General features: G+C 62.7%; 58 protein-coding genes (1 of these 58 running past the window's edge). 46 read left to right on the top strand and 12 right to left on the bottom strand.

The annotated features are described in order from the left end of the window. The 23 genes from recG to trmD form a co-directional block, all read left to right on the top strand. Positions 1 to 514, top strand: the 3' portion of a protein-coding gene (gene recG / locus R4P65_RS20270; RefSeq protein ID WP_317827921.1) for an ATP-dependent DNA helicase RecG. It extends 1748 nt beyond the left edge of the window; the window shows 514 of its 2262 coding nt (coding positions 1749-2262); its start codon lies off the left edge, out of view; it ends in the stop codon at positions 512 to 514. Positions 515 to 634: 120 nt separating this feature from the next. Next, positions 635 to 4039, top strand: coding sequence for a pyruvate carboxylase (locus R4P65_RS20265; protein WP_317827886.1), 3405 nt, complete (start codon positions 635 to 637; stop codon positions 4037 to 4039). After that, on the top strand, positions 4036 to 4602 hold the full coding sequence (rsmD, locus tag R4P65_RS20260; RefSeq protein WP_317827885.1) for a 16S rRNA (guanine(966)-N(2))-methyltransferase RsmD: 567 nt from the start codon (positions 4036 to 4038) through the stop codon (positions 4600 to 4602). The genes R4P65_RS20265 and rsmD overlap by 4 nt, the downstream gene beginning before the upstream one ends. Further along, entirely contained in the window at positions 4599 to 5093 is a 495-nt protein-coding gene (coaD, locus tag R4P65_RS20255; protein WP_230812875.1) for a pantetheine-phosphate adenylyltransferase, read from the top strand. The genes rsmD and coaD overlap by 4 nt, the downstream gene beginning before the upstream one ends. 131 nt (positions 5094 to 5224) lie before the next feature. Then, positions 5225 to 5986 (top strand): DivIVA domain-containing protein, encoded by a 762-nt coding sequence (locus tag R4P65_RS20250; protein ID WP_317827920.1) that lies wholly within the window; start codon positions 5225 to 5227, stop codon positions 5984 to 5986. Positions 5987 to 6175: 189 nt separating this feature from the next. Then, complete coding sequence (locus tag R4P65_RS20245; protein ID WP_007729319.1) at positions 6176 to 6736, top strand: YceD family protein; 561 nt, start codon at positions 6176 to 6178, stop codon at positions 6734 to 6736. A gap of 2 nt (positions 6737 to 6738) precedes the next feature. Continuing rightward, positions 6739 to 6921 (top strand): 50S ribosomal protein L32, encoded by a 183-nt coding sequence (rpmF, locus tag R4P65_RS20240; RefSeq protein ID WP_007729318.1) that lies wholly within the window; start codon positions 6739 to 6741, stop codon positions 6919 to 6921. Between the two features lie 19 nt (positions 6922 to 6940). Next, positions 6941 to 7714 (top strand): ribonuclease III, encoded by a 774-nt coding sequence (gene rnc / locus R4P65_RS20235; RefSeq protein ID WP_317827884.1) that lies wholly within the window; start codon positions 6941 to 6943, stop codon positions 7712 to 7714. Positions 7715 to 7722: 8 nt separating this feature from the next. Beyond that, complete coding sequence (mutM, locus tag R4P65_RS20230; RefSeq protein ID WP_230812885.1) at positions 7723 to 8592, top strand: bifunctional DNA-formamidopyrimidine glycosylase/DNA-(apurinic or apyrimidinic site) lyase; 870 nt, start codon at positions 7723 to 7725, stop codon at positions 8590 to 8592. Between the two features lie 42 nt (positions 8593 to 8634). Beyond that, on the top strand, positions 8635 to 9087 hold the full coding sequence (locus R4P65_RS20225) for an OsmC family protein (protein ID WP_230812887.1): 453 nt from the start codon (positions 8635 to 8637) through the stop codon (positions 9085 to 9087). Then, positions 9087 to 10010 carry an SMP-30/gluconolactonase/LRE family protein gene (locus R4P65_RS20220; protein ID WP_317827883.1) on the top strand — a complete coding sequence of 308 codons (924 nt, stop codon included), beginning with the start codon at positions 9087 to 9089 and terminating at the stop codon, positions 10008 to 10010. Before R4P65_RS20225 ends, R4P65_RS20220 begins: the two co-directional genes overlap by 1 nt. A gap of 5 nt (positions 10011 to 10015) precedes the next feature. Beyond that, positions 10016 to 10300, top strand: coding sequence for an acylphosphatase (locus R4P65_RS20215; RefSeq protein ID WP_317827882.1), 285 nt, complete (start codon positions 10016 to 10018; stop codon positions 10298 to 10300). A gap of 26 nt (positions 10301 to 10326) precedes the next feature. Beyond that, positions 10327 to 13914 carry a chromosome segregation protein SMC gene (gene smc, locus R4P65_RS20210; RefSeq protein ID WP_317827881.1) on the top strand — a complete coding sequence of 1196 codons (3588 nt, stop codon included), beginning with the start codon at positions 10327 to 10329 and terminating at the stop codon, positions 13912 to 13914. Between the two features lie 42 nt (positions 13915 to 13956). Further along, positions 13957 to 15414 carry a signal recognition particle-docking protein FtsY gene (gene ftsY, locus R4P65_RS20205; protein ID WP_317827880.1) on the top strand — a complete coding sequence of 486 codons (1458 nt, stop codon included), beginning with the start codon at positions 13957 to 13959 and terminating at the stop codon, positions 15412 to 15414. 247 nt (positions 15415 to 15661) lie between these two features. Then, positions 15662 to 16921 carry an ammonium transporter gene (locus tag R4P65_RS20200; RefSeq protein ID WP_230813223.1) on the top strand — a complete coding sequence of 420 codons (1260 nt, stop codon included), beginning with the start codon at positions 15662 to 15664 and terminating at the stop codon, positions 16919 to 16921. Positions 16922 to 16977: 56 nt separating this feature from the next. Then, positions 16978 to 17316 carry a P-II family nitrogen regulator gene (locus R4P65_RS20195; protein WP_003942772.1) on the top strand — a complete coding sequence of 113 codons (339 nt, stop codon included), beginning with the start codon at positions 16978 to 16980 and terminating at the stop codon, positions 17314 to 17316. Next, positions 17306 to 19813 (top strand): [protein-PII] uridylyltransferase, encoded by a 2508-nt coding sequence (locus R4P65_RS20190; protein WP_317827879.1) that lies wholly within the window; start codon positions 17306 to 17308, stop codon positions 19811 to 19813. Before R4P65_RS20195 ends, R4P65_RS20190 begins: the two co-directional genes overlap by 11 nt. A 115-nt stretch (positions 19814 to 19928) precedes the next feature. Continuing rightward, positions 19929 to 21506: a signal recognition particle protein gene (gene ffh / locus R4P65_RS20185; RefSeq protein WP_230812905.1), complete on the top strand. Its 1578-nt coding sequence runs from the start codon at positions 19929 to 19931 to the stop codon at positions 21504 to 21506. 3 nt (positions 21507 to 21509) lie between these two features. Continuing rightward, positions 21510 to 22592 carry an amidohydrolase family protein gene (locus R4P65_RS20180; RefSeq protein ID WP_317827878.1) on the top strand — a complete coding sequence of 361 codons (1083 nt, stop codon included), beginning with the start codon at positions 21510 to 21512 and terminating at the stop codon, positions 22590 to 22592. A 209-nt stretch (positions 22593 to 22801) separates the two neighbouring features. Continuing rightward, positions 22802 to 23272 carry a 30S ribosomal protein S16 gene (rpsP, locus tag R4P65_RS20175; RefSeq protein ID WP_003942818.1) on the top strand — a complete coding sequence of 157 codons (471 nt, stop codon included), beginning with the start codon at positions 22802 to 22804 and terminating at the stop codon, positions 23270 to 23272. Further along, on the top strand, positions 23269 to 23511 hold the full coding sequence (locus R4P65_RS20170) for an RNA-binding protein (RefSeq protein ID WP_003939023.1): 243 nt from the start codon (positions 23269 to 23271) through the stop codon (positions 23509 to 23511). Before rpsP ends, R4P65_RS20170 begins: the two co-directional genes overlap by 4 nt. 14 nt (positions 23512 to 23525) lie before the next feature. Further along, entirely contained in the window at positions 23526 to 24083 is a 558-nt protein-coding gene (gene rimM / locus R4P65_RS20165) for a ribosome maturation factor RimM (protein ID WP_230812907.1), read from the top strand. A 9-nt stretch (positions 24084 to 24092) separates the two neighbouring features. Then, positions 24093 to 24797: a tRNA (guanosine(37)-N1)-methyltransferase TrmD gene (gene trmD, locus R4P65_RS20160; RefSeq protein WP_317827877.1), complete on the top strand. Its 705-nt coding sequence runs from the start codon at positions 24093 to 24095 to the stop codon at positions 24795 to 24797. Here trmD and R4P65_RS20155 read toward each other — a convergent pair. Beyond that, complete coding sequence (locus tag R4P65_RS20155) at positions 24794 to 25369, bottom strand: dihydrofolate reductase family protein (RefSeq protein WP_317827876.1); 576 nt, start codon at positions 25367 to 25369, stop codon at positions 24794 to 24796. The two genes, trmD and R4P65_RS20155, sit on opposite strands and share 4 nt — an antisense overlap. Before the next feature lie 68 nt (positions 25370 to 25437). Between R4P65_RS20155 and R4P65_RS20150 the strand changes: the two genes are divergently transcribed. Then, positions 25438 to 26016 carry a TetR/AcrR family transcriptional regulator gene (locus R4P65_RS20150; protein WP_317827875.1) on the top strand — a complete coding sequence of 193 codons (579 nt, stop codon included), beginning with the start codon at positions 25438 to 25440 and terminating at the stop codon, positions 26014 to 26016. Between the two features lie 4 nt (positions 26017 to 26020). On the opposite strand, the gene R4P65_RS20145 is transcribed toward R4P65_RS20150, so the two are convergent. Both R4P65_RS20145 and R4P65_RS20140 read right to left on the bottom strand, forming a co-directional pair. Further along, complete coding sequence (locus tag R4P65_RS20145) at positions 26021 to 26467, bottom strand: GtrA family protein (protein WP_230812915.1); 447 nt, start codon at positions 26465 to 26467, stop codon at positions 26021 to 26023. Beyond that, a complete protein-coding gene (locus R4P65_RS20140) occupies positions 26464 to 28662 on the bottom strand; it encodes a hypothetical protein (RefSeq protein WP_317827874.1) in 2199 nt (732 codons plus the stop codon). Before R4P65_RS20140 ends, R4P65_RS20145 begins: the two co-directional genes overlap by 4 nt. Before the next feature lie 172 nt (positions 28663 to 28834). On the opposite strand from R4P65_RS20140, the gene R4P65_RS20135 reads away from it, so the two are divergent. Together R4P65_RS20135 and rffA are read left to right on the top strand one after the other, a co-directional pair. Next, positions 28835 to 29821 (top strand): glycosyltransferase, encoded by a 987-nt coding sequence (locus tag R4P65_RS20135; RefSeq protein ID WP_317827873.1) that lies wholly within the window; start codon positions 28835 to 28837, stop codon positions 29819 to 29821. Then, positions 29811 to 30953, top strand: coding sequence for a dTDP-4-amino-4,6-dideoxygalactose transaminase (gene rffA / locus R4P65_RS20130; protein ID WP_317827872.1), 1143 nt, complete (start codon positions 29811 to 29813; stop codon positions 30951 to 30953). The genes R4P65_RS20135 and rffA overlap by 11 nt, the downstream gene beginning before the upstream one ends. Before the next feature lie 26 nt (positions 30954 to 30979). Here the strand turns inward: rffA and R4P65_RS20125 are convergent, their stop codons facing one another. Then, positions 30980 to 31966, bottom strand: a complete 987-nt coding sequence (locus R4P65_RS20125; RefSeq protein WP_317827871.1) for a serine hydrolase — start codon at positions 31964 to 31966, stop codon at positions 30980 to 30982. Positions 31967 to 32041: 75 nt separating this feature from the next. On the opposite strand from R4P65_RS20125, the gene R4P65_RS20120 reads away from it, so the two are divergent. The 6 genes from R4P65_RS20120 (at position 32042) to R4P65_RS20095 (ending at position 37738) form a co-directional block, all read left to right on the top strand. Further along, positions 32042 to 34381 carry a Tex family protein gene (locus R4P65_RS20120; RefSeq protein ID WP_317827870.1) on the top strand — a complete coding sequence of 780 codons (2340 nt, stop codon included), beginning with the start codon at positions 32042 to 32044 and terminating at the stop codon, positions 34379 to 34381. 105 nt (positions 34382 to 34486) lie between these two features. Then, positions 34487 to 35374 carry a hypothetical protein gene (locus R4P65_RS20115; protein WP_317827869.1) on the top strand — a complete coding sequence of 296 codons (888 nt, stop codon included), beginning with the start codon at positions 34487 to 34489 and terminating at the stop codon, positions 35372 to 35374. 89 nt (positions 35375 to 35463) lie between these two features. Then, the gene (gene rplS / locus R4P65_RS20110) at positions 35464 to 35805 is read left to right on the top strand and encodes a 50S ribosomal protein L19 (RefSeq protein ID WP_003942791.1); all 342 of its coding nucleotides are present in this window, start codon (positions 35464 to 35466) and stop codon (positions 35803 to 35805) included. 55 nt (positions 35806 to 35860) lie between these two features. Beyond that, on the top strand, positions 35861 to 36664 hold the full coding sequence (gene lepB, locus R4P65_RS20105) for a signal peptidase I (protein WP_230812928.1): 804 nt from the start codon (positions 35861 to 35863) through the stop codon (positions 36662 to 36664). A gap of 50 nt (positions 36665 to 36714) precedes the next feature. Continuing rightward, positions 36715 to 37395 (top strand): ribonuclease HII, encoded by a 681-nt coding sequence (locus R4P65_RS20100; RefSeq protein WP_317827868.1) that lies wholly within the window; start codon positions 36715 to 36717, stop codon positions 37393 to 37395. A gap of 37 nt (positions 37396 to 37432) precedes the next feature. Then, positions 37433 to 37738 carry a DUF2469 domain-containing protein gene (locus tag R4P65_RS20095; protein ID WP_003942715.1) on the top strand — a complete coding sequence of 102 codons (306 nt, stop codon included), beginning with the start codon at positions 37433 to 37435 and terminating at the stop codon, positions 37736 to 37738. A gap of 82 nt (positions 37739 to 37820) precedes the next feature. On the opposite strand, the gene R4P65_RS20090 is transcribed toward R4P65_RS20095, so the two are convergent. The 4 genes from R4P65_RS20090 to R4P65_RS20075 form a co-directional block, all read right to left on the bottom strand. Continuing rightward, entirely contained in the window at positions 37821 to 38996 is a 1176-nt protein-coding gene (locus tag R4P65_RS20090) for an RtcB family protein (protein WP_317827867.1), read from the bottom strand. Positions 38997 to 39094: 98 nt separating this feature from the next. Beyond that, positions 39095 to 39313 carry a hypothetical protein gene (locus R4P65_RS20085; RefSeq protein WP_230812932.1) on the bottom strand — a complete coding sequence of 73 codons (219 nt, stop codon included), beginning with the start codon at positions 39311 to 39313 and terminating at the stop codon, positions 39095 to 39097. 82 nt (positions 39314 to 39395) lie between these two features. Next, on the bottom strand, positions 39396 to 39587 hold the full coding sequence (locus R4P65_RS20080) for a hypothetical protein (protein ID WP_317827866.1): 192 nt from the start codon (positions 39585 to 39587) through the stop codon (positions 39396 to 39398). Between the two features lie 186 nt (positions 39588 to 39773). Beyond that, positions 39774 to 40508 (bottom strand): hypothetical protein, encoded by a 735-nt coding sequence (locus R4P65_RS20075; RefSeq protein WP_317827865.1) that lies wholly within the window; start codon positions 40506 to 40508, stop codon positions 39774 to 39776. Positions 40509 to 40773: 265 nt separating this feature from the next. Here R4P65_RS20075 and R4P65_RS20070 point away from each other — a divergent pair, with 265 nt between their 5' ends. The 5 genes from R4P65_RS20070 to R4P65_RS20050 all read left to right on the top strand — a co-directional run bounded on the left by R4P65_RS20070 (position 40774) and on the right by R4P65_RS20050 (position 45586). Next, positions 40774 to 41130: a YraN family protein gene (locus R4P65_RS20070; protein WP_317827864.1), complete on the top strand. Its 357-nt coding sequence runs from the start codon at positions 40774 to 40776 to the stop codon at positions 41128 to 41130. Next, positions 41130 to 42638, top strand: coding sequence for a YifB family Mg chelatase-like AAA ATPase (locus tag R4P65_RS20065; protein ID WP_317827863.1), 1509 nt, complete (start codon positions 41130 to 41132; stop codon positions 42636 to 42638). The genes R4P65_RS20070 and R4P65_RS20065 overlap by 1 nt, the downstream gene beginning before the upstream one ends. Beyond that, on the top strand, positions 42635 to 43762 hold the full coding sequence (dprA, locus tag R4P65_RS20060) for a DNA-processing protein DprA (RefSeq protein ID WP_317827862.1): 1128 nt from the start codon (positions 42635 to 42637) through the stop codon (positions 43760 to 43762). The genes R4P65_RS20065 and dprA overlap by 4 nt, the downstream gene beginning before the upstream one ends. Before the next feature lie 400 nt (positions 43763 to 44162). Next, positions 44163 to 44522: an Lsr2 family protein gene (locus R4P65_RS20055; protein WP_317827861.1), complete on the top strand. Its 360-nt coding sequence runs from the start codon at positions 44163 to 44165 to the stop codon at positions 44520 to 44522. A gap of 293 nt (positions 44523 to 44815) precedes the next feature. Continuing rightward, positions 44816 to 45586 carry a siderophore-interacting protein gene (locus R4P65_RS20050; protein WP_317827860.1) on the top strand — a complete coding sequence of 257 codons (771 nt, stop codon included), beginning with the start codon at positions 44816 to 44818 and terminating at the stop codon, positions 45584 to 45586. On the opposite strand, the gene R4P65_RS20045 is transcribed toward R4P65_RS20050, so the two are convergent. After that, a complete protein-coding gene (locus tag R4P65_RS20045) occupies positions 45583 to 46755 on the bottom strand; it encodes a multidrug effflux MFS transporter (protein WP_317827919.1) in 1173 nt (390 codons plus the stop codon). The genes R4P65_RS20050 and R4P65_RS20045 overlap by 4 nt on opposite strands. A gap of 84 nt (positions 46756 to 46839) precedes the next feature. Here R4P65_RS20045 and R4P65_RS20040 point away from each other — a divergent pair, with 84 nt between their 5' ends. Beyond that, positions 46840 to 47766, top strand: a complete 927-nt coding sequence (locus R4P65_RS20040) for a tyrosine recombinase XerC (RefSeq protein ID WP_317827859.1) — start codon at positions 46840 to 46842, stop codon at positions 47764 to 47766. A gap of 123 nt (positions 47767 to 47889) precedes the next feature. Next, positions 47890 to 48999, top strand: coding sequence for a MinD/ParA family protein (locus R4P65_RS20035; RefSeq protein ID WP_317827858.1), 1110 nt, complete (start codon positions 47890 to 47892; stop codon positions 48997 to 48999). 18 nt (positions 49000 to 49017) lie between these two features. Here the strand turns inward: R4P65_RS20035 and R4P65_RS20030 are convergent, their stop codons facing one another. Next, on the bottom strand, positions 49018 to 49518 hold the full coding sequence (locus R4P65_RS20030) for a M23 family metallopeptidase (protein WP_317827857.1): 501 nt from the start codon (positions 49516 to 49518) through the stop codon (positions 49018 to 49020). A 307-nt stretch (positions 49519 to 49825) separates the two neighbouring features. On the opposite strand from R4P65_RS20030, the gene rpsB reads away from it, so the two are divergent. The 6 genes from rpsB (at position 49826) to R4P65_RS20000 (ending at position 54876) form a co-directional block, all read left to right on the top strand. After that, positions 49826 to 50707, top strand: coding sequence for a 30S ribosomal protein S2 (gene rpsB / locus R4P65_RS20025; RefSeq protein WP_113682954.1), 882 nt, complete (start codon positions 49826 to 49828; stop codon positions 50705 to 50707). Positions 50708 to 50841: 134 nt separating this feature from the next. After that, positions 50842 to 51669: a translation elongation factor Ts gene (gene tsf / locus R4P65_RS20020; protein ID WP_230812953.1), complete on the top strand. Its 828-nt coding sequence runs from the start codon at positions 50842 to 50844 to the stop codon at positions 51667 to 51669. Between the two features lie 198 nt (positions 51670 to 51867). Further along, positions 51868 to 52596 carry a UMP kinase gene (pyrH, locus tag R4P65_RS20015; RefSeq protein ID WP_019747988.1) on the top strand — a complete coding sequence of 243 codons (729 nt, stop codon included), beginning with the start codon at positions 51868 to 51870 and terminating at the stop codon, positions 52594 to 52596. Positions 52597 to 52638: 42 nt separating this feature from the next. After that, entirely contained in the window at positions 52639 to 53196 is a 558-nt protein-coding gene (frr, locus tag R4P65_RS20010) for a ribosome recycling factor (RefSeq protein WP_003942777.1), read from the top strand. 48 nt (positions 53197 to 53244) lie between these two features. Then, positions 53245 to 54141, top strand: a complete 897-nt coding sequence (locus tag R4P65_RS20005) for a phosphatidate cytidylyltransferase (protein WP_003942673.1) — start codon at positions 53245 to 53247, stop codon at positions 54139 to 54141. 6 nt (positions 54142 to 54147) lie between these two features. Further along, entirely contained in the window at positions 54148 to 54876 is a 729-nt protein-coding gene (locus R4P65_RS20000) for a class I SAM-dependent methyltransferase (protein ID WP_317827856.1), read from the top strand. Positions 54877 to 54955: 79 nt separating this feature from the next. Here R4P65_RS20000 and R4P65_RS19995 read toward each other — a convergent pair whose 3' ends face one another. After that, positions 54956 to 55798, bottom strand: a complete 843-nt coding sequence (locus R4P65_RS19995; protein ID WP_030244636.1) for an HpcH/HpaI aldolase/citrate lyase family protein — start codon at positions 55796 to 55798, stop codon at positions 54956 to 54958. Between the two features lie 95 nt (positions 55799 to 55893). Then, on the bottom strand, positions 55894 to 56304 hold the full coding sequence (locus tag R4P65_RS19990; protein ID WP_230812956.1) for a lipopolysaccharide assembly LapA domain-containing protein: 411 nt from the start codon (positions 56302 to 56304) through the stop codon (positions 55894 to 55896). 102 nt (positions 56305 to 56406) lie between these two features. On the opposite strand from R4P65_RS19990, the gene rlmN reads away from it, so the two are divergent. Beyond that, on the top strand, positions 56407 to 57516 hold the full coding sequence (rlmN, locus tag R4P65_RS19985; RefSeq protein ID WP_230812959.1) for a 23S rRNA (adenine(2503)-C(2))-methyltransferase RlmN: 1110 nt from the start codon (positions 56407 to 56409) through the stop codon (positions 57514 to 57516). Positions 57517 to 57671: the final 155 nt, after the last annotated feature.

Here is a 57671-nt window from a genome sequence, read left to right as displayed (position 1 = left end):
AAAAGACGTCGTGATGAGCGCGTTCAACGTCGGTGACATTGACGTCCTCGTCTGTACGACTGTCGTCGAAGTCGGTGTGGACGTCCCGAACGCGACGGTGATGGTGATCGTCGATGCCGAACGGTTCGGTGTCAGTCAACTCCATCAGCTGCGTGGTCGTGTCGGCCGAGGGAAGCACCAGGGACTCTGCATCCTCGTCACCGGAAGCAATCCCGGCGGGCCGGCATACGAGCGACTCTCCGCGGTGGCCGCGACCAACGACGGGTTCGAACTGGCTCAGCTCGACCTCGCGACCAGACGCGAAGGCGACATCCTCGGAGCGGCGCAGTCGGGCACGACCTCGAACCTGCGGCTGCTATCTCTCATGGCACACGGAGACATCCTCGAATCCGCCCGGGAGTTCGCCCAGGGAATCGTCGACGACGATCCATCGCTCGACGGTCATCCCGCCCTGGCTTCCATGGTGACCGCCGCGCTGGACTCCGACCGGATCGAGTACCTCGAGAAGTCGTGACGGGTATGACGACAAGCTGAAATCGAATAGCACGAGGACCGTCGGGTTGGTTTCTCGATTCAGTCCGAAATATGAGACTCCGCATGTAGACGCAAGATGAAATCGGGGTAGTTTTCTCGAATGTTCTCCAAAGTGCTCGTCGCGAACCGCGGCGAAATTGCGATCCGTGCCTTCCGTGCCGCCTACGAACTAGGTGCCGGAACCGTCGCGGTGTTCCCGTACGAGGATCGGAACTCGATCCACCGTCTCAAGGCAGACGAGAGCTATCAGATCGGGGAGAAGGGTCACCCCGTTCGCGCGTATCTCTCGGTCGAGGAAATCGTCGCCGCCGCCAAGAGCGCCGGAGCGGACGCCATCTACCCCGGTTACGGTTTCCTCTCCGAGAACCCGGATCTGTCGGCGGCGTGCGCCGAGGCAGGCATCAAGTTCGTGGGTCCCTCCGCGGAGATCCTCGAGTTGACCGGCAACAAAGCACGCGCCATCGCCGCGGCCAAGGCCGCCGGTCTCCCGGTGCTCGCGTCTTCGGAGCCGTCAGCGGACATCGACGAGCTGCTCGCAGCAGCCGAGGACATGACCTTCCCGATCTTCGTCAAGGCTGTCGCCGGCGGCGGCGGACGCGGAATGCGCCGCGTTGCGGAACGCTCACAGCTCAAGGAATCGATCGAAGCCGCAGCGCGCGAAGCGGAGTCGGCCTTCGGTGATTCGACGGTGTTCCTCGAGCAGGCCGTCATCGACCCCCGGCACATCGAAGTGCAGATCCTCGCCGACGAGCAGGGCAACGTCATCCACCTCTTCGAGCGTGACTGCTCGTTGCAGCGTCGCCACCAGAAGGTGATCGAGCTTGCTCCGGCCCCCAACCTCTCGGAAGAGTTGCGCGCCAAGATCTGTGCCGACGCCGTCGCTTTCGCGAAGGAGATCGGGTACACGTGCGCCGGCACTGTCGAGTTCCTCCTCGACAAGCGCGGCAACCACGTCTTCATCGAGATGAACCCGCGAATTCAGGTGGAGCACACCGTCACCGAAGAAGTGACGGACGTGGACTTGGTCCAGTCGCAGCTCAAGATCGCGTCCGGTTCGACGCTTGCAGATCTGGGTCTGTCACAGGACACGATCAAGCTGCGCGGCGCGGCGCTGCAGTGCCGCATCACGACCGAGGATCCGGCCAACGGATTCCGCCCGGACACGGGCCGGATCACCGCGTACCGCACCCCGGGCGGCGCCGGTATCCGCCTTGACGGCGGCGCGACGCTCGGTGCCGAGGTCGGAGCGTACTTCGACTCGATGCTGGTCAAGCTCACCTGCCGTGGTCGCGACCTCGAAGCCGCTGTCGCGAGAGCTCGCCGCGCGGTCACGGAGTTCCGTATTCGTGGCGTCTCGACCAACATTCCGTTCCTGCAGGCAGTTCTCGACGACCCGGACTTCCGGGCTGGACGTGTGACCACCTCCTTCATCGAGGAACGTCCGCAGCTGCTGACCCTGCGTTCCTCCGCCGACCGCGGCACCAAGATCCTGACCTACCTCGCCGATGTGACGGTCAACAAGCCGCACGGCGGGCGTCCCTCTTCGGTGTACCCGCAGGACAAGCTGCCCAAGATCGACCTTTCGACGCCGCCGCCCGCCGGCAGCCGCCAGCGTCTGCTCGAACTCGGTCCCGAAGGTTTCGCGAAGGCACTGCGTGAGCAGAAGGCCGTCGGCGTCACCGACACCACCTTCCGTGACGCGCATCAGTCGTTGTTGGCCACGCGAGTTCGAACCAGCGGACTGCTGGGAGTTGCCGGGCACGTTGCACGGTTGACGCCGGAACTGCTCTCGATCGAAGCCTGGGGCGGCGCGACGTACGATGTGGGACTTCGCTTCCTGCACGAGGATCCGTGGTACCGGCTCGCCGCGCTCCGTGAAGCGATCCCGAACATCTGCCTCCAGATGCTCCTTCGCGGACGAAACACGGTGGGCTACACGCCCTATCCGGAGAAGGTCACGCGCGCATTCGTTCAGGAAGCCACCGACACCGGCATCGACATCTTCCGAATCTTCGACGCGCTCAACAACGTCGACCAGATGCGCCCTGCCATCGACGCGGTGCGTGAGACGGGAACGGCTCTCGCCGAGGTGGCGCTGAGCTACACCGGCGATCTGTCGGATCCGAACGAAACGCTGTACACGCTCGACTACTACCTGAAGTTGGCCGAAGAGATCGTCGATGCCGGCGCTCACGTGCTCGCGATCAAGGACATGGCCGGCCTGCTGCGCGCTCCGGCGGCCACCAAGCTCGTGACGGCGCTACGCAGCAACTTCGATCTGCCGGTTCACGTCCACACGCACGACACCCCCGGTGGACAGTTGGCCACGTACTTCGCCGCGTGGCAGGCGGGCGCCGACGCAGTCGACGGTGCTTCGGCGGCACTGGCCGGAACCACCAGCCAGCCTGCGCTCTCGGCCATCGTCGCCGCTGCCGCGCACTCCGAGTTCGACACCGGACTGAACCTGCAGAACGTGTGCGACCTCGAGCCGTACTGGGAGGCGCTGCGAAAGGTGTACGCGCCCTTCGAATCCGGGCTACCGGCTCCGACGGGACGTGTGTACACGCACGAGATCCCGGGTGGCCAGCTCTCCAACCTCCGGACCCAGGCCGTTGCTCTCGGCCTCGGCGACCGGTTCGAAGAGGTCGAAGCCAAGTACGCCGACGCAGACCGCATGCTCGGGCATCTGGTGAAGGTGACGCCGTCGTCGAAGGTTGTCGGCGACCTCGCTCTCCATCTTGTCGGCGCCGGTGTGCCTTCGGAGGAGTTCGCCGCAGATCCGGCGAAGTTCGACATCCCCGACTCCGTGGTCGGCTTCCTGCGCGGCGAACTCGGTACGCCTCCCGGTGGCTGGCCGGAACCGTTCCGCAGCAAGGCGCTCGAAGGCCGTGGCCAGGCCAAGCCCGAAGCGACGCTCTCCGCCGAGGACGAGGTACTGCTGGAGGGCTCGTCGAAGGACCGTCAGGCGACGCTGAACCGTCTGCTGTTCCCCGGCCCGACAAAGGAATTCCTCGAGCACCGCGAGAAGTACGGTGACACGTCGCGGCTTTCGGCGAACCAGTTCTTCTACGGTCTGCGGCGCGGCGACGAGCACCGCGTCGAATTGGCTCCCGGCGTGGAACTGATCATCGGTCTCGAAGCGATCTCCGAGCCCGACGAGCGCGGCTACCGCACTGTCATGTGCATCCTGAACGGCCAGCTGCGCCCGGTCTCGATCCGCGATCGCTCCATTGCCAGTGACGTACCGGTGGCGGAGAAGGCCGACAAGAACAACCCGGGCCACGTGGCTGCACCGTTCGCGGGCGTCGTGACACTCGCGGTGAAGGAAGGCCAGAAGATCGAGGCCGGCGACACCGTGGCCACGATCGAAGCGATGAAGATGGAAGCGGCGATCACCTCGCCGCGCGCCGGCGTCGTCTCGCGGATCGCGATCAGCGCCGTCCAACAGGTCGAGGGCGGAGACCTGCTGGTAGTCGTCTCGACGGGGGAGAGCGCCGCAGAGTGACACGCATCATCTCGGGACTCGCGGGCGGTCGACGCCTGCGAGTCCCGCCGAGCGGCACCCGTCCGACATCGGATCGGGTTCGTGAGGCGCTGTTCAGTGCTCTCGAAGCGCGCATCGATCTCGAAGGGTGCGCGGTTCTCGACCTCTTTGCGGGTTCGGGTGCTCTGGGCCTCGAAGCGCTCTCGCGGGGGGCCGAGCACGTCGTTCTCGTGGAATCGGATGCCAAGGCTGCTGCCGTCATCAAGGCGAACATCGACACTGTCGCGTTGCCTGGGGCGACGGTTCGTGCCGCTCCGGTCGCGGCCGTGGTCTCGGGTCCGAGCGCGCGTGAATACGACATCGTGATCGCGGACCCGCCGTACGCGGTGACCGACGAGGCCGTCGTGTCCATGCTCACCGATCTGCAGGCCAACAAATGGGTGGGGGAGGGCACCATCGTCGTACTCGAACGTTCGTCGCGCTCGCCCGAGACCGTGTGGCCGCCGGGCTACGAGCCGATCAAGGCCAAGAACTACGGTGAAGCCCGCATCGAGCTGGCCACCTGCTACGGTCTGGACTCATGACTGGCGCCGTTTGCCCCGGATCCTTCGACCCTGTGACCAATGGTCACCTCGACGTAATCGGAAGAGTTGCTGCGCAATTCGACGAGGTCGTGGTCACCGTGCTGATCAACAAGAGCAAGCGTGGCATGTTCACGATCGACGAGCGGATCGAGATGCTCGAAGACGCGACGAGTCACCTCCTCAATGTTCGGGTCACGTCGTGGCACGGACTGTTGGTTGACTTTGCAAAACAAGAAGGCCTCAGCGCGATCGTCAAGGGTCTGCGCGGCGCGAACGACTTCGATTACGAGCTGCAGATGGCTCAGATGAATCAGAAGCTCACTGGCGTCGACACGCTCTTCGTCGCCACGAATCCGACCTACAGCTACCTGTCGAGTTCTCTCGTGAAGGAGGTTGCGACCTTCGGTGGCGACGTCTCCGACATGCTCCCGGCCAAGGTGCATTCTCGGCTACTCGCGCGTATCGCCGAACGAGCAGCAGAAAACAGCTGATCCCCGACACACCGACCACGACGACGCCCCGTTGGCCGTTCTTCCGGCAAACTTGGACAGGAACGGGCACAGGTCCGAGTGGACCGGTGACGATGTGGGCCGAATTCGGCCGGTAGAGATTGGGGTTGCTTGTGTACCGCGTATTCGAGGCACTGGACGAACTGGTCGCAATTGTCGAAGAGGCGCGCGGTGTTCCCATGACCGCAGGGTGTGTCGTGCCTCGCGGTGACGTACTCGAGCTGCTCGACGACGTCCGGGACGCAATTCCGAGCGAGCTGGACGACGCTCAGGACGTCCTCGATCATCGGGACAAACTGGTCGGTGACGCGCGAGCTAACGCGGAGAAGACGGTCAGCAGCGCCAACGCCGAGGCGACGACGACGGTGGAGAACGCACGCGACGACGCCGACCGCATTCTGTCCGACGCCAAGGCTCAGGCCGATCGCATGGTTGCCGAAGCACGTGCACACGCCGATCAGTTGGTCGAGGACGCAGAAGCAGAAGCTGAACGCACTGTCACGGACGGCCGTCGTGAGTACGACGCAGTGACCGGACGGGCGCGTACCGAGGCCGATCGGATGATCGAGTCCGGCCAGGCTTCGTACGACCATTCGGTGGCCGAGGGAACGGCCGAGCAGGCTCGTCTGGTCTCGCAGACCGAGGTTGTCCAGTCAGCCCACGCGGAATCCGCGCGGGTGATCGACGCCGCTCACGCCGAGTCCGATCGGATGCGGTCGGAGTGCGACCTGTACGTTGACACCAAGTTGGCCGAGTTCGAGGAGTTCCTCACGGGAACCGTTCGATCGGTCGGGCGCGGTCGTCAGCAGCTTCGAACGGGTTCGGGAGTTCCCGATTACCAAGACGACGATCGTCGTTCGGAGCGGCGCCGCTAGAGCGGATCAGGCAGTCGAGGGTGGGTCGTCCGATATGGGGCGGCCCACTTTTTCGTGGATGGAATTGGGATTTGCCTTGTAGCTGCCGTATTGTGGAGTGGTTGCCCATACCAGTTTCAACAGTTAGGTGAGTTCTCTTTGTCAACGCATCGTCGTAGTTCGTCGCATCAGTCAAGTGATGCGGGATTTTTGCTGGACACGGTCAAGCTCGGTCGTCGTCCAGGGTCGATGCGTACCGTCGAGAGAACAATTCAGTCCCCGAACCGTATCGGTCTCGATCTGATCGCGATCGAAGCGGGCGCGGACATAGATCTCGATCTTCGTCTCGAAGCTGTGTCTGAAGGTGTTCTTGTCACCGGAAACGTGCACGCACCCACCAAGGGTGAGTGCTCGCGGTGCCTCGAACCGTTCACCGACACCGTGGACATCTATCTCACGGAGTTGTTCGCTTACCCGGACAGCACCACCGAGGAGACGACGGAAGAGGGAGAGGTCTACGCGGTCGAAGACGACGAAATCGACCTCGAACCGGTCATCGTCGATGCAGTCGGGCTGGCGCTTCCGCTCCAGCCTCTGTGCAGTGACGATTGCCTGGGATTGTGCTCAGAATGTGGCATTCGCCTGGCGATTGCGGAATCTGGGCATGGGCATGACATACTTGATCCTCGCTGGGCTGGTCTCGCGGCCAAATTTGGCGTGGAATCAAACACCAGCGAAAATCTTGTGATCACCGAAGCCGAGGAGAAGTAGAAGTGGCTGTCCCCAAGCGCAAAATGTCGCGATCCAACACGCGGTCGCGTCGTAGCCAGTGGAAGACCACTGTGCCCACCCTCGTTACCTGCCCCAACCGTGGCTGTGGCGAGCAGACCCTTCCCCACATCGCATGCCCGTCATGCGGTACTTACAAGGGCCGCCAGGTAACCGCTGCTGTCTAGTTCTCCCCGGAGAAAGACTATGACGAGCGAAAATACAGTTTCAGCCGCCGGCGGCGAGGGCAATCACGACAAGCTCCTCGCCGCTGTCGGCGTAGATATAGAGCCCGGTCTTCTGACCCTGGCTCTCACGCACCGCTCGTACGCGTACGAGAACGGCGGACTGCCCACGAACGAGCGCCTCGAGTTTCTCGGGGATTCCGTTCTCGGGGTCACGGTGACCGAAAATCTCTATCTGTCCCACCCGGACAAATCCGAAGGTGATCTGGCGAAGATCCGTGCCAGCGTGGTCAACATGCATGCACTCGCCGAGGTTGCCAGGACTCTGGGTGAAGGTGGACTCGGAGCGCACCTGCTGCTGGGTAAGGGTGAGGAAATGACGGGCGGCCGTGACAAGCCGTCCATCCTCGCCGACGGTATGGAGTCGATTCTCGGCGCCATCCACCTGCAACACGGCATCGAGACTGCGCGACGCGTTGTTCTCGATCTGTTCGACGATCTACTCACTCGCGCACCGCTTCTGGGCGCGGGTCTGGATTGGAAGACGAGCCTGCAGGAACTGACCGCAGAACACGGTGCCGGAGTTCCCGTATACGAGATCACCGCTACCGGACCCGATCACGACAAGGAATTCACGGCCACCGTTCTCATCAGTGGCAAGCCCTTGGGTGTCGGTGTCGGTCGTTCCAAGAAGGAAGCCGAGCAGAAGGCAGCAAGTTCGGCATGGAAGACGATGTCGGAGAATGCCGCTGCTAGCGCAGTCGCTGCCGACGACGCGACTGATCTCGCCGGCTGAGTTCACTCTTGCCTGAGCTTCCCGAAGTCGAAGTCGTTCGCCGCGGCCTGCAGTCTCATGCTGTAGGTGCGGCGATCGAGGCCGTCGAGGTCCTCCATCCCCGCGCGATCAGGCGCCACATTCTCGGTTCCGAGGACTTGATCGGCCAACTCACCGGCCAGACCATCGCTTCGGCAGAGCGACGTGGCAAGTATCTGTGGCTGGTTCTCGAGCCTGCCGGTGTCGGACTGGTAGTCCATCTCGGGATGAGCGGACAGATGTTGGTCCAACCCCCGACCGTCGACTGGGAAAAGCACCTACGTATTCGGTTGGCCCTCGATTCCGGAGCTGATCTTCGATTCGTCGATCAGCGAACCTTCGGTGGCTGGTCGATTTCACCTCTCGTCGAGGTCGACGGAACGATGCTGCCCGAGTCGGTTGCGCACATCGCTCGCGATCCCATGGACGTTGCATTCGATCTCGAATCCGTCGTGAAAGTCCTGCGGGGCAAGCACACCGAGATCAAGCGTGCGATTCTCGATCAGACCGTGGTATCCGGGATCGGAAACATCTACGCCGACGAATCGTTGTGGCGCGCAAAGATTCACGGCAACCGAATCGCCGAATCCCTCACCAGGCCCAAACTTCGAGAGCTGTTGACCGCAGCGCACGCAGTGATGGGTGAAGCGCTCGATCAGGGCGGTACGTCCTTCGACGCTCTGTACGTGAACGTCAACGGCGAGTCCGGTTACTTCGACCGGTCACTGTCGGCCTACGGGCAGGAAAACCTTCCGTGCCCGCGATGCGGCGCGCCGATCAAGCGTGAGAAGTTCATGAATCGATCGTCGTTCAGTTGCCCGCGGTGTCAGCCGACCCCGAGGGCACGGCGAATCGCCTAGGTCTCCCGCCCCTCCGGTTCGGCGGAGTGGCAAGATTGCGTCATGGCTGAACAGACTCCCGACAACGCTGCAACCGCCCCGGCTCACACGGAGCTTTGGGTCGAACGCACCGGAACCCGCCTCTACACCGGCAAGAGTTCGCGCGGCGCAGAGGTTCTCATCGGCTCCGAATCGGTGCCAGGAGTCTTCACGCCCGGCGAACTCCTCAAAATCGCGCTGGCTGCATGCACCGGTATGAGCTCCGACTTCCCGATTTCTCGCCGGCTCGGTGATAACTACGACGCGACGGTCCGAGTGTCCGGCACCGCCGATCGCGAGAACGAGGTCTACCCGCAGCTCGACGAGGTCCTCGAACTCGATCTCAGTGAGTTGGATGCCGAAGCACAGCAGCGCCTCATCACTCTGGTCGAGCGCTCCGTGGACAAGGTGTGCACCGTCGGGCGCACTCTCAAGGCCGGAACCAAGGTCACTCTGTCTTTCGATACGGAAGCCTGATGTCTCGCGCGGGCAGCATTGTCGCTGCGATCGCACTGGGTTCCGTTGTGGCGGTGAGTGCTCCGGCGCACGCCTCGGTCCCGATCGACGGCTCGGCCGGTGGTTGCGGGTCGTGGACGTCGAGCGTCGTGACGACTGGCGCCGGCATGCTCGAGAATCTCGAATTCGACGGCAACGGTTCGATGGTGCTGTCGCAGTCGGCTCTGATCGGGCCGGGTGCACTGCTGAAAGTGGCTCCGGACGGAACACGGACAACTTTGGTCGGTGACGTCACCGGACCTGGCGGGCTGCTCGCGCGTGACGGTTCCGTGTACTTCACCACGGGCAACTCGACTGTCTCGGGACTGTTCGGAATCGCCGACGGCAGCCTTCGCAAGGTCGACGTCGCGGACGGATCGGTGACAACGATTGCCGACGGTCTGGTGATGCCGAACGGGCTTGTGCCGCTGGACGGTAACCGCTTCCTCACCGCTCGCACACTGACCCGGCCGGGCCTGACGGTCATCAACAGTGACGGAACCAGTTCGATTGTTCGTGAGGATCTCGGCACCGTGGACGGCCTCGCACGCTCCGGTTCGACGATCTACGTGACGACGACCTTCGACATGGTGACCGCCGTCCACGTCCTCGACGAACACGATCTGGGCGGAGCAGTGCGGACGATCACGCTCCCCGGGTTCGGTCCGGCAAACATGGCGGACGATCTGACCGTCGGACCGGACGGCGCGCTGTATGTCGCATTCAATGCCGGCGGCAAAGTTGTTCGCGTCGATCCGGATTCGGGATCTTCGTGTGAGATCGCCTCGGGTCTGCCGTTCACATCCGCGGTCAAGTTCGGCGCCGGCCCTGGCTGGGATCCCAACTCGCTTTACACCACCGGTTTCCTGGGTGAGGTCCACCGTCTCGAACGTGTGGCGGGCTGAGCGTCGTGGCTGAGACAGCGCCTGTGCGTTTGACGGCGTGGGTTCACGGATACGTTCAAGGCGTCGGGTTTCGGTGGTGGACCAGGGCCCGCGCTCTCGAACTCGGGGTGATCGGATATGCGTCCAATCAGCGTGACGGTCGAGTGCTCGTCGTGGCGGAAGGCGAACGCACGCAACTCGAGCGATTGTTGGAGTTGCTGCGCTCGGGCACTACCCCGGGCACGGTGGATCTTGTGGTCGACAGCTGGGACCCCGCCAGGGGCGACCTGACAGGGTTCGTCGAACGCTGACCGGTTTGGCGGTAAAGTTTCCCCCCATGCACCTCAAGAGTCTGACACTCAAGGGATTCAAATCCTTTGCGTCGGCAACGACTCTTCGGTTCGAGCCGGGGATCACCTGCGTCGTCGGCCCCAACGGCTCGGGTAAATCCAACGTCGTCGATGCGTTGACCTGGGTGATGGGCGAGCAGGGCGCCAAGGCCCTGCGCGGCGGCAAGATGGAAGACGTGATCTTTGCCGGGACCTCCGGCCGCGCGCCGCTGGGCCGGGCCGAAGTGACCCTGACCATCGACAACGCCGACGGGGCGCTCCCGATCGAGTACTCCGAAGTGTCGATCACGCGCCGCATGTTCCGCGACGGCGCGGGGGAGTACGAGATCAACGGCTCGTCCTGCCGTCTGATGGACGTCCAGGAACTGCTCAGTGACTCCGGTATCGGCCGCGAGATGCACGTCATCGTCGGGCAGGGACGGCTCGCTGCGATCCTCGAATCCCGGCCCGAAGACCGACGCGCCTTCATCGAAGAAGCCGCCGGAGTCCTCAAACATCGCCGCCGCAAGGAAAAAGCGGTGCGCAAGCTCGATTCCATGCAGGCTAATCTCGCTCGGCTCAGTGATCTCACATCGGAACTGCGTCGGCAACTCAAACCGCTCGGACGCCAAGCCGAGGTCGCCCGGCGAGCGCAGACGGTCCAGGCCGACCTGCGTGATGCCAAGATGCGACTGGCCGCTGACGACCTGGTGACCCGTCGAACCCAACTGAACGACCAGGCGCAGGACGAGAAAGCGGCCCGTGAACAGCACAATCAGGTAACGGCCGCGCTGGACGCGGCCAACCTCGAACTCGGGCGCCAGGAGCAAGCTCTCGCTCGTCTGACTCCGGGATCGGAAGCTGCCGCGCACAGTTGGTTCCAGCTCTCCGCGCTTGCCGAACGAGTCAACGCCACCGTGCGCATCGCGCGCGAACGTGCACGACATCTCGACTCCGAACCCGTCGGCAACCGCGGCCAGGACCCGGACGAGATGGAGGCGCGCGCCGAACGTCTCGCTGCTGAGGAAGCCGAACTTCTCGAAGGCGTCGAGATCGCGCGAGCGGCATCGGAAGCAGCTCGTGAGCAGCTGGCATCCACGGAAGATGCTGCAGCAGAGGCGGAACGGGCGCACATGGCGGAAGTCCGCGCCGTCGCTGATCGGCGCGAAGGTCTCGCTCGACTCTCCGGTCAGGTCGACACTCTGCGTACCCGCGTCGAATCCGTCGACGCGGAAGTGTCTCGGCTGACCGAGGCAATCGACGAGGCTCGTCTGCGTGGGGATGCTGCACAGGCCGAGTTCGACACGGTGCAGGAAAGCATCGGGGACCTCGATGCCGGTGAAGTCGGCCTCGACACCAATCATGAACGCGCCATCGAAGCTCTCGAGATGATCGACGCGCGCGTCGAGGAACTTCGCGAGGAAGAAAAGACGAGCGGGCAACGTATCGCTTCGCTCCGTGCGCGCGTCGAGGCACTGTCGATGGGCTTGCAGCGCAAGGACGGTGGCGGTTGGCTGCTCGAACACCGACGCGACGACGGCATCACCTCGCTGGCCGGATTGATCCACGTCGAACCAGGTTACGAAGCCGCGATCGCCGCCGCGATGGGGCCGGCAGCGGACGCCGTCGTGGCACAGTCGCTGGACTCGGCTCGCTCGGCTGTTGCAGCACTGGCCGATCAGGACGGTGGGCGTGCATCACTGATCGTGAGCGGTGAACCGGCGATCAAGCGCGAGGCCGAGATCGCGCCGGGTAGTCGTCATGCCGTCGACGTCATCGACTGCCCTGACGAGTTGCGTGCCGGATTGACCGCCATCCTCGATGGCGTCGTCCTGGTTGAGACTCTCGATGACGCGATTCGAGTTGTTGCTGACCACAAGGGAATTCGTGCCGTGACGCGTTCCGGCGATCTGCACGGTTCGGGGTGGATGATCGGTGGCTCGGATCGGCAACCGAGCACGCTGGAGGTGCAGGCGGCGATCGACGCGTCCGCAGCGGAACTGGCGGCAACGGAGAGCCGGTCCGAGGAACTCGACGCGGCGCTGTCCGGCGCTCTGGCCGAACAGGCCGCTCGACGCGAGACCGCGGAGCAGACACTGGCCGCGCTCAACGAGTCGGACGCCGCCATGTCAGCCATCTACGAGCAGCTGGGCAGATTGGGGCAGGCAGCACGAGTCGCCCACGCGGAATCCGATCGGCTGACCGCCCAGCGAGTGCGTGCCGAGGAGGGACGCGGTGAGTCGCTGACCAAGCTCGCGGATCTGGAGGAACGACTGCGCGTTGCCGAAACCGACGGCCGTGCACCGGGACACGGCGCGGAATTGACCGCTGGCGATCGTGAAATGGCCGCAGCCGCGTTGGCGGAAGTACGCATCGTCGAAATGGATGCCCGCCTTGCCGTGCGCACCGCCGAAGAGCGCGCGGAATCCGTACGCGGAAAGGCTGATTCGCTTCGCCGCGCCGCTGCTGCCGAACGAGAGGCGCGGATTCGTGCCGAACGGGCTCTGCGCGCCAGAGCGCACGCCGCGGAAGTTGCAGCTGCCGTCGCCGAATCGGGACAGCGTGTGGCGGCCGAACTCGAGACCGTCGTTGCCGCAGCTCTTGCTCACCGCGACGAGTTGGCTCGGGCACGCTCCGAGTGCACGGCCAAGCTGGATCAGGTCCGAGAGATCGTCCGGGCACTGACCGGACAGCTCGCTTCACTCACCGACGCCGTCCATCGCGACGAGGTTGCGAAGGCTCAGGCAGCGCTGCGCATCGAACAACTCGAGGAGTCGATCCTCGAGCAGTACGGTATCGGCCTCGACGATCTGATCGCCGAGTACGGACCCGACGTCGAACTGCCGCCGACCGCCCTCGAAATCGAGGAGTACGAGCAGGCCAAGGAGCGCGGGGAGCAGGTCACCGCCCCCGCTCCGCTTCCGTACGACCGTGCGACTCAGGAACGGCGCGCCAAGCGGGCGGAGAAGGACCTCGCCACCCTCGGCAAGGTCAATCCGCTGGCGCTCGAGGAATTCGCAGCGCTCGAGGAGCGGTACACCTTCCTCTCCACTCAGCTCGAAGACGTCAAGACCGCACGCAAGGACCTTCTCGCTGTGGTCGCAGACGTGGACGCACGAATCCTGCAGGTGTTCACCGAGGCCTATGCCGACGTCGAGCGGGAGTTCGTGGGCGTGTTCGAGAAACTGTTTCCCGGGGGAGAAGGACGACTGGTTCTCACCGATCCGTCGGACATGCTCACCACAGGCATCGAGGTCGAAGCGCGTCCGCCCGGGAAGAAGGTCAAGCGGTTGTCGTTGCTGTCGGGCGGCGAGAAGTCGTTGACCGCGGTGGCCATGCTGGTCGCGATCTTCCGGGCACGCCCGTCCCCGTTCTACGTCATGGACGAGGTCGAGGCGGCGTTGGACGACACCAACCTGCGGCGGCTGATCGGACTCTTCGAACAATTGCGGGAGAAGTCGCAGTTGATCGTGATCACCCACCAGAAACCGACGATGGAAATCGCCGACGCGCTGTACGGCGTCAGCATGCGCGGCGACGGCATCACCACCGTGATTTCGCAGCGACTTCGCGGTCAAGACATGGCCTCTACGTAAGCCCTGCTCACTTTCCGGGTCGGAGCCTGAAACAATGGGCCGGTGACTACCCAGGCTTGGATCATCATCGCGGCTGTAGCGGCCGTACTACTCGTCGTTCTCGTTGCCGGATTCCTGCGCTACCGCAAGGGGCAGGTTTCGCTGAAGGCGCCCGAGACGAAGCCGGAGCTCGGCGCCCCCGAGAAGGACAAGTCAGGCGGCTACAAGGCCGGCGGCGGGTTCAACTTCAGTCAGGGGTCGACGGCAACAGCGCCGCCCCCCGTGGTGCCGACCCCTCCGGTCGCGGAGAAGCCGCCCGTTGTCGAAAAGCCGATAGTTGAAGAACCTGTCGTCGAGGAACCGGTTGTCGAGGAACCGGTTGTCGAGGAACCGGTCGCGGAGAAGCCGGCCGTCGAGGAACCGGTTGCCGAAGAGCCGGTTGCCGAAGAGCCGGTAATCGAAAAGCCGGTAATCGAAAAGCCGGTAATCGAAGAGCCGGTTGTCGAAGAACCTGTTGTCGTTCCCGAACCGGTTGTCGTTCCTGAACCTGTAGTTGTACCCGAGCCCGTCGAGCCTGCACCTCGCGTGCTGGACGAGATCGACCCGACCGAGGGTCGGCTTGATCGACTGCGCGGACGCCTCTCCCGCTCGCAGTCAGCGGTCGGCAAGAGCTTGCTCGGTCTGCTCGGTGGCGGCGATCTGGACGAGGATTCGTGGGAAGAAGTCGAGGACACCCTTCTGGTCGCTGACCTCGGCTCCGCGACCACGGAAAAGGTCGTCACCAAGCTTCGTGAGCAGATGGCGGCACGCAGTGTCCGCACCGAAGCTGACGCCCGCGCACTACTTCGCGAGGTGCTGATCGCCGAACTGCGTCCCGAACTTGACCGTTCCATTCGTGCACTGCCGCACGACGATCACCCGGCTGTTCTGCTCGTCGTCGGCGTCAACGGAACCGGAAAGACCACCACCACCGGCAAGCTGGCTCGCGTGCTCGTCGCCGACGGTCGCCGCGTCGTGCTCGGTGCTGCGGACACGTTCCGCGCCGCCGCGGCCGATCAGCTCCAGACGTGGGCCGAACGTGTCGGCGCTGAAGTTGTCCGTGGCAAAGAGGGCGGAGATCCCGCTGCGATTGCGTTCGACGCGGTTTCACGCGGCATCGCGGACGGCGTCGACGTGGTCCTCATCGACACCGCCGGCCGCCTGCACACCAAGACCGGTCTGATGGACGAACTCGGCAAGGTCAAGCGAGTCATCGAGAAGAAGGCGTCGGTCGACGACGTTCTGCTGGTTCTCGATGCGACGGTCGGCCAGAACGGACTCGCGCAGGCACGAGTGTTCGCGGAGGTCGTGGACATCACCGGCGTCGTGTTGACCAAGCTGGACGGAACCGCGAAGGGCGGAATCGTCTTCCAGGTTCAGCATGAACTGGGAGTGCCGGTGAAGTTGGTCGGTCTCGGTGAAGGCGCCGACGATCTGGCGCCGTTCGAGCCGGGTGCGTTCGTAGACGCCCTGCTGGGCTGACGCCCCCGTGCGCCTTTTCGGTAGTTCGAACTACCGAAAAGGCGCACAGGGTTCGTAGAACCCCCTGGCGAAACCTGTTTGCAACAAAGTTGGGCAATTGGTTCACGTCTGCGAAACGCGACAGCGCCATGGACGAAACACCAGCCCAGCACTCTTCTCCTTAACGACGTGCTGCCCGGCACGTGCGACTAGGAGGTAGTAAGTGAGTACCGACGATTTGTTGGCGAACTCCGGTAACGCCGCATGGATGCTGATGGCTGCATCTCTGGTCTTGCTGATGACACCCGGCCTCGCTTTCTTCTACGGCGGGATGTCTCGGTCCAAGTCCGTCCTGAACATGATGATGATGTCCTTCGGGGCCATGGCCGTCATCGGCGTCATCTACGTTCTGTGGGGATGGTCGATGTCCTACGGCACCGAGAACATCGGGGGCATTTTTGCCAACCCGTTCGAGTTCTTCGGTCTCAAGAACAGCATCACCGATGCCGACGGCAACTTCATCGCCGGCGCGTGGGGCTACCCCAAAGTCATCGACATCGCGTTCCAGGTGACATTCGCGATCATCACCACCGCCCTCATCAGTGGCGCCCTGGCCGAGCGAGTCAAGTTCGGTACCTGGCTGCTGTTCTCGGGTATCTGGGTCACCGTCGTCTACTTCCCCCTCGCACACATGGTGTGGGGCGGCGGACTCCTCTCGGGCTCCGAGGACGGCATCGCGGCAAAGCTCTTCGGCACCACGGTCAACGACGACGGAGTCACCGTCGCCAACGTCGCTCCGATCGACTTCGCCGGTGGCACAGTCGTTCACATCAACGCCGGTATGGCCGGCCTGGTTCTCGCCCTCATCGTCGGTAAGCGTCTCGGCTTCGGCAAGACCGCCTTCCGTCCGCACAACCTGCCGTTCGTGATGCTCGGCGCCGCACTGCTCTGGTTCGGTTGGTTCGGTTTCAACGCAGGCTCGGCATTCGCCGCCGACGGTAACGCCGGTCTCGCCTGGGTCAACACGACCACCGCGACGTGTGCTGCAGTCCTGGCCTGGCTCGCCACCGAGCGTATTCGTGACGGTCACGCCACCAGCCTCGGCGCAGCATCCGGTGCGGTTGCCGGTCTGGTCGCCATCACTCCGGCTGCCGGTGCGCTCAACCCGGTCGGTTCCATCTTCCTCGGCGCTGTCGCCGGCATCCTGTCTGCTCTCGCCGTTGGCTTGAAGTTCCGCTTCGGCTTCGACGACTCGCTCGACGTCGTCGGCGTTCACCTGGTCTCCGGCTTGTGGGGCACGATCGGTATCGGATTCTTCGGCACTGCAACCGGCCTCTTCTACGGCGGCGACTACAAGCAACTGGTGGTTCAGATCGTGATCGCACTCGCAGCGCTCGTCTTCACCGGCGTTCTGACGACGATTATCGGCTTCGCACTCAAGCCCCTGGGCTGGCGAATCTCGGCCGAGGACGAGGCACGCGGCATCGACGAGACCGAACACGCAGAGACCGCATACGACCTCGCGTGATCAGCACGTGATTAAAGTGAATTCAGGCACTTCAGAGTTGGGAAAGGGATGAGCACATGAAGCTGATCACAGCAATCGTCAAGCCGTTCACGCTCGAGGACGTCAAGACCGGACTCGAGCAGGCCGGAGTGCTGGGTATGACAGTCAGCGAAGTTCAGGGTTACGGCCGACAGAAGGGCCACACCGAGGTGTACCGAGGCGCGGAGTACTCCGTGGACTTCGTACCCAAGGTTCGGGTCGAGGTTGTTGTCGACGACGCCGCCGTTGACAAGGTGGTCGAGGTGATCGTCGAGGCCGCTCGCACCGGCAAGATCGGTGACGGCAAGGTGTGGGTCTCGCCCGTCGAGTCGGTCATCCGGGTTCGTACCGGGGAACGCGGTGGCGATGCACTCTGACCCGAAAGGGTCCGAGAACTTCGGCCCTGGTTCCGTCGCGAAAGCGACGGGGCCAGGGCCGGTCTCGTCAGGGGGATCCGACGAAGCTGCGGACCTGGCCCGCGCACGCAAGGCCCTACTCGCCGGTGGCGTCAAGAACAGGAGGCTCGACGCCCCGTCACTGCGACATGCACTGGTCGATCTGCACGAATTCTGGTTGACCACCAAGGGGACCGAACTGGGCATCAAACCGGATTGTGGGTTTGCCATCGTAGCCGTGGGTGGTCTGGGCCGACGCGAACTGTTGCCGTATTCCGACCTCGATCTGATTTTGCTGCACGACGACATGGACCCCGCAGTCGTCTCCCACGTTGCGGACAGTCTGTGGTACCCGCTGTGGGATGCGCACATCAAACTCGACCACAGTGTGCGGACGCTTCCGCAGGCGCTCCAGGTTGCGGCCACAGACATGACCGCGGCGCTCGGAATGCTCGAAGCGCGCCACATTGCCGGCGACGTGGAACTGAGCAACCTGTTGATCAGTGGTGTTCGTCGACAGTGGCGCATGGATATCCGCAGCCGGTTCGACGAGTTGATCACCCAGACTCGTACGAGGTGGGAGCGCAGCGGCGAGATCGCCCATCGCGCCGAACCGGATCTCAAGAGCGGCCGCGGCGGGTTGCGTGATGTGCAGTTGCTCAACGCTCTGTCCATCGCGCAGTTGACCGACGGGATGCCGGGACTCGGACCCAACTCGCCCGGCGGCGGTCTGGCACTTGCGCACAGGCGGTTGCTCGACGTGCGTACCGAACTTCATCGCGTTGCCGGTCGCGCCCGCGATCAACTGCGAGCACAGGACGCCGACGAAATCGGTGCGGCGCTGCGGATCGGGGATCGATTCGATCTGGCACGCCTTCTCAGCGAATCGGCGCGCACCATCAGCTATTCGGTGGACGTCGGTATCCGTACCGCCGGAAACTCCTTGCCAAGGCGCGGTTTATCTCGGCTGCGTCGTGCGCCGGTGCGGCGGCCCTTGGACGAGGGCGTCGTAGAGCATGCGGGTGAGGTTGTTCTGGCGCGCGACGCCAGGCCGAAGAAGGACCCCGGTCTGGTGATGCGGGTGGCGGCAGCGGCAGCCATCAACGGCATGCCGATCTCGGCGTCGACGCTCAATCGTCTTGCCGACAATGCCCCCGAACTACGTGAACCGTGGCCGAAGAACGCGGTCAACGATCTTCTTGTCGTGCTCGGTTCGGGCTCGCGTGCGGTTCCGGTGATCGAGGCTATGGACCGGACCGGGCTCTGGGGTCGACTCCTGCCGGAGTGGGGAACCATTCGCGATCTTCCGCCGCGCGACGCCGTCCACACGTGGACGGTCGATCGCCATCTGGTCGAAACTGCCGCCTATGCAAGCGGATTCACCACGCGGGTCGCCCGGCCGGATCTGCTCATGCTCGGTGCGTTGATCCACGACATCGGCAAGGGCCGAGGGGGAGATCACAGCGTCGTCGGTGCCGAATTGGCCACCGCTATCGGAAATCGATTGGGACTCTGGCCTTCCGACGTCGCGACGTTGACGGCGATGGTGCGCTATCACCTGCTGTTGCCGGAAACCGCGACCCGTCGCGACCTCGACGATCCGGCAACGGTGCAGCGAGTGGTCGACGCACTCGAGGGAGACGGGACCCTTCTCGATCTCTTGCATTCGTTGGCGGAAGCAGATTCCCTGGCCACCGGGCCTGGTGTCTGGGGCGACTGGAAATCGTCGCTGATCGGTGAGCTCGTGCGTCGTTGCCGATTGCTGATGGCGGGGGAGGAGCTCCCGCAAGCTGATCCACTCGACCCCGAGCAGTTGGCCATCGCCGAGGACGGCGGGGTTCACGTCTCGCTCGTTCCGGCCGAGAATCCGCACACCTACGTCGTGACGGTCATCGCGCCCGACGCACCCGGGTTGTTGTCTCGGGCGGCCGGGGTTCTGGCGCTGCAGTCTTTGCGGGTGCATTCTGCTTCGCTGGGCTCGCATGCGGGTTCGGCGGTCAATTCGTTTGTCGTGACGCCGAGGTTCGGTACACCGCCGCAAGCGGTGTTGCTCCGACAGGAACTGATCCGAGCGTCCGCCGGTGAACTGAATCTGCTCGAACTTCTCGATGCAAAGGACGAGGAGGCGCGGGCGGAGCAGTGGGACGACCCGATCCAGACCAACAAGGACTCGGCGGTTCCGGTGCTCTATTCGCAGGCGCCGCCGCGGGTCATCTGGTTCGACGCGCCCGGCGACGGTCACGCGATCCTCGAATTGCGCACCGAGGACCGCATCGGCCTGCTCTGCCGACTGGCCGCAGCACTCGAACACAGCGGTGCCGACATTCGGTGGGCAAAGGTCGCGACGTTGGGTTCGTCGGTGGTCGACGCGTTCTGCCTCGACTTCGGTGAGGCTGATACACGCGCGACGAGAGAGCGTGTGGAAGAGGCGGTGCTCGCGGTGGTTCCGGTGCCTCAACCCAAGAAGAAAGAGGATTGACGGACCTGGTTCGGCGGTTACGCCCGCATCGGCTGGGATCGGTGCGGGCGTAGCGGCTAGGCTGGTGCCCGAGAATATCCACGGCTAACTCGCACGACCTTCAGGAGCGCACTCGGTGTTCGAATCCCTTTCCGACAGATTGACCGGATCTCTCAAGGATCTGCGTGGCAAGGGTCGTCTGTCCGGCGCCGACATCGACGCTACGGCCCGCGAGATCCGCCTTGCCCTGCTCGAGGCCGACGTCGCACTTCCCGTAGTGCGCAGCTTCATCGCCAAGGTCAAGGAACGAGCCAAGGGCGCCGAGGTCTCGGGTGCACTGAACCCGGCTCAGCAGGTCGTCAAGATCGTCAACGAAGAGCTGGTCGAGGTTCTCGGCGGCGAAACCCGTCGACTCCAGTTCGCCAAGACTCCGCCGACGGTCATCATGTTGGCCGGTCTGCAGGGTTCCGGTAAGACCACGCTGGCCGGAAAGTTGGCCAAGTGGCTCAAGGACCAGGGGCACACGCCCCTGCTCGTCGCCTGTGACCTTCAGCGTCCCGGCGCCGTCACTCAGCTTCAGATCGTCGGTGAGCGCGCGGGCGCCGCAGTCTTCGCTCCGCATCCCGGCACCTCCATCGGCGGCGGCGAGAACGCCCTCGGTGTGTCCGCTGCCGACCCCGTCGAGGTCGCCCGCGCCGGCGTCGAGGAAGCACGCAACAAGCATTACGACGTCGTGATCGTCGACACCGCCGGTCGCCTCGGTATCGACTCGGAGTTGATGGCGCAGGCCGCCGGTATCCGTGACGCCGTCAACCCGGACGAGACCATCTTCGTTCTCGACGCCATGATCGGTCAGGACGCGGTCAGCACCGCCGACGCTTTCCGTGAGGGAGTCGGCATCACCGGCGTCGTCCTCACCAAGCTCGACGGCGACGCCCGCGGTGGCGCCGCGCTGAGCGTCCGCGAGGTCACCGGCCAGCCGATCCTCTTCGCCTCCACAGGCGAGAAGCTCGAAGACTTCGACGTCTTCCACCCCGATCGCATGGCCAGCCGGATCCTCGGTATGGGCGACGTCCTGAGCCTCATCGAGCAGGCCGAGCAGGTTTTCGACGCCGATCAGGCCGAAGCGACCGCAGCGAAGATCGGTTCCGGTCAGCTCACCCTCGAAGACTTCCTCGATCAGATGATGGCCGTCCGCAAGATGGGCCCGATCGGCAACCTGCTCGGCATGCTGCCAGGTGCAGGCGGTATGAAGGACGCGCTTGCCAACGTCGACGAGAAGCAACTCGATCGAATCCAGGCAATCATCCGCGGTATGACGCCGGCCGAGCGTGACGATCCGAAGATCATCAACGCCTCCCGCCGACTGCGCATCGCGAACGGTTCGGGCGTCAAGGTTTCCGACGTCAACCAGCTGGTGGACCGTTTCTTCGAGGCTCGCAAGATGATGGCTGCCATGGCCGGACGTATGGGCATGCCCGGCGCCCGCAAGCAGGTGCGCAGCAAGAAGGGCAAGAAGGGCAAAAAGGGCGGCAAGGGTCCGACCCAGCCCAAGATGCGCGGAGGATTCCCCGGCATGGGCGGCTTCCCGGGTATGCCCGGCGGCATGCCGGCTGGAATGCCAGACCTGTCGAACATGCCCAAGGGTCTCGACCAGTTGCCGCCCGGACTGGAAGGCATCGATCTCTCTCAGCTCAAGCTGCCCAAGAAGTAGTCGGTGACTGCGCTTCATCTCCGGGGTATCGGTCTGCCCGATGCCCGGCCGATCGAATTGTGGATCGTAGACGGGCTGATTTCCTTCGAGCCGGTGTCCGGCGCGGAGACGATCGTCGAATCGGGTTGGATCACACCGGGTCTCGTGGATGCGCACTGTCACGTCGGTATCCGCTACGGCGGTGGCGGGGGCGAAACCGTCGACGGCTTGCTGGGGCAGGCGAAGACCGAACGTGACGCGGGCGTGCTGTTGCTCCGCGACGCCGGATCGCCGGTCGACACCAGGTTCATCGACGAGCGCCTCGATCTGCCGCGGATCATTCGCGCAGGTCAGCACATCGCGGCACCCAAGCGGTACATCCCGGGCCTGCCGGTCGATCTGGACGACGAATCTCAGTTGCCGGCCGAAGTCGTGCGTCAAGCACGTGCTGGTGACGGTTGGGTCAAGCTCGTCGGGGACTGGATCGATCGTTCCATCGGCGACCTCGCCCCGTTGTGGAGCGACGAGATTCTGGTCGAGGCCATCGCCGCCGCCCATGCCGAAGGCGCACAGGTCACCGCTCACGTTTTTGCCGAAGACGCTCTGCCCGGCCTGATCAACGCCGGTATCGACTGCATCGAGCACGGGACCGGACTGACGGATGCGACCATCGAATCGATGGTCGCTCACGGCACGGCCTTGGTTCCTACGCTGATCAACATCGCCACTTTCCCCGAGATCGCGGACTCTGCCACGCGGTATCCGACCTACGCAGCGCACATGCGGGATCTGCACGCTCGTCGACACCAAACCATCGGTGCCGCTCACGACGCCGGGATTCCGATCTATGCCGGAACGGATGCGGGCGGTTCGATCAGGCACGGACGGATCGCCGACGAGGTCGCTGAACTCCAGGTTGCCGGTCTGACGGCGCACCAGGCGCTGGGTGCAGCCTGCTGGGACGCACGGAGTTGGTTGGGCGCTCAGTGCATCGAAGAAGGAGGGCCCGCCGACCTGGTGGTTTACTCCGAAGATCCGCGCGGAAACCCCGATGTGCTCGCGAAGCCGACGCGTGTGATCCTCCGCGGCACCCCCGTGAGTGGTTAGGGAGTCCCTGCACTCTCGAAGCGCGCACAGGGTGGTTTCCGAACGAGCCCACCCATCTGGCACAATGGACCATTGTTCGTCGCAACCGGTTACGTACCGCTGCGACGGTCACAGGATAGAGGCAAAACCGGGCTCACAAATCGTGTGGGTCGCTGAATTGCACGTGACATGCGCAGCACTGTTGTGCGCGCTGAAGGAGAACTGCAGCTGTGGCTGTCAAAATCAAGCTCACCCGCCTCGGCAAGATCCGCAACGCTCAGTACCGCGTTGTCATCGCCGACTCGCGCACCCGTCGTGACGGCCGTGCGATCGAGACCATCGGCAAGTACCACCCCAAGGAAGAGCCCTCGCTGATCGACATCGATTCCGAGCGCGCTCAGTACTGGCTGTCCGTGGGCGCACAGCCCACCGAGCCCGTCGAGGCACTCCTCAAGATCACCGGTGACTGGCAGAAGTTCAAGGGCCTGCCGGGCACCGAAGGCACCCTGCGCGTCAAGGAAGCCAAGCCCACCAAGCTCGAGCTCTTCCAGGCTGCACTCGCGCAGGCCGAGAACGAGCCGGTTGCAGAAGCAATCACCCCCAAGAAGAAGAAGGCTGCAAAGGCTGACGAGGCCAAGGCAGAAGACACCGCGGCTGACGCCGAGGCTCCCGCTGCAGACGCCGAGGCTGCTGACAAGTGAGTGCAGTCGTCGCTGATGCGGTAGAGCATCTCGTGCGTGGCATCGTCGCCAATCCCGACGATGTTCGTGTCGAGCTGATCACCGGACGTCGGGGACGGACCGTCGAGGTGCACGTGCACCCCGACGATCTCGGCAAGGTCATCGGTCGGGGTGGTCGCACGGCGACCGCTCTGCGGACCTTGGTCTCCGGCATCGGTGGCCGCGGTATCCGTGTTGATGTCGTCGACACCGATCAGTAGACGGCAGTAAACAGGTGGAACTCGTAGTCGGTCGTGTCGCGAAGTCGCATGGCATCAAAGGTGAATTGGTTGTCGAGGTTCGTACAGACGAGCCCGAAGATCGTTTTGCCGTAGGTTCCGTGCTGCGTGGGCGCAAGCCGCGCGAGTCCACACTGAAGTCGTACACAGTGGAAGCCGCCCGGGATCATTCCGGGCGGCTTCTGCTGCGCCTCGAAGGCGTCAGTGACCGTGGCGATGCAGATGCGTTGCGCGGCACACTGTTTGTCATCGACAGTTCCGAACTCGAGCCTTCGGATGATCCGGACGAGTTCTACGATCACGAACTCGAAGGACTGAAGGTCGTCCTCACGGACGGCACCGAGGTCGGTTCGGTCATCGAGGTATTGCATTCCGCCGCAGGCGAATTGCTTTCGATTCGCCGCGCCGGTGAGACGTCCGGTGAATTGCTGATCCCGTTTGTCGCTGCCATCGTCACCTCGGTGTCGATCGCCGACGGCGTCGTGGTGATCGAGCCTCCCGAGGGACTGCTCGATCCGGACTTCGGCGACAAGTCGAACGCCGACAGCGACTGACCGCTTGTCATGCGTCTCGATGTAGTCACCATCTTTCCCGAGTATCTCGAACCGCTTCGTGCTGCCTTGCTGGGCAAGGCAATCGAACGTGGCTTGATCTCGGTCGACGTCCACGATCTGCGGTCGTGGACCCATGACGTGCACAAAGCCGTCGACGATTCCCCGTACGGCGGCGGACCCGGCATGGTCATGAAACCGACCGTCTGGGGCCCGGCCCTGGACGACGTGATCGGGCGAGCAGATACTGACGGCCCGGATGACGTCGAGACGATTCTGGTGGTGCCCACTCCTGCCGGCGTTCCGTTCACCCAGGCGACCGCGCACCGTTGGTCCACCGCAAAGCACCTTGTGTTCGCCTGCGGCCGATACGAAGGAATCGATCAACGAGTTTTCGACGACGCAGCCAAGCGGGTTCGCGTCGAAGAAGTCAGCATCGGCGACTACGTACTGATCGGCGGTGAGGCTGCCGTGCTGGTGATGGTCGAAGCTGTCGTGCGACTGATGCCCGGCGTTCTCGGCAATCAGCTTTCACACCAAGAAGATTCGTTTTCCGACGGACTACTCGAAGGACCCAGCTACACGCGTCCGGCCGTGTGGCGCGACCTCGAGGTTCCGCCTGTTCTGCTGTCGGGTGATCACGCAAAGATCAAGGCTTGGCGCCATGCGCAGTCGCTGCAGCGCACGGCCGAGCGTCGACCGGATCTGCTCCCTTAGGTATTTCTCTTCAACCAGGTGATGCTCGCGCCGTCACTCAGCGATTCGGTTGCAGTCGGTGTGAACAGTGTCGGCTCGAAGTTGCCTCTGATCATCGGTATGCCCGCGCCTGCGACAACCGGATACCTCTTGATGACCAATTCGTCGATCTCCGGTAGTAGTTCGCCCGCGAGAGTTCCGCCTCCGCAGAGCCAGATGTTCTGTCCCTCAGCTTCTTTGAGGGCTTTGACCAGCGCCAGCGGATCAGTGCGGATGAGGGTGATCGCGGGATCCTCGGTGTCGGGGAGGGTGGTGGAGACGATGAACTGGCGCAGATGCGCAAAGGGGCTCGTCACCCCGGCGGTCAGCCCGGGTTCGTACGAACCGCGACCCATGATGACGGTGTCGAAGACCTTGTTGGGTAGGCCCTCCGCTCCGAGGGAAGACCGCACGTGCGTTGGCACGGTGTCGGGATACCGGTCGCATATCCAGGCCGTGATCTGTTCGGATACCGGATAGAAGTCGAATTCGCCGCCTGGTCCCGCGATGTAGCCGTCGAGCGATGCTCCCACGTAGTACACAAGCTTTCGCATGAATTGCTCCGTTCGTAGTACTCTGTTTGTAGTGGTTTAACCTAGGGTCGTGTCTGGAGTGATGTCAAGTGCGAAAGAACCCGGAACGTCGGCTTGCCCTGATCGACGCGGCAATCGAGGTGTTGGCTCGAGACGGCGCTCGGGGCTTGACCTTTCGAGCCGTCGACACTCAGGCAGCCGTGCCGAACGGGACTGCGTCGAACTACTTCTCGAATCGCGACGACCTGCTCACCCAAGCGGGTGGCCGGATCTACGAGCGACTGATGCCGGACGACCTCGAGGGATTGATCGACCCTGTCAACGGCACCGATCGTGAGCGCCTGGTGACGCTCATGCTCGAAGTGGTCGAGCGGGTCACCTCGTTCAGGACGGGTTTCCTTGCACTCATGGAGTTACGGCTGGAGGCGACGCGTCGACCGGACCTGCGTGCGGTACTGACCGTCAGTATCCGAGAAGACTTCGATCTGAACGTAGCCAATCATCTGGCGTCGGGCGTGCCCGGTGATGCGATGACCGTTCGCCTGCTCTACATGTCCTTGAACTGGCTCGTACTGGATCGGCTCACATTGCCGAACCTGTTCGGAGAGGAAGACATTCGAACGATCGTTGAATCGGCAGTGGATCGAGCGTTACCCCGCGAGTCGTAGACGGTCAGTGCCGTTCAGTAGGTTTGCGGCGGAACGAGAAGTATCGATGACCGAAGAAACTCACACCGGCAACGATCAGCATGACAACGGCCTGAGCGGGGAGCGGCGGGGCGTGCAGAATCGACACTGCGAGTGTTCCGAGAATCAGATTCAGCACGAGGCCACCGGAATTGACGACGATGAACGCGCCCAGGTCGCGGGCAACATGTCCGCGAACGCGGAAAACCAGAGTCCGATGCAGAACAAAAGCGATGAGGACGCTGATGGAGTACGCGCCGATCACGGCCACCTGATACAGATTCTTGTTGTCGAGGATCAATGACCACATCACGAAGAGCACGTAGCCGATCGCCGTATTGGCCACTCCGACAATGGCAAACGCGATGGGTTGATGCTTGACCACCCGCAGCAGTGGGCCGGGGTTCTCGGTCGATGCGACGCCTTCCGTCATGAAGACTCGGTGTGCACGTCGCTGATCCGGTCCTTGCGTCGCGTGCGCAGATACATCCACTCGAGCACACCGAGTCCGAGGATTCCGGCGACCATCGAGGCGCCGCCGACCTTCCATCCCGGGGGGCGCCACGTCAGGACAAGTTCCGCGTCTTTCGTACCGGCTGGAACGTCCACGGTGACAAAGGACTTCGCGACGACGTCGATCGGCACGGGCTGACCACCTAGGCTGGCCCGATATCCGGGCCAGCCGAGGCGCGCGAACACGACCTTTCCGCCATTCTCAGAACTGACTCGCAGGGTGCTGGACAAGTTCGATTCCGCGATCGACGTAGCCTCGACGCCTTGGGCGTCGGCGATGCGGCCGTTGCGTGTCGAGACGGGGCCGTCGACGCGTTCGAGTACCGAGATGAAGTTCTCGTGTCCGGGGTAGTCGACCCATTTCCATCCGTCGGGAGCCGGGTTCTTGCGTGCATCGGGGTAGAGGGCGTTTTGCAGTACGACGCGGTCCACGTTCATCAGATCGACGATGGTGCGGCCAGTGGTGGGTTCGACGGCGAATGCGCGTCGGAAGGCGTCGGGGCAGACGCTCATGTCCCATCGCATGCAGAGCAGGTCACCGAAGTAGAAGTGCCCGTTAGGGGTGTAGCCGCTGGTGTAGGTCAGTTCGAGGTCTTTGGGGTAGTTGCCGAAGGCCAGGGAACCGTACGCTCCGTCGAGAGTTCGGTCGCCGGGGCCGATGAGCGCGCGGTCGCCCAGTTGTAGTGTCGTGCCCTCGAAGTCGGGGAAGGCTTCCTTCATCTCCGAGCGGGATTCGGGCAGGTTCCAGCTCATCGGGGTTGGTTGTGCTGCTCGAACCTGGGCGTAAGCGATGGGGGAGACCGCGACGATCGCTACGAGGCATGCGAACGCAGTGCCCTTGGTACGGCCGAGCCACACCATCGCGGCGCCGAGGGCAACGACGGCGACGGCTGAGATCACATGCCATTTCGCGAGCCCTGGGGCTGCCGAGGCGGACCGAATCAGAAGCAGGCCCACGAGGATTCCCGCGGCAACGCAGCGCCCGCGCAACTTGTCGGTCGTGGCGTAACGCCCGAGCAGGATGCACACCAGAAGCAGAAGGCCGATGGCCACCATCGGAAGCACGCGTGCGGGCCACCGCAGTGGGCCGATCGTGCTCGGCCCGGCAGTCCACATGAGGACGGCGACGGTGAAGACCCCGACGGCGGTCAATTCGCGTGCCGCGGCGCGTGCCTTGCCCCAGTCGATGAACGCCAGTGCCGGAATGAGGAACCAGGCGACGTAGACCATGGGCATGGTCTGGATGTATCCCCACCACGAGGTGAACGCAGGCATGGTGCTCGGCAGGCTCGCGTTCAGCGATTCCGACCACGGAACAGCGAGGAAAGCGTCGTTCTTGACCTCGGAGGCACCGCGCCAGGTGACGTCCGCGGTGAGCAGGCTAGGCAGATACGTCGCGAGACCGGCCAGGGCCGCACACGCGGACACCGCGAGAAGCCGCAGTGACGGCAGCCAACGCCGCTGATAGACAACTTCGCCGATTGCGACCGCGCCGATCATCAAGCCGGATTCGACTGCGGGGAAAACATATTGGACCGACATCGCGAGATACAAGAACACGAAGGTCGGGATCGGACCGCTCTTGCCTCGGGCGTAGCGGATTGCCGACGCCCACGCCTGAACCATCCAGGCAGTGCCGGTGAAGGCAGTCATCCAACTGGCCGAGTCGAAGAACAGCAGGAAACCGGTGAACGGAATCGAGACGCCGGCGACGGCAGCCCACGTGGGCTTCGAGCCGTACTCGATGCAGATCCGATAGACGCCGAGTGCAAGGATGATCGCGAAGATCAACTTCACGATCGTCGCGTACAACGCCAAGTTGTCGAAGGACGGTGCGATCAGGTCGATCAGGAGTTGCGGTGGATTGAGAAGGCCTGCTTCCTCGATCGCGTAGTTGCCCGCCATCCAGTTCTCGGGGACGAGCACCGGGAGGTGTCCTTCTCGCAGACTGCGGCCGAGCATGACCCACAGCGGCGCGTACTGGGACTCGGTGTCGTCGGTGTAGAAGTGACGAGCATTCGCGAGCACCACGGCCAGATAACCGGCGATGACACCGATCGCCGTGACGGCGCCCCACTTGTACACGTCTGCCCGGGCGAGAGTGCGAGTTTCCACCACGAGTTCCAGACCTTAACAGGGCAGGTGGGGCGTACGGAGACGCGAGCGCGTCACGTGCCGCCGGCATCCGAAGTCAAGACATCTCTGCGTGTTAAAGTTCGCGACGGTGTGGGCCTGATCGTGCCTGTCTCTCGGCGCCAGTCGAGCCCCCTGAAGGGAGTGGAAGCGAGTGCACTCGATTTCCGTCGTAGTGCCCGTTTATCAGGGCGAAAAGACGATCACGGCGCTCGTCGAGGAGTTGGACGCCCTGGGCACACCGAGTACGACGCCCGGTGGTGCGCAGTTCTCCGTCGACGAGATCGTGCTGGTCCACGACAACGGCCCGGACCGCTCCGACGTGGTGTTGCTCGAACTGGAGCGCCGTTTCGAGCAGGTGCGTGTCGTGTGGCTCAGCCGCAACTACGGCCAGGACGCGGCGACCATCGCCGGCATGGCCGCTGCAACTGGCCAGTGGATCGTGACGATGGACGAGGACGGCCAGCACGACCCGGTGCACATCGGGGCTTTCCTCGACACCGCGCTGACGGAGCGATCCGATCTCGTGTATTCCAAACCCACGAACACACGCCCGCACGGATTCTTGCGGAACCTGACCTCGCGCGGCGCAAAGATCGTCTTGGCGACGGTATTCGCGTTCCCTGATTCGACGAGATTCGAAAGTTACCGCCTGATCCGCGGTGACATCGGTCGACAGTTGGCCGGCGTCGCCGCCAACGGCGTGTATCTGGACGTCGCGCTGACGTGGGTTGTCGGTAACACGGCCACAGCGCCGGTGACACTTCGAGCTGAAGGCCGCGATGAATCCGGATACAACTATCGCCGTTTGTTCTCGTTGTTCTGGAAGATGGTGTTGTGTAGCGGAACCCGCGGTCTGCGGCTGGTCAGTCTGCTCGGAGTCACCCTGGCGTCGGCCGGTGTGATCATGGCCGCGGTGATCTTCATCCAGGCCATGACCGGCGACAACAACGACCCCGAAGGATGGGCGTCGATCATCATGGCGCTGCTGGTCTGTTCAGGTGCGATCCTGTTCTCACTCGGGCTGATCGCCGAATACCTCGGTGTCGCACTGCACGTCCTCGTCGGAAAGCCGCTGTATCTGACTGTCGATTCACCGCGGCCGGGAACCTCGATCGATCGGCGTACTCGTGAGCACTGATCGAATCATCTTCTCGCGCCCCTATCGGGCATCGAACGAATTGTCGAATCTGGCAACGGTTCTGGAGTCCGATCACATTCACGGTGACGGGCGTTTCACCAAGTCCGCGACTGCAGCAATCAAAACGATCACCGGGTCCACGCACGCTCTGCTGACCACCTCGTGCACGCACGCACTCGAATTGGGTGCCCTGCTGCTCGAATTGGGCCCGGGCGACGAGGTCATAGTTCCGAGCTTCGCGTTCAGTTCGGCGGCGACCGCCGTCGCGTTGCGCGGTGCCACTGTTGTTTTCGTCGACATCGATCCGAGTACCGGCAACATCGATCCGGCCTGCGTCGCGGCGGCGATGACGGAACGGACCAAAGCTGTACTGGTCATGCATTACGGCGGAGTCGCCGCCGACATGGAACCTCTACTCGACCTCGTGGAACTCCGCGGCGTCGCGTTGATCGAAGACAACGCACACGGACTCGGCGGAAAGTGGCGCGGGCGGGCGCTCGGCACCATCGGAACAATCGGAACGCAGAGTTTTCACGACACCAAGAACGTTCACTGCGGCGAGGGTGGCGCGCTGTTGCTCTCCGACGGTCAGCTGATGACCCGCGCCGAAATCATCCGTGAGAAGGGGACCGACCGTGCGCGCTTCCTGCGCGGCCAGGTCGACAAATATTCGTGGCAGGACATCGGGTCGAGCTATCTGCCCAGTGAACTCAATGCCGCCGTCCTCGACGCACAACTCTCCGAGTTCGACGCGATTCAGGCGGCCAGGCATCGCGTCTGGGATGCCTACAGCGTGAGTCTGGGCGAGTGGGCGGCCGCGAACGGTGTCGTGCCCATGGCGGTGCCCGATGATCGCGAGCACACCGCGCACCTGTTCTATCTCAAGATGCCGACCGAAGAGAGCCGTGACGGCTTGATTCGGCATCTTGCCGCCGACGGAATCGTGGCGCCGTTCCACTACATTCCACTGGATACTAGTGCGGCTGGTGTGCGCTACGGACGAACACCGGAGCCGTGCGTGCGTAGTGCCGAGTTCTCGGCGTCGATCCTTCGACTGCCGTTGTGGCCGATGCTCACCTCCGAACAGCAGGAACGGGTCATCAGTTCGGTGCTCGAGTACAAGCAAGACTGAGTTGGAATCGGGCCGCGTGGGCCGAATCAGGGTCCGGAGGCTTCGGGCATCACCGAATCCGTGTTCGTGGATGCTGCCGCCCAGTCGTCGATGCTTCCGCTCGGGAAGAGGATTTGTGTGACGCCGGTGACCGTGTCGCGTGCGTGCAGTGCGCTTTCGTCGTCGACAGCATCGGTGAACGAAGTGTCGGGATAGAAACTGTCCTCGTCCGTGTACTGGACGTCTTCTCGTGAACCGATCGCGATGATGTATCGGTTGTCGTCACCGACGATGCCGGTGGACAGGTGTATCCACTTGTCCTCGACACAACACATCCAGCCTTGTTTGACTCCGATGACCGGCTCGCCGAAAAGGGCCTCGGGCAGGCCGAACCTCTGGTCGTAGCCGTCGGTTCCTTCGGGAGTGGATTGCCGCAGGTACTCGACGAACTGGTCGACCCGTTCAGGTCCGAGTTGGTCGGAGTCGTCGAGGATGCCGTTATAGAAGGTGACCAGGTCACGGGTCGTGGTTTCGGTGTTCCACCACATTCCGTCCCACGGCGGCGTCGTCGCGGTCAGTGCGTAACGCTCGGCGACGCGGGTGATCACCTCTTGACCGCCGACCTCGTCCCACAGGAGGTTGGCTGCGGTGTCGTCGGAGGATTCGAGCATCGCCGCCATGAGGGTGCGGTCGTCGTCCGTGATCGGCCGCTCGCCTCGCGCGTCCTGATGAAGTAGATCCTCCGCGATGAACAGCTTTGCCACCGAGGCGGTTTCGATCTGCTGGTCGCTCGACACATCGAGGTACTTGTCCGAGGAGCGGTCGAGGATGGCGATGGAGACGTCCGCACCGCGTCCGAGCGCCGCCACCTGGGCTTGCGCCAGTCGACCGTCGAGAGTCTCCGCGACCGGAACATTGGTGTCGGGGAAGGCGGGGGTCTGTATCGAATCATCCGGGTTCTGTCCGCCGCTGCACGACGCCGCAAAAGTAACTGCGGCCGCCATTGCGGCAATCCGGACGTACCGCGTACTCATCTGTTTCCCCCGGTAGCCCTGACACGGCACTGTTGCCGATCTTCTTGTCTCAGGATAGCGGTAGGGTCGGATCTCGTGATTCTCAAGACCGTGAATAAGCGCATTGCCGAGGAACTCGACGTCCGCGAAGGCCAGGTTGCAGCAGCAGTCGACCTTCTCGACGGCGGAGCCACGGTGCCCTTCATCGCCCGGTACCGCAAGGAAGTCACCGGCACGCTCGACGACGCTCAGTTGCGACTCCTGGACGAGCGGTTGCGGTATCTCCGCGAGCTCGACGACCGTCGTGACGCCGTGCTCACGGAGATCGACTCTCAGGGCAAATTGGACGATCAATTGCGTGGTCAGATCATGCTGGCCGAGACAAAAGCGCGGCTGGAGGACATTTACCTTCCCTTCAAGCCGAAGCGTCGTACCAAGGCGCAGATCGCTCGTGAGGCCGGCCACGAGCCCGTCGCGGATGCCCTCATCGGCGACCCCACCACCGATCCCGCGCAGTATTCGGACGAGCAACTCGACGGAGCCCGGTCGATCCTCGTGGAGCGCTTCGCCGAGGACGCCGATCTGGTCGGCGAACTGCGCGAGCTGATGTGGAGTCGCGGCCAGGTCGTCTCCTCGGTCCGGAAGGGCAAGGAATCCGATGGCTCGAAGTTTGCTGACTACTTCGAGTTCTCGGAGCCGTTCTCCAAATTGCCTTCTCATCGCATCCTCGCCGTCCTGCGCGGAGAGAAGGAAGAAGTGCTGTCGGTGAACATGGCCGCCGACACCGAAGAACTCGCGCCGGGGGAGCGCACGGTCTACGAAGGCCGCATCGCGTCGCGGTTCGAGATCGCCGACCGTGGCCGTGCCGCGGACGGGTGGCTCCTCGACACCGTGAGGTGGGCGTGGAAGACGAAGTTCGCGGTCACGCTAGGTATCGACACTCGGATGCGTCTGCGACAGTCGGCCGAAAAGGATGCCGTCGACGTCTTCGCCACCAACCTCAAGGATCTACTCCTCGCGGCTCCCGCCGGCGCCCGACCCACCATGGGACTCGACCCCGGATTCCGCACCGGAACCAAAGTTGCCGTCGTCGACGGAACCGGCAAAGTTGTTGCCTACGAGACGATTTACCCACACCAGCCGCAGAACAAGTGGGACGCCGCTCTTGCGACGCTTGCCGGGTTGGTCGCCAAGCACGGCGTCGAATTGATCGCCATCGGCAACGGCACGGCCTCACGCGAGACCGACACGCTCGCTACCGAACTGATCAAAAAGACCGGCGCGCCCAACCTGACCAAGATCGTCGTGTCCGAGGCAGGCGCATCGGTGTACTCGGCTTCGGCTTATGCGTCGCAGGAACTTCCCGACCTCGACGTCTCGATTCGCGGTGCGGTGTCCATTGCGCGTCGCCTGCAAGATCCGTTGGCGGAGTTGGTGAAGATCGACCCCAAGTCCATCGGCGTCGGTCAGTACCAGCACGACATCACCGAATCGCTGCTCTCACGTTCCCTCGACGCCGTCGTCGAAGATGCCGTCAACTCGGTCGGCGTCGACGTCAACACTGCGTCCGTGCCGCTGCTCGCTCGGGTGTCCGGGATCGCAGGCTCCCTCGCGGAGAGCATCGTCGCGCATCGGGACCAGAACGGTCCGTTCAAATCCCGCAAGGGACTCAAGGACGTCTCACGATTGGGGCCCAAGGCATTTGAGCAGTGCGCCGGCTTCCTTCGGATCGCCGACGGTGACGACCCCCTCGACGCGTCGAGCGTCCACCCGGAGGCGTATCCGGTGGTTCGCAAGATCGTCGCGAGTGCCGGCGGGGACGTTCGCTCCGTGATCGGAAACTCGCAGGCACTTCGATCGGTCAAGGCGTCCGACTACGTCGACGAGCGATTCGGTCTGCCGACCGTCACCGACATCATCTCCGAGTTGGAGAAGCCTGGACGAGATCCGCGACCCGAGTTCAAGACCGCGACTTTTGCCGCAGGCATCGAAAAGGTCGCGCACCTCAAGCCCGGTATGACGCTCGAAGGTGTGGTCACGAACGTCGCCGCCTTCGGCGCCTTCGTTGACATCGGAGTTCACCAGGACGGTCTGGTTCACGTCTCGGCGATGTCGCACAACTTCGTCAAGGACCCGCGAGAGGTCGTCAAATCGGGTGACGTCGTCAAGGTGAAGGTTCTCGAAGTGGACGAGGCGCGCCAACGCATCGGGTTGACGCTTCGTCTCGACGACGAGGTGGGCGCTCCCCGCAAGTCCGAAGGCCCGCGAGGTGGGCAACCCCAGCGACAGGGCCAGCCTCCACGTCAGGGCCAGGGCCAGGGGCAGCAGCGAGGTGGCGGTGGGCGACAGGGTGGACGCGAGTCGCGTCCGGACAACCGTGCGCCCGTCGCAGGATCGATGGCAGACGCGCTGCGCAAGGCCGGCTTCGGCAAGTAAAGCGGTACGCCGGGTTTTCGAAGTCCGTATCGTCACAATCGAGTCGGTTGTCAGTATGAATCCGATCAAGAATCGGATCATGAATTCGGTGAAGGGAGGACAGTGATGCGGGAGTGGCTCGAGCGAGAGATCATCGCCCATGGCCGATTGCCGCTGCTGTTCTTCCTTCTCGGGTTCCTGTCCGCCTTCCTCTTCATCCGCCTGAGCGTCCGGATGATCCGCGCACAGGTGAAATGGTGGCCGGGCAACATCGCGCCAGGCGGTCAGCACGTGCATCACGTCGTGTTCGGTGTCGTCGCGATGATGATCTCCGGTGGTGCGCTGATCGCGGTCTACGTCGACGGTTCGCAGACCACCGGTGCCGTACTGGCGGCGATCTTCGGTATGGGTGCGGCGTTGGTGCTCGACGAGTTTGCACTGATTTTCTACCTGAAGGACGTGTACTGGGCCGAGCAAGGTCGGACCTCGGTGGATGCGGTCTTCGTTGCGATCGCCGTGACCGGTCTGGTGCTGTTGGGGTTCCGCCCGCTCGAACTGCTCGACGTCGCCGGATTCCGTGAAGAACGAGATCCGTGGATCAAGTTGGTCTTCGTTTTTGTCGCGTTGATCAACTTCGCCCTGGCAGCCATCGTCATTCTCAAGGGGAAGATCTGGACGGGGCTCGTGGGCCTGTTCGTCTTTCCGTTGCTGGTAATCGGTGCAGTTCGCCTGAGCCGGCCGGGTGCGCCGTGGGCACGTTGGCGATACACGCGCAAGCCGAAACGGATGAACCGCGCTCTCGAGCGTGAACGGAAATGGCGTCGGCCCGTCATCCGGGCCAAGATCTACGTTCAGGATCTCATTGCCGGATCACCGAGCGTCGAGCATGCGATGACGGCGGCCGAGCAGGAATTGGACCACACCGTCCACGCGGCTCCGCCACCACCGATTTCCCCGCTGGTGTCCGCGTCTGGCACAATGGACGGGTTGCCTGGACCAGGCAGCAGCACTTGATCTGGGCACGAACCAGACGAGCGCCGTTTCGGGAGACCGAAACGCGTGCCGCTCGGTTCCTCTGCTCCTGCGAAATACAAGGATGACATATGAACACCCTGGACTTCCTGGACAAAAAGTCGCTCCGCGACGACATCCCCGAGTTCCGTCCCGGCGACACGCTCAACGTGAACGTCAAGGTTATCGAAGGCTCCAAGGAGCGCGTGCAGGTCTTCAAGGGCGTCGTTATTCGTCGCCAGGGCGGCGGCGTTCGCGAGACCTTCACCGTCCGTAAGGTCTCCTTCGGCGTCGGCGTCGAGCGCACCTTCCCGGTTCACAGCCCCACGCTGGCCTCCATCGAGGTTCTGACCCGCGGTGACGTCCGTCGCGCCAAGCTGTACTACCTCCGTGAGCTTCGTGGCAAGAAGGCGAAGATCAAGGAAAAGCGCTGATCTTTCCGATGAGCCCGGCACCGCGTACACGCGGTGTCGGGCTAATCTGGTTTCTGTGGCAGATTCTTCGAAGGAGCAGGCATTGTCGTCCGGACCCGAGAATCATGAGGGATCAAGCGGTTCCGAGGAACCGACCTCACATCGGCCGCAGAAGAAACAGCGATCGTTCCTGCGAGAACTCCCTGTTCTGATCGGCGTCGCGCTGGTACTGAGCATCGTTCTTCAGGCATTTGTCTTCAGAGTTTTTCTCATCCCATCCGAGTCGATGGAACCGACACTGCACGGCTGTGCAGGATGTACCGGTGACCGCATCGTGGTGGAGAAGATCGGATACCGCTTCGGCGATCCGGAACCTGGCGACGTCGTCGTCTTCAAAGGACCCGATTCGTGGAACACGAAATATGTGTCCAATCGGTCCGACAACGTTGTCGTCCGCGGCATTCAAGAGGTCGGTTCGTGGGTCGGCCTCGTTCCGCCGGACGAGAACGACTTGGTCAAGCGAGTGATCGCCACCGGCGGCCAGACCGTCGAATGCTGTGACGATCAGGGCCGAGTCCTGGTCGACGGCAAACCACTCGACGAGCCGTACATCAAGATGGACTTCCCGTTCACTCCGGGAACACAAACGTGTGACACCGAACTGAAGTCGGGGCGCTGCTTCGGACCGATCACCGTGCCCGAGGGACACGTATGGGTCATGGGTGACAACCGGAGCAATTCCGCCGATTCGCGGTACCACGTCGACGACGAGTTCCAGGGAACCGTCCCGGTCGACAACATCATCGGTCAAGCGCGATTCATCGTCCTTCCTCCGTCGCGAATGGGTGGCATCGATGCGCCTGATATTCAGGGCAATTGAGTTGTCGGACCGCACACATGGATTCGTTTAGTTCCGAGTAGGCAGAGACAGTGAGTAGTTGGCCCCCTCGCGTTGTCATTCGCAGATCGGCAGGTCTGCGGACGATGGAGTCTGCGTTGGCACGAACCGGACTCGGTCCGGTCGCCGGCGTCGACGAAGCCGGTCGCGGAGCGTGCGCCGGTCCGCTCGTCATTGCAGCGTGCGTCCTGGCACCGAAACCGCAAGCGGCACTGGCGCGTCTGGACGATTCGAAGAAGCTGACCGAACGTGCTCGCGAGGAGCTTTTCCCAGCCATCAAGCGCTTGGCATTGGCGTGGAGTGTCATCGCTGTTCCCGCGGCGGAAGTCGACCAGATCGGTATTCACGTCGCGAACATCGAGGGGATGCGGCGAGCAGTTGCGGGCCTCGACCTCGAACCGGGCTACGTCCTCACCGACGGGTTCCGGGTTCCGGGTTTGACGGCTCCCTCGCTACCGGTCATCGGCGGTGACGGCGCCGCTGCATGTATCGCCGCGGCCAGCGTTCTCGCGAAGGTGACCCGAGATCGCGTGATGACCGAGATGGACGACACTCATCCCGGATACGGCTTCGCGATTCACAAGGGATACAGCACGCCCCTGCACATGGGCGCTCTCGACGAGCTGGGGCCGTGCCCCGAGCACCGCATGACCTATGCCAACGTGGTGGCTGCAGGAGTCCGGTTGGAACAACGTGCAGGCCGTACGGGATGATGGTAGTTCAGACGAACTGGGAGGACTGGCTAAACCGATGAGTGCCGAGGATCTCGAGAAGTACGAAACCGAGATGGAGCTGTCGCTCTACCGCGAATACCGGGACATCGTCGGACAGTTCTCCTACGTCGTGGAGACCGAACGACGTTTCTACCTGGCCAACACGGTTGAGTTGCTGCCCCACAATTCAGACGGGGAGATCTACTTCGAACTGCGGATGTCCGACGCGTGGGTGTGGGACATGTACCGCCCGGCGCGATTCGTGAAGTACGTACGCGTCGTGACGTTCAAGGACGTCAACATCGAAGAGTTGGACAAGCCGGATCTGCGCCTTCCTGACTGACTGTGCCTGCTGCACAGATCTCGACGACGAAGTGCCCCGCCGATATCGGCGGGGCACTTCGTATTTCGCGGAGTTGCGCGGGTCAGTTGCCCTTGACGTTCACGATCTGACGCAGGGTGTGTCGAATCTCGACCAAGTCCTTCGCGTCGTCCATCACGACGTCGATGTCCTTGTACGCACCCGGGATCTCGTCGAGGAACGCCGCGGAGCGCTTGTATTCGATGCCGACCATCGCCTTGTCGAGATCTTCGATGGTGAAGGTCTTGCGTGCCTGGTTACGTCCGTACACCCGACCCGCGCCGTGGGGGCTGGACTTGAACGAGGTCACGTTTCCCTTGCCGACGACTACGTAACTCGCGGTTCCCATCGAACCGGGGATGAGCCCGGGCGTGCCCTCGTCTGCCTTGATCGCACCCTTACGGCTCAACCACACACCGCGACCCATGTGGAACTCCTTCTGGGTGAAGTTGTGGTGGCAGTTGATCCGCTCGATCTCGTCGATGATCGTGCCGTCATCCATGAAGTGCGCGAAGTCCTTCACGACGCGGTCCATCATCTCTTCGCGGTTGAGCAGAGCGAAATGCTGAGCCCAGTTGAGATCGGTGATGTACGAGTCGAATTCGGGTGTCTTCTCGACCAGGTATGCAAGATCCGGATCGGGAAGGTTGATGTACCACCGCTCGCACAAGTCCTTGGCGATCTTGATGTGGTGCTGCGCGAGCTTGTTTCCGATGCCGCGGCTGCCTGAGTGCAGGAACAGCCAGACGCAGTCGCTTTCGTCGATCGTCACTTCGATGAAGTGGTTACCAGAACCCAGCGTTCCGAGCTGAAACCTCCAGTTGTTCTTGAACTTGTCGTAGAAGGGCAGACGATCGCCCGCCATGGTCTCGAGTTCTGCGATGCGGATTTGCGCCGTGTCGCTCAGCGTCTTGTTGTAGACACCTGCCGAGAGTGGAACGGAGCGTTCGATGCTGTGGCGAAGAACGCTCAGGTCGCGGCCTTGAAGGTCGCGTGCGCTGAACTGGGTTTTGACCGCGATCATTCCGCAGCCGATATCGACTCCGACGGCGGCGGGCATGATTGCGCCTTCCGTCGGAATGACCGAACCCACCGTCGCTCCCGCACCGAGGTGCGCATCCGGCATCAATGCCAGATGTGGACGGACAAAAGGCATCTGGGACGTGCGCAGCGCTTGCTCGCGAGTATTCTCGTCGAGTATCGATGCCCAGTTCCACAGCCTCTTGGTGATCTTCTCCATCAGATTTCTCCCACATAGTTCACAGCCGAACCGATCGGTCCGGTGTGTCGTGCAGGAATGACCATGCGCTCCGTCAGTAGTTGTGTGCAACTTCTTTTTCAGGTGCGCAGGCCGTCTGCGAGTTCGTAGATCCGTCCGACGTACTTCTCCTGGAAGGCTTTTCGGGCAGCGTCTGCTTGTTGCCGTTCGCCCATTCTGGAGTAGAGATACTCGAGATGAACCAAGCTCTCGCCGATGTCGACGCGTCGCTGGTCGAGAACCCTCAACTCGTCGACCAGTCGAGCCAGATCCAGTGCGGTGTCCGGTACCTCGTCCATGGTGATCCTCGATGTCCGTGAGTGCTTCCTGATTTCGAGGCTAGCACTCTTCGAACATATTTTCGATACCTGGATGCGTTGGTTACTTCGACAATGTGGCGGTCAGTTGGTCGCTGGCATACGGAATGCTCAGGACCGTGCTGCCGGACATCGGCGCACCAATGGGTGGGTCTGCGGTGCATCGCACGACTATCGCATTACCGTTTTTCACAGTGGGTAGCCGCTGGTAGAGGATGTTGCGGGCGAGGGCTTTCTCTCCTTCCGAGTCGGCCATCACGATCAAGCCGTCGATGGGCTCGAGGATGTCGTAGCGCTCGTTCGGAAGCCAGTCGCCGAACTTGTGTTTCGCTGATGGCCTGTCGAAATTTGGTTGAAGGTCGAGCTTGCTTCAAGAAAGTCGAAATGGGCCGAGCTACCAGCATGCGCTGGTGGCTCGGCCCATCTCCTAATCCGAACTGAGTCAGCTCATGTTTCCGAGTACATTGCCCAGGACGCCGCTGATGACATTGGTCATCGACCCCTGCGGGTCGGTGAGGGAACCGAATACCTGGCCCGATCCGGAGTTGAGTGAGCCGAAGCCCATGTCCTCGAGGCTTCCGGCGCCCGCCTCGACGGGGTTCGGCTGCCGGATGGTGACACACACGCCCATCGGATTGATATTCCAGTTTCCGGCCGCGAGCACTATGTTGGTGCCGGCGCCGCTGTCGTACTGCGTGCCTACGGCCGCGTTATCGGGAACTTTGTAGGTGGTTTCCAGAGCGATGACACCACCGCCCGCCGTGGTCCACCCGCCGCCCTTGGCGACTACGGAGTTGTTGCCGACAACAGCAGTTTTGGTAACGTCATCCCACTGCTGGTCGCCGATAAGCCATTTGACGTTCAGGCGAGCCTTGACCAGCTGGAATCCTGCCGGGTGGAAATCGCGGATCTCGTTGACGAGTGCTCCCGAACCGGAAACCTTGGTGAGGTAGGTGACCGTCTGCCCCGCGGCAACCTTGCCGTCGCCGACAACCTCCTTGCTGAGGGTGTAGGGCGTCCCGAGCGAGCCGGCCCAACTGTCGGTGACCGACTGGTTGAGCGCGCATGCCGGTGCTGCTTGCGCCACCGAGGCTCCAAGTCCAACAGTGACGCCGGCGGCAATGAGGACGAGGGACGTGGTGGTGGCTACTGCGTGGCGTAGTGAGCGGCGGGCCATATAGAACTCCATTCAGCGGGGTGCGTGACGGTTTGAGCAAAACTGTAACTAGTTCTACTGGACTTTCGTCCAAATTGTGGGGATTTCAGAAAATTGTCAGGGTTCGGCCCGCCGTTGGTGTGTCGCGCTGCCGAATTCCACAGGTTCTGAGTTGTGAACAGGTCGGTTTTTGGTGGCTTGGTTTTGTGGTGGTGGGTTGAGGGTGGTGGTTGGGACGCGTTTCGTATGGGGCGGGCGCGCGGTCATGTGAGTGGTGGGGGCTGTGATGGCGAGGAATATGGCGTTGGGAGCTCGGGGCGAGGATGTGGCTGTCGAGTTCCTGATCGATGCGGGTTTGGAGATTGTCGAGCGTAATTGGCGTTGTCGGTACGGCGAGTTGGATGTGATTGCGACATCTGGTGATCGGATTGTGTTCGTGGAGGTGAAGACTCGGTCGGGTGCGGGGTACGGGAGTCCGGCCGAGTCGGTGACGTTCGCGAAGCAGCGTCGGATTCGGGTGTTGGCGATGCAGTGGCTGGCTGATTCGGGTCGGTCGTGGTCGAGGGTGCGTTTCGATGTGGTGGCGGTGTTGATCGGTCGCGACGGTGAGCCTTCGGTCGAGCATTTTGTGGATGCGTTCTGATGGCGTTGGGGCGGGCGCATTCTGTTGCGGTCAGTGGTGTGGACGGGCAGATCGTGGAGATCGAGGCGGATATAGGGCGCGGGTTGCCGGCGGTGCATTTGGTGGGGCTACCTGATACGGCGTTGCACGAGTCGCGTGATCGGATTCGGGCGGCGGTGACTAATTCCGGTGAGGAGTGGCCGGACAGCAAGGTGATTTTGGCGCTGTCGCCGGCGACGTTGCCGAAGGTGGGGAGTGTTTACGATTTGGCTCTGTCGTTGTCGGTTCTCGATGCGGCGAAGAAGTTGCCGCGGAAGTTGTTGCGGGAGACTGTCTTTTTGGGGGAATTGGCGCTCGACGGTCGTCTGCGGACGGTGCGTGGTGTGTTGCCTGCGGTGCTTGCGGCGAAGCGGGCGGGGTGGGGGACCGTGGTGGTTCCGGCTCGGGCGTTGGCAGAGGCGGGCCTGGTGAAGGGGATCGAGGTGTTGGGCGCCGATGATTTGTCTGCGGTGATCGGGTGGTTGCGTGGTGAGTTGGCGTTGGCTGTTCCTGATGTTTTCGAGCGTGCTGATGCGGTGACGGTGCGGGATTTGAGTGAGGTTGTCGGGCAGACGGATGCTCGGTGGGCGATCGAGGTTGCTGCGGCGGGTGCGCATCATTTGATGTTGACGGGTCCGCCGGGGATCGGGAAAACGATGTTGGCGCAGAGGCTTCCGGGGATTCTTCCGCCGTTGACGGAGGGGGAGTCGTTGGAGGTGACGGCGATTCATTCGGTGGCGGGGGTGTTGCCGGAGGATCGGCCGTTGATCGACATGCCGCCTTTCATTGCGCCGCATCACAGTTCGTCGGTCAGCTCGCTGGTGGGTGGTGGTAGTGGGATGGCTCGTCCGGGTGCGGTCAGCCGGGCCCATCGCGGCGTGCTGTTTCTCGACGAATGTGCGGAGATCGGGGTGAAAGTGCTCGAAGCGCTGCGTACGCCACTCGAAGACGGTGAGGTGAGAATTGCCAGGCGGGACGGAGTTGCGCGTTACCCGGCTCGATTCCAGCTCATCCTGGCCGCGAATCCGTGCCCGTGCGCGCCGCCCCGAGACGCGGATTGCGTCTGTGCACCGGCGGCACGTCGCCGATACCTGGGTAAATTGTCCGGCCCGTTGTTGGACCGAGTCGACATCAGGGTCCGGATGCAGGCCGTTGCAACCGGAGCGCTGATCGACGAAGTGGGGGAAAGCACCCGCGATGTTCGTGCGCGCGTGGCGGCAGCGCGAGACACCGCAGCCCAGCGGTGGAGCGAGTACGGGTGGCGAACCAACGCGGAAGTGCCAGGACCGGCGCTGAGGCAGAAGTTCAGACTCTCGCGTGCCGCGTTGGCGCCGGTGGAACGGGCGCTGCGTAAAGGGGTGATCACTGCTCGTGGAGCGGACCGAGCGTTGCGGGTTGCCTGGAGCGTCGCTGATCTGGCAGGCGAGGCGATGCCCGGTCCAGATCAAGTTGTCACCGCACTCGACTTCCGAGACAGGGGATTCCAATGACTGCACACGACCCACGACTACTTGCCTCGGCATATCTTTCCCGCGTCGTGCAGGGTCCCAGCGCGTATATGTCGATGTTGATCGACGAGCTCGGGATCGAAGCAACTGCGAGGGCTGTCCGCAACGGCGATCTGCCACCCGCGATCGAGGAGAAGACGCGAGCTCGCGCTCACATCGATACGGCCCAGCGAGACCTCGATCTGATGGAGGCGATGGGTGGCAGGCTCGTAACGCCGAACTGCGCCGATTGGCCGGCGTGGCGGATGCTCTCCTTCGACGGACTCGATGCCTCCGGCGGCGAGATCGCGCCATTTGTGTTGTGGGTGTTGGGGTCTGGGGATCTGGTAGATCTTACGGAGAGATCCGTCGCGATTGTCGGCACGCGGGCATCGACTGCGTACGGCGAACACGTGACGGCAGAGATTGCCGGTGATCTGGCTGTCGACGGATGGACCGTGACCTCGGGAGCGGCCTTCGGGATCGACGGGGCCGCGCATCGGGCTGCATTGGGCGTAGGGGGAACCACAATGGCCGTCTTGGCCTGTGGCGTGGATCGGGCGTATCCGTCGGGGCATGCGCGACTACTCAAGCAGATAGCGAATTCGGGTGCAGTGATAAGTGAGTATCCACCGGGGACCACACCTGCAAAGTTTCGGTTCCTGGCGAGGAATCGACTGGTAGCTGCGTTGTCGGACGGCGTAGTGGTGGTCGAGGCCGGATGGCGCAGTGGGGCACGCAATACCGCCAATTGGGCTCGAAAACTAGGCCGTCCCGTCATGGCGGTGCCCGGACCGGTGACCTCGGCGTCGTCGACCGGATGCCACCGAATGATTCGCGAAGGTGAAGCCCAACTCGTCTCCAACGCCGTGGACGTAGTCGAAGCGTCGGGTCCGTTCGGTGTGGGTGATTCCGCGGAGGATGTCGCCGCGACGCGTGACATCGACGCATTGCGAGGCAATTCTCGATTGGTATACGAAGCTTTGCCGGGAACAGGTTCACGTAGTACGCGTGAGCTGTCCGAGGAATCGGGATTGCTCATAGCGCAGGTTCGTGCAACTCTTCCTCTGCTCGAACTCGAGGGGTTTGCGAGTTCTGATTCGAGTGGATGGTTTCGGACGCGGTAGCGCGTGAACTTCATTGTGCTCTTCCTGTGGGCAGGTGGCGATGCTCACTAACTGTTCCTGCGACTGCGAAACGCGAATACCCTCGCGATGCTGGTAATTGCACGTCAGGGCTGTTTTTCGAGAACTTGCTCGGCCGTGTGCAGCGTTTTTCTCGACCCAGCTTTGCAGACCTGGCCGTGAATTTAACGGGCCTCAGGAAAGTCTCAGGTCAATGTGCTTAGAAGTCTGATTAGTCCGGATCCCCTGAGTGCGGGTATTGATTGGTGTCGTTAACCTGCTGCTAATTCGGACCATTGAGTCTGTTCGGAAATGGCAGAGGTTTTCGGACTTCTTTTGTTCATCAACGCTCTATCTGTGTATTGTGAAGGAGAATTGAATCGATCATTGAAAGAGGAGTGCAATGGCTGAGAAGCTGATTCGGCAACTCATCGACGACCTTGACGGTAAGCCGATTGACGATGGATTCGGTGATCGAATTGAGTTCTCTTACCAGGGAACGGATTACGTGATCGATCTGCGCGCCACCAATGCGGAGAAGTTCGACGCTGCGGTGAAGCCGTTCGTCGAGGCAGCTGCGAAGGTGAGCGGAAAGCGCGGCAAGAAGGCTCAGTCTGCATCTCCGCAGGCCACGTCGGGTTCCGGACGCTCCAAGGAGACTCTCCAGGCCATTCGTGACTGGGCGGGTAAGAACGGTTACGAAGTTGCTCCGCGCGGGCGTATCAAAGCGGAAATCATCGACGCTTTCGATGCTGCACACTAGGTTGAATTAAATACCTCCTCTGGCTCCTGGCGAACCTCGCCAGGAGCCAGAGGCGTATTTTACTGTCGCTTTGCTAATTTCTCCGATAGCGATGTCCGGCCTGATCATCGGCTGGTTCGTGAGCCGATAATTTGGCTGCCATCACATTTACCGGGCAGATTGGTCGGTTTATTTCGTTGCGTGGCCTGACCCGTTGGCGCGCTGGACGGATTCACCGTGTAGGCATTTTTCCCGTGCGCTGTAATTGTCGTGTAGGTTAGTTAGGTAACACTAACTTTCGGAAGGATCTTTCTGTGGCCAAGCCGACAACTGCATTGACGGTTCTGAGGACCGAACAATTGACTCCCCATATGGTGCGAGTGTTTCTCGGGGGACCGAGCTTCGAGACGTTCACTCCCAGCGAATACAGCGATTCCTATGTAAAGATCGAATTCGGCACGCCTGATCAGCCGATACTGCGTACCTACACGATTCGTTCGTACGATCTCGAGGCCGAAGAGATTGCAATCGATTTTGTCGTCCACGGTGACATGGGAGTTGCAGGCCCGTGGGCCGCGTCAGTTCAACCGGGCGCTGAGATTACCCTGCGTGGACCCGGTGGCGCGTTTTCGCCGTCGCCATCCGCTGATTGGTATCTCTTCGTCGGAGACGAGACCGCAATACCTGCTATTGCTGCGTCGATAGCGAGATTGGCGCCGGATGCGGTCGGCTACACCGTCGTCGAAGTCGGTGGATCAGAAGACGAAATCGCACTCGATGCTCCAGAAGGTATCGCGGTGACCTGGCTACATCGCGGAGCGTCATCCGACGCGGTGGGTGAAGAGTTGGCGGGTGACAACGCGCCAGTCGTCGCCGCGGTCAAGGCGCTCGAGTGGCTACCGGGCGAGCCGCACGTATTCATTCACGGTGAAGCACAAGCCGTCATGCATAACCTCCGGCCGTACATTCGCAAGGAACGAAAAGTCCCGGCGTCGGCCGCTTCTATTTCCGGTTACTGGCGTCGTGGTCGCACCGAAGAAGGCTTCCGCGTCTGGAAGTCCGAACTCGCTGCGGTCGAAAGCTAACTCGCTGCGGCCTTGCCGCGCGTCAGCAACACGAGCGCAACGGCCGCGAGAACTCCGAAGGTGGGAATTGCAATTGCCATCGGAACTGCCGTGTCTTCTCCCGCAATTCCCACCAACGGCGAAACCAGCGCCGCCAAGCCGAACTGGCCCGCTCCCATCAGGGCTGAACCGGTTCCTGCTGCGTTGGTGACCTCCCCTTGGGCGAGAGCGGTCGCATTACCCATGATGAACCCGATGCTCGAAACTGCCACGAACAGCGGAACCAAGATCAACCAGGTATTCGTGGAACTGAAAATTACGCTGGTGCAGAGTAATACGGCGCCGCCAGCGAGGAGCAGGCACACCCCGAACCGCAGTAGGGTACGAGCTCCGACGCGACCGAGCAGGCGAGTGGTGATCATCGCTGCCGCGACCATTCCGGTGGCGTTCACTGCGAACACGATCGAGAATTGTGACGGACTCAGCCCGAGGACATTCTGAACGACGAACGGCGACGCGGAGATGTACGCGAACAGAGCGCCGAATCCGAAGACGAATGCGAGCGCATATCCGAGGTAATGCTGATTTCGGACGACGTATCTCAGATTCGAGATCAGTGACTTCAATCCACCGCCGTGGCGTCGCTCGGGTGGGAGTGTCTCGGGAACAAGCAAAACGACACCAGCCACCATCACGGCGCCCGCGACCGCCAGGACCCAGAAGATTCCGCGCCACCCGACGGGGCCGAGAAGTGCGCCGCCGATCAGTGGTGCGACCACCGGAGCGATACCGCCGATGATCATCATGATGCTGAAGAGCTTCGCTGCGTCGTCCCCACGCGCCCGGTCGGCAATACAAGCACGGGCCAAGACGATGGCAGCGCCTCCACTCAATCCCTGGACGAGACGGGCGCCGATGAGAAACTCGATGTTCGGCGCCACCGCGCATGCCGCACCGCTCAGCGCTGTGATGATCGTTGCGGCAAGCAGTATTCGCCGCCTCCCCAGCCCGTCGGAGATCGGACCGATGATCAGCTGGCCGATTCCGAGGCCGGCCATGAACGTAGTCAGCGTCAGCTGAACGCTGGCCGCAGTAGTGTCGAGTGCATCCGCCATCAAAGGTAGGCCGGGCAGGTACATGTCGATGGACAGTGGAGCGATTGCGGAAATCAGTGCCAGTACACACAACATCTTCAGAGGAATTGCTCGATTCACCGATCAACCCTATCGGCGAGGCAGCTTGCAGTTTCAATCGCGGCGGGCGAGCGTGTGTTCATGACTGACGCATTGTCGGCGAGCTTGAGTGTTCACCTCGATGCCTACGCCGAGCACCTTCGACTGAGCCGAGGGCGGTCGGAACACACGATCCGCGCTTACGTCGGTGACGCGCGGGCATTGCTGACCCATTTCGCTGCCGGTTCGGAGACTGCAGATCTCGATGGCTTCGACCTAGGAGTCATGCGCTCGTGGTTGGCTGCCCAGAACGCCGTGGGAACGGCCCGGACGACGGTAGCTCGACGGGCGTCGTCGGCGCGCGGTTTCACGGCGTGGCTCGCGCAGACGGGACGCATTCCCGTCGACCCCGGTACACGTCTGGCAGCTCCACCTGCTCGCCGCACGCTGCCGACGGTGCTGCGCCAGAGTCAGGCGATCGACGCAATGGATGCGGCGGAAAGCGGTGCGCAGCAACAAGAGCCGCTCGCCCTGCGGGACCGACTGATCGTGGAATTGTTGTATTCCACCGGAATTCGCGTCGGCGAGTTGTGTGGACTGGACGTCGAGTCGGTCGACGCCGATCGACGCCTGCTGCGTGTGCTCGGCAAGGGAAACAAGGAGCGATCGGTGCCCTACGGCCTGCCCGCAGAATCGGCACTGAACGGATGGTTGGAGCACGGAAGACCCGCACTGAGTTCGGATCGGTCTGGGCGGGCGTTGCTCCTCGGCGTTCGAGGCGGTCGGCTCGATCAGCGTCAGGCGCGTTCGGTAGTCCACGAAACCATGGCTGCAATTCCAGGGGCTCCCGACATGGGTCCGCACGGGCTCCGGCACTCGGCTGCGACACATTTGCTGGAAGGCGGCGCAGACCTTCGTGTGGTGCAAGAACTTCTCGGGCACGCGAGTCTGGCGACTACTCAGCTGTACACGCATGTATCGGTCGAACGGCTCCGATCCGTCCACGATCAGGCCCATCCACGCGCCTAGATTGTGACGCGGCGCGAGTTCTCGGCAGGTGTTTGGTAGCGTCGCAGGTCGGAAGAGTGAACAATCGGCAAAGTTCGATCGTCGTGTCAAGGCACTCGATTACATGCGATATCCGGGGGATTCGTGAACCGCCAAGATGTAAAGCACCCGCCGAACAGTGGCCAACCGGCCTGGCTGTCCGAAGCGCCGCAACCGGCTCCTGTGCCGATGCCGACGCCAGAGCCTGTGGCGCGACCGCAAGAGGCCTGGACCGCGCCACCGCCGCCGTCGAGCCAGCAGCAGGTGACAAACCAGGATCTGGTTGCCGAAGCTTTACTGAAACGCCCAAAACGGACGCCGCGTGGCGGCTGGCGTAGAGGATTGCATCGTGCGACCGCAGGTGTGGTCAATCTGGGGGATTCGACCAACGAACAGCGCAACCGTGCACTGGTCGCCCGAATCGAGCAGCCGATTCGCAACGACTACCGAATCGCTTTGCTCTCGCTCAAAGGTGGCGTCGGCAAGACAACCGTCACGGTCGGACTCGGTGCGACGTTTGCTTCGCTTCGTGGCGACTGCGTCGTGGCGGTCGATGCCAATCCCGACTTCGGAACGTTGGCGCAACGTGTTCCGCTGCAGACAAATTCGACAGTCCGTGATCTGATCGCCGCGAGGCCGGACATAAAGAGCTATTCGGACGTACGCGCGCACACATCTCAGTCGCCGAGTCGTCTCGAGGTACTGGCCAGTGAGCAGGACCCGGCGATTTCGGAGGCGTTCAGCGAGGATGACTATCGCCAGGTCATCGACATCTTGCAGGTCTACTACAACATCATCCTCACCGATTGCGGTACCGGGATCATGCACTCGGCGATGAACGGAGTTCTCGATCTTGCCAATTCGTTGGTTCTCGTCAGTTCTCCGGCAATCGACGGGGCACGAAGCGCAGCGGCAACACTCGATTGGCTTCAGTTGCATGGATACGGTCATCTGGTCGAACGGACCGTCGTCGTGATCAGCGCCGCCAGACCAGGGTCGAGCGTGATCGACATGGACGCGTTGGTGGACTACTTCATGCGTCGATGCCGCGCCGTCGAGGTCATTCCTTTCGACGAGCATCTCGCGGAGGGATCGGTGATGGATCTCGAGTTGATGCGACCGGCCACCAGGCGAGCTTTCATGGAACTGGCAGCGATGGTTGCCGACGATTTCGCGGACGCTGTGGGTCGGCACGCCGTTTCCGAGTGGCACTGACTCAACCCCCCGCCAGACTCAACCCCCGGTCAGTGGCTTGAGCCTGAGCGGTTGCGACCGAACGAGTCCGAGTGGATCGAGATACTCGCGCCCTCTGCGCAGGCCCCAGTGCAAACATGCGGCGACGACGCACCCGTCGTGCCCGGATTCGAGGGTGCCGATCACCGCCCCGGCCGCGATGCGTTCGCCTGCTCGAACGCCGGCCACGACGGGTTCGTAGGTCGTACGTAGGCCGCCGTCGTGATCAATCGATACCGCCGGCTTTCCCGCGACGACTCCCGCGAACGCCACAATGCCGTCGCCGGCCGCGAGGACGGATTGACGGGGACTGCCGCTTAGATCGACACCGCGATGACCAGGAAGCCAATTCTGGGCCGGTCGGTCGAAAGCGCGTTCCACGTGCGGCCGGGGAGCGAGCGGCCAATCGAAACGCGCCTCTGCCGACGCCGTACCTACGGCTACACAGCAGAAAATCACGGCGACGACCACTCCTCGTCGGGCTCCGCTCAACATCGTCATTGCTTGATCTTCCGCGGAGTCGCGCGCGCTTCAATGCAGATCGGACGGGTAATCCACAGGATGTTCGCCGATCCACAACCGCCGGTTCGGTCCGTTGCTTCCGGGGTGGTTATGGCATCGGGGGACGAGGACGTACACTTGTCGAGCGGTCTGTGCTCGCACAGTCCGACTTCGCGCGCCCGCGCACGTTTTCCGGCCTCGGCTGGTCCTGGTTCTCACGAAACAGGTCCGACGGCCGTGCGGGTGCCAGGGCAGGGATCACCCGATCGCCTGCATCAACCGGATTGAAAGTTTGAGGTACACAGCCATGGCTGTCGTAACCATGAAGCAGATGCTCGATAGTGGAACCCACTTCGGACATCAGACCCGTCGCTGGAACCCGAAGATGAAGCGATTCATCTTGACCGACCGCAACGGCATCTACATCATCGACCTCCAGCAGACGCTGACGTACATCGACAAGGCGTACGAGTTCGTCAAGGAGACCGTTGCCCACGGCGGCACCGTTCTCTTCGTCGGCACCAAGAAGCAGGCGCAGGAGTCCATCGCTTCCGAAGCGACTCGCGTCGGAATGCCCTACGTCAACCAGCGTTGGCTCGGCGGCATGCTCACCAACTTCACCACCGTCCACAAGCGTCTGCTTCGCCTCAAGGAGCTCGAGGCAATGGAGCAGACCGGTGGATTCGAAGGTCGCACCAAGAAGGAAATCCTCATGCTCACGCGTGAGATGACCAAGCTGGATCGCACCCTCGGTGGTATCCGCGACATGGCCAAGGTTCCTTCCGCGGTGTGGATCGTCGACACCAACAAGGAGCACCTGGCAGTTGCCGAGGCTCGCAAGCTGAACATCCCGGTCATCGCGATCCTGGACACCAACTGCGACCCCGACCTCGTCGACTACCCGATCCCGGGCAACGACGACGCCATCCGTTCCGCAGCACTGCTGACCAAGGTTGTCGCTTCCGCGGTTGCCGAGGGTGTGCAGGCACGTGCAGGACTGAGCGCCGACAAGGACGCGAAGCCCGAAGCCGGCGCGGGCGAGCCCCTCGCCGAGTGGGAGCAGGAACTGCTCTCGCAGGCAGCTCCGGCCGCAGAGGCTGAGGCAGCTCCGGCTGCAGAGGCTGAGGCAGCTCCGGCTGCAGAGGCTGAGGCAGCCCCCGCCGCAGAGGCACCGGCCACCGAGGCCTGATTCGTTGAAACCGGCCCTGACCAAGAGTTCTTTTGGTCAGGGCCGTTTCACCGTTAGGCCCGAGCATCACCGTCAGGCCGTGCTTCACCGTTAGTCCTAGGTCCGAAACAGACACATGAGGAGGCTCGCTAATCATGGCGAACTACACCGCCGCTGACGTCAAGCGGCTCCGTGAGCTCACCGGCTCCGGAATGATGGCATGTAAGAACGCACTCGCAGATGCAGACGGCGATTTCGACAAGGCCGTCGAGCAGCTGCGCATCAAGGGCGCGAAGGATGTCGGAAAGCGCGCAGAGCGCACCACCGCTGAGGGTCTCGTCGTCGCCAAGGACGGCGTCATGATCGAGATCAACTGCGAGACCGACTTCGTCGCCAAGAACGACGAGTTCATCAAGCTGGCCGACTCCATCGTGACCGTCGCTGCCGCTGGCAAGCCCGCCGACCTCGACGCTCTCAAGGCGCTCGAGCTCGACGGCAAGACCATCGACACCGTCATCCAGGAGCAGTCCGCGAAGATCGGCGAGAAGCTCGAGCTGAGCCGCGTCGCTTCCTTCGACGGCCCCGTTGCCGTGTACCTGCACAAGCGCAGTGCCGACCTGCCGCCGGCCGTCGGCGTGCTCGTCGAGTACACCGGTGAAGGCGATGCCGCAGCCGAGGCTGCTCGCGCAGCTGCAATGCAGGTCGCTGCACTCAAGGCCAAGTACGTCACGCGTGACGAGGTCCCCGCGGAGATCGTCGCTTCCGAGCGCCACATCGCCGAAGAGACCGCTCGCGCGGAGGGCAAGCCCGAGCAGGCTCTGCCGAAGATCATCGAAGGCCGCGTCAACGGCTACTTCAAGGACGTCGTGCTGACCGAGCAGTCTTCGGTTCAGGACTCCAAGAAGACCGTCAAGGCGATCCTCGACGAGGCCGGCGTGACCATCAAGCGCTTCGTGCGTTTCGAGGTCGGCGCCTCCGCTTAATCGGAGCCCGTACACATGGACCCCGCCAGAAGAGCATTTGCTCTACCGGCGGGGTCTACGTGTACCTGGGGCCTCCGATGAGGCAGGATGGGAGTGCCTTGGGACTAGTCCCGAGGGCTTTCTGTGTCACCGTCTCCGATTCGGTGACAGAAGAAGAACGAAGGACCCACAGGGTCTTGTATCGAACTGAGGAGAACAATGTCCGAACCTGCCAACGAACGTCCAGGATTCAAGCGGGTCCTGCTCAAACTCGGCGGCGAAATGTTCGGAGGCGGCAAAGTCGGTCTCGATCCCGATGTGGTCACCAAGGTGGCTGAGCAGATCGCAGAGGTCGTTCGATCAGGCGTACAAGTTGCAGTGGTCATCGGCGGCGGAAACTTCTTCCGCGGAGCGGAACTGCAGCAGCGTGGCCTCGATCGCGCGCGCTCCGACTACATGGGCATGCTCGGCACCGTCATGAACTGCCTCGCTCTGCAGGATTTCCTGGAGAAGGCCGGCGTCGATTCTCGTGTGCAGACGGCCATCACCATGGGACAGGTCGCCGAGCCGTACCTTCCCCTTCGTGCACGTAGGCACCTCGAGAAGGGGCGCGTGGTCATCTTCGGTGCCGGGATGGGTATGCCGTACTTCTCCACCGACACCACTGCTGCGCAGCGCGCGCTGGAGATCGGTGCCGAGGTAGTCCTGATGGCCAAGGCTGTCGACGGCGTCTACTCGGCTGACCCGCGTATCGACCCGGACGCGACGATGTACGAACAGATCACGCACCGCGAGGTCATCGAACGTGAGCTCAAGGTCGCAGACGCAACGGCGTTCAGCCTTTGCATGGACAACTCGATGCCGATGATGGTGTTCAACCTCCTCACCGAAGGAAACATCGCTCGCGCGGTGTCCGGTGAGAAGATCGGCACCCTGATCAAGTCGTGAGTGACACCCAAAAAATGATGCAGACAACATGGAGGAACAGCCGTGATCGATGAAGCGCTCTTCGAGGCAGAAGAGAAGATGGAAAAGGCTGTCACGGTAGCCAAGGACGATCTCGGCTCGGTTCGCACCGGACGCGCCAACCCCGGTATGTTCTCGCGCATCGTGATCGACTACTACGGTTCGATCACGCCGATCACGCAGCTCGCGAGCATCAACGTCCCCGAGGCCCGCATGGTCATCGTCAAGCCGTACGAGGCTTCACAGCTCAACGCGATCGAGACGGCGATCCGCAACTCGGATCTCGGTGTGAACCCGTCCAACGACGGCAGCATCATCCGCATCTCGGTTCCGCAGCTCACGGAGGAGCGTCGTCGCGAACTGGTGAAGCAGGCCAAGTCCAAGGGCGAGGACTCGAAGGTTACGCTGCGCAACATCCGCCGCAAGGCGATGGACGAACTCGGCCGGATCCAGAAGGACGGCGAAGCCGGCGAGGACGAGGTCGGTCGCGCAGAGAAAGAACTCGACAAGACCACGGCGAAGTACGTGCACACGGTCGAGGAACTCGTCAAGCACAAGGAAGCAGAGTTGATGGAGGTATAGCCTCCTCGTTTGCAGTGTTTGTCGTCGGGAGTAGATCAGGGAGTCTGGGTGCACGCACAAGAGGGAACCGCCGGTGGTCCCGTCACGGACGGGCCTACGGGCGGCGCTGAGGGCGCGCAACCGCCGAAGTCGAAGGCGGGCAGGAACCTACCTGCCGCCATCGGCGTCGGAGCTGGTCTCGGCGCCCTGGTCATCGGCACTTTGATCTTCCTCCCCCCGGGGTGGATCGCTGTCGTCGCGATCGCGATGTTCATCGCAACGTGGGAGGTCACCACGCGGCTTCGGGAAGCCGACATCGAGGTGCCGCGAATTCCGCTTCTCGTCGGAGGGCAAGCCACGATCTGGCTCGGCTGGCCGTGGGGACCGGTCGGGGTGCTCAGCGGATTCACCGCGACTGTCCTGGTGTGCATGGTGTGGCGGTTGTTCGACCACGGGCTCAAGGCGACCCCGAAGAACTTCCTCAGAGACACCTCCATCACGGTGTTCGTTCTGGCGTGGATTCCACTTTTGGCGTCATTCGGCGCATTGATGGTGCTCGAAGACGACGGCCCGGGCCGCGTTTTCGTCCTGATGATCGGTGTCGTGTGCTCCGACATCGGTGGTTACGCGGCCGGAGTGCTGTTCGGGAAGCACCCGATGGTGCCCGCTGTGAGCCCGAAGAAGTCCTGGGAGGGATTCGTCGGCTCCCTCATTTTCTGCGTTATCGGCAGTTTGCTTTCGGTGACGTTGATCCTCGACGCGAACTCGATGATCGGCGTCCTGCTCGGTGTCGTGCTGGTGGTCGTCGCGACGGTCGGTGACCTGATCGAATCGCAGATCAAGCGTGAACTCGGCATCAAGGACATGGGAACCTTGCTTCCCGGCCACGGCGGAATCATGGATCGCCTGGATTCGCTCCTGCCGTCGGCATTTGTAACCTGGCTGATTCTGTACGCACTCGTCTGATTTCTCGTGCGTGATTTCTTCTCGGGCCGTTCCAAGCCCATCCCCAGTCCGAACATCTGGCACTGGCCGGACGTCTACGAGGTCGAGAACCGCGCACAGGACGTCGACGGTTCCATCTGGGCCGCGATGCGAGCCCAGGTCGACTGGTCTGGACGCGACGTCGTCGACGTCGGCTGTGGGGCGGGGTTCCATCTACCGGAGTTCGCTCGTACCGCCCGTCGTGTTGTCGGAGTGGAGCCGCACGCACCGCTGGTGAAGGCCGCGCGGGAACGAACCAGCGATTCGGCGTCGATCGACGTAGTCCAGGGTTCAGCGGAGTCCACGGGTCTGGTGGATGCTTCAGTCGATCTCGTTCATGCCCGTACGGCGTACTTTTTCGGCAAAGGCTGCGGCCCGGGAATTCGTGAGGCCATGCGCATCCTGAGGCCCGGGGGAGCCCTGCTGATCGTGGATCTCGATGTGAGCGCCGACCCGTACGGAGAGTGGATGAGGGCGGATCTGCCCAAATACGATCCCGCGGCGGTCGAAGGATTCTTCGAGGCTCAAGGGTTCTCGCTCACGCGTGTCGACGCCCGGTGGGAGTTCGAGAATCGAGACGACTTGCGGCGAGTACTCGGGATCGAGTTCACCGAGAAGACCGCCGAGCGTGCGTTCTCGCAGGTGACGGGATTGGCCTTTGCGGTGCGATACCGGATCCATGTTCGATTCAAACCGCGGTCACTCGAACTGGCGTGATGGCGAGCTCGAAAGACGAACGTCAGGCGCTCCGACTTGAGCGCCTGACGTTTTCTGTACCGATTCAGTAGCAAAACAATTAGTGATCGGTGGGGATGTGGAACAGGGTTGCAAGCTTGTGAATCTTCTTTGCCTTGGCGAGTTTGGGCAGGTCACTGCCGTCGCGTACGCGTGAGCCGTCTTCACCGAGATCGTCGATGACGTTCTGAGCCCAAATCGCGTCGGCCACGGACGGACTCAGGCCCGCGTTGACGGGGGCAGTCTGCGCGGTGGTCATGCAGAGCTTGCCTGCCATGCCGAGTGACAACGTGATCGCACAGTCTCGGGCGAGCAGATCCAGATCGGGGCCGAGCGTTGGACCGTCGATCGGCGGAGCGATACGAGCCGCGCGGCTGGCGATCGTGAGCCGCGAACGCGGGTACGACATCGAGGTGGGCGAGTCGTCCATCCCGGTGTCGCGACGAAAGTCTCCGCTGCCGAATGCAAGACGGAAGATTCCGTCGGTGCGTGCGATCTCGGGCGCAGCTTCGAGCCCCACCGCGGATTCGACGAGAGCAAGAATCTTGGTGCCCTCGGGAAGTCGCTCGGCAGTGGCGTCGGCCTGCTGGCCGCTCTCGGTCTTCGCGAGCATGACACCCTCGAGTCCGGGGAGGCCCGCGAGTGCGGCCAGATCCTCTTCCCAGAACGGTGTCGTGGCGTCGTTGATCCGAACCCAGGCGTGATTGTGTTCGCTCAGGAATGCGGCGACATCGCGGCGGGCGGCCGGTTTGTTGGGTGCGGTGACGGCATCCTCGAGGTCGAGAATGACGGCGTCGGCCGCACTCGCGAGGGCGGCGTCGAAGGTGTCCGGTTTGGACGCGGGGACGAGGAGCCAGGATCTTGCCTGCTGCGGGGCAATTCGCGAGGTCACAGGTCTCTCCATGTGAGTAGTCACATCAGGGCCTTTCCGGTGATTTCCACGACATCAATGATGCCTGCTGGCCCGTCGATCGACCCAATTGCGTAACTAGATTTCAGTCACATCTGCCGCTTCGCTGCGCGCCGGATCTGAATGATGCGAACCCCGCCTGCCAACGCCATGATCAATGCGCCCGCGATCGCGGAGAGCAGGATCGTGATTCCGAGCGGAAAGTCGATTTGCCAGGCCAGGATCTTGACGGAGACGCTCTCGAGGTTCTGCAAGATGAACACCAGCAGCAAGACCAGCACGATTGCGCCGATGACCAGGCCAACCCACGTCGTCGCAGCCCTGGTTCGGTCGGTAACCGCGGTTCCTGCCGGCGTCGGTTCAGGCGTCGGGTTCGGTTCGGGATCGTGTTCTTCGACTGCCTTGTCCTCGCCAACTTTCGGAAGTTCCGGGTCGGGACCGAAACCGTCGGCAGGGCCGTACACGGGGGAGTTCGACGGATCCTCTGGTGTGGTTGACATGACATGATCATCACGCAACCTGCGCGAAGTTGCACGGGTAATCCGGCCACAATCGGGTGGCAGTGGGGTAGCACCCCAAAACAATGGGACAATGGTGTAACTATGGCTGCCTCTCTTCCCCTCGTTTTCACTGCACCCAAGCGCGGAATGCCTCCACGGCACCTCGCCGATCTCGATTCCGCCGAGCGCAAAGAAGCGGTGAAAGAGCTCGGCCTTCCGGCTTTCCGGGCCGATCAGCTGGCGCGTCAGTACTACGCGCGGCTCGAAGCAGATCCGGAAAAGATGACCGACCTCCCCGCATCGGTGCGCGAAAAAGTGGGGGAGTCGCTCTTCCCGACTTTGCTGACGCCGATCAAGCATCTCGCGTGCGATTCGGGCGACACACGCAAGACCCTGTGGAAGGCACATGACGGAACGCTGCTCGAGAGTGTCCTGATGCGCTATCCAGATCGGGCGACACTCTGCATATCGAGTCAGGCAGGCTGCGGAATGGCCTGCCCGTTCTGTGCGACGGGTCAGGGCGGCCTCGACCGCAACCTCTCGACTGCCGAGATCGTGGATCAGGTTCGCGAGGCAGCAGCAGCCATGCGCGACGGTGAAATAGCCGGTGGCCCCGGACGCCTCTCGAACGTCGTGTTCATGGGCATGGGCGAGCCGTTGGCGAACTACAAGCGTGTGGTCGCGGCGGTACGACGCATCACCTCGCCCGCACCGGACGGACTCGGCCTGTCGCAGCGGTCGGTCACGGTCTCGACCGTCGGTCTCGCTCCCGCTATCCGCAAGCTCGCCGACGAAGGCCTGAGCGTCACTCTGGCGGTATCGCTGCACACGCCGGACGACGAACTGCGCGACACCCTTGTGCCGGTCAACAATCGTTGGTCCGTGTCGGAGGTGCTCCAAGCCGCGCGTTACTACGCAGACAAGACCGGCCGCCGTGTGTCCATCGAGTACGCGATGATCAAGAACGTCAACGATCAGCCGTGGCGCGCGGACATGTTGGGCAAGAAACTGAAGAAGGCACTCGGCGGGTTGGTGCACGTCAACCTGATTCCGCTCAACCCGACTCCCGGCAGTGAATGGGACGCGAGCCCGAAGGACGTCGAGCGTGAGTTCGTGCGTCGCGTCATCGCTCAGGGTGTCTCGTGCACGGTGCGTGACACGCGCGGCCAGGAAATTGCCGCAGCCTGTGGTCAGTTGGCCGCCGAGAACTGAGACGCTCCGGGCCTGAAACAGACACAGAGAAGGGCGCCACGACCTTTAGGTGGGGGTGGGCGTGGCTGTGTTTGGTTTTAATCGGTTGTGTGTGGACCGCCGGCGGGGGCGGTTGAAGCATTGGCGGGCCACCATTTATATTAACAATCCGGCGG

This window comes from Rhodococcus sp. IEGM 1318 (assembly GCF_033142465.1).
GTDB classification, from domain to species: Bacteria; Actinomycetota; Actinomycetes; order Mycobacteriales; family Mycobacteriaceae; genus Rhodococcus_F; species Rhodococcus_F qingshengii_B.
The sequence above is the reverse complement of the archived record's forward strand: the minus strand, read 5'-3'. Positions and strand labels throughout refer to the sequence as shown.

Excerpts from the sequence above, each read along its gene's own strand:
- R4P65_RS20265 (WP_317827886.1), top strand. The coding sequence starts at position 635 with ATGTTCTCCAAAGTGCTCGTCGCGAACCGCGGCGAAATTGCGATCCGT.
- coaD (WP_230812875.1), top strand. The coding sequence starts at position 4,599 with ATGACTGGCGCCGTTTGCCCCGGATCCTTCGACCCTGTGACCAATGGT.
- rnc (WP_317827884.1), top strand. The coding sequence starts at position 6,941 with ATGACGAGCGAAAATACAGTTTCAGCCGCCGGCGGCGAGGGCAATCAC.
- R4P65_RS20225 (WP_230812887.1), top strand. The coding sequence starts at position 8,635 with ATGGCTGAACAGACTCCCGACAACGCTGCAACCGCCCCGGCTCACACG.
- R4P65_RS20220 (WP_317827883.1), top strand. The coding sequence starts at position 9,087 with ATGTCTCGCGCGGGCAGCATTGTCGCTGCGATCGCACTGGGTTCCGTT.
- smc (WP_317827881.1), top strand. The coding sequence starts at position 10,327 with ATGCACCTCAAGAGTCTGACACTCAAGGGATTCAAATCCTTTGCGTCG.
- R4P65_RS20200 (WP_230813223.1), top strand. The coding sequence starts at position 15,662 with ATGCTGATGGCTGCATCTCTGGTCTTGCTGATGACACCCGGCCTCGCT.
- R4P65_RS20195 (WP_003942772.1), top strand. The coding sequence starts at position 16,978 with ATGAAGCTGATCACAGCAATCGTCAAGCCGTTCACGCTCGAGGACGTC.
- R4P65_RS20190 (WP_317827879.1), top strand. The coding sequence starts at position 17,306 with ATGCACTCTGACCCGAAAGGGTCCGAGAACTTCGGCCCTGGTTCCGTC.
- trmD (WP_317827877.1), top strand. The coding sequence starts at position 24,093 with ATGCGTCTCGATGTAGTCACCATCTTTCCCGAGTATCTCGAACCGCTT.
- R4P65_RS20155 (WP_317827876.1), bottom strand. The coding sequence starts at position 25,369 with ATGCGAAAGCTTGTGTACTACGTGGGAGCATCGCTCGACGGCTACATC.
- R4P65_RS20145 (WP_230812915.1), bottom strand. The coding sequence starts at position 26,467 with ATGACGGAAGGCGTCGCATCGACCGAGAACCCCGGCCCACTGCTGCGG.
- R4P65_RS20125 (WP_317827871.1), bottom strand. The coding sequence starts at position 31,966 with ATGAGTACGCGGTACGTCCGGATTGCCGCAATGGCGGCCGCAGTTACT.
- R4P65_RS20115 (WP_317827869.1), top strand. The coding sequence starts at position 34,487 with ATGCGGGAGTGGCTCGAGCGAGAGATCATCGCCCATGGCCGATTGCCG.
- rplS (WP_003942791.1), top strand. The coding sequence starts at position 35,464 with ATGAACACCCTGGACTTCCTGGACAAAAAGTCGCTCCGCGACGACATC.
- R4P65_RS20095 (WP_003942715.1), top strand. The coding sequence starts at position 37,433 with ATGAGTGCCGAGGATCTCGAGAAGTACGAAACCGAGATGGAGCTGTCG.
- R4P65_RS20090 (WP_317827867.1), bottom strand. The coding sequence starts at position 38,996 with ATGGAGAAGATCACCAAGAGGCTGTGGAACTGGGCATCGATACTCGAC.
- R4P65_RS20085 (WP_230812932.1), bottom strand. The coding sequence starts at position 39,313 with ATGGACGAGGTACCGGACACCGCACTGGATCTGGCTCGACTGGTCGAC.
- R4P65_RS20080 (WP_317827866.1), bottom strand. The coding sequence starts at position 39,587 with ATGGCCGACTCGGAAGGAGAGAAAGCCCTCGCCCGCAACATCCTCTAC.
- R4P65_RS20075 (WP_317827865.1), bottom strand. The coding sequence starts at position 40,508 with ATGGCCCGCCGCTCACTACGCCACGCAGTAGCCACCACCACGTCCCTC.
- R4P65_RS20070 (WP_317827864.1), top strand. The coding sequence starts at position 40,774 with ATGGCGAGGAATATGGCGTTGGGAGCTCGGGGCGAGGATGTGGCTGTC.
- R4P65_RS20065 (WP_317827863.1), top strand. The coding sequence starts at position 41,130 with ATGGCGTTGGGGCGGGCGCATTCTGTTGCGGTCAGTGGTGTGGACGGG.
- dprA (WP_317827862.1), top strand. The coding sequence starts at position 42,635 with ATGACTGCACACGACCCACGACTACTTGCCTCGGCATATCTTTCCCGC.
- R4P65_RS20055 (WP_317827861.1), top strand. The coding sequence starts at position 44,163 with ATGGCTGAGAAGCTGATTCGGCAACTCATCGACGACCTTGACGGTAAG.
- R4P65_RS20045 (WP_317827919.1), bottom strand. The coding sequence starts at position 46,755 with ATGTTGTGTGTACTGGCACTGATTTCCGCAATCGCTCCACTGTCCATC.
- R4P65_RS20040 (WP_317827859.1), top strand. The coding sequence starts at position 46,840 with ATGACTGACGCATTGTCGGCGAGCTTGAGTGTTCACCTCGATGCCTAC.
- R4P65_RS20030 (WP_317827857.1), bottom strand. The coding sequence starts at position 49,518 with ATGACGATGTTGAGCGGAGCCCGACGAGGAGTGGTCGTCGCCGTGATT.
- rpsB (WP_113682954.1), top strand. The coding sequence starts at position 49,826 with ATGGCTGTCGTAACCATGAAGCAGATGCTCGATAGTGGAACCCACTTC.
- tsf (WP_230812953.1), top strand. The coding sequence starts at position 50,842 with ATGGCGAACTACACCGCCGCTGACGTCAAGCGGCTCCGTGAGCTCACC.
- pyrH (WP_019747988.1), top strand. The coding sequence starts at position 51,868 with ATGTCCGAACCTGCCAACGAACGTCCAGGATTCAAGCGGGTCCTGCTC.
- R4P65_RS19995 (WP_030244636.1), bottom strand. The coding sequence starts at position 55,798 with ATGGAGAGACCTGTGACCTCGCGAATTGCCCCGCAGCAGGCAAGATCC.
- R4P65_RS19990 (WP_230812956.1), bottom strand. The coding sequence starts at position 56,304 with ATGTCAACCACACCAGAGGATCCGTCGAACTCCCCCGTGTACGGCCCT.
- rlmN (WP_230812959.1), top strand. The coding sequence starts at position 56,407 with ATGGCTGCCTCTCTTCCCCTCGTTTTCACTGCACCCAAGCGCGGAATG.